The organism is Sphingomonas quercus (assembly GCF_018863195.1).
Taxonomy (GTDB): domain Bacteria; phylum Pseudomonadota; class Alphaproteobacteria; order Sphingomonadales; family Sphingomonadaceae; genus Solisphingomonas; species Solisphingomonas quercus.
Window position 1 is genome coordinate 112,929 of sequence record NZ_JAHKRT010000004.1, and the last position, 54,248, is coordinate 167,176.

Annotated in this window: 58 protein-coding genes (2 of these 58 cut by a window edge); 36 read left to right on the forward strand and 22 right to left on the reverse strand. The window is 69.7% G+C overall.

Annotated features, from left to right (window positions below):
* From hisF to KOF26_RS08945, 8 genes are all read left to right on the forward strand, one after another.
* A protein-coding gene (hisF, locus tag KOF26_RS08910) for an imidazole glycerol phosphate synthase subunit HisF (protein WP_216323412.1) crosses the window boundary here: on the forward strand, positions 1-408 show its 3' portion. Its footprint begins 357 nt before the window's first position; 408 of the gene's 765 nt are visible here — the last part of the coding sequence; its start codon lies beyond the left edge, outside the window; it ends in the stop codon at positions 406-408.
* Positions 405-725, forward strand: a complete 321-nt coding sequence (locus KOF26_RS08915; protein ID WP_216323415.1) for a phosphoribosyl-ATP diphosphatase — start codon at positions 405-407, stop codon at positions 723-725. Before hisF ends, KOF26_RS08915 begins: the two co-directional genes overlap by 4 nt.
* 5 nt (positions 726-730) lie before the next feature.
* The gene (locus KOF26_RS08920; RefSeq protein WP_216323418.1) at positions 731-1,108 is read left to right on the forward strand and encodes a histidine triad nucleotide-binding protein; all 378 of its coding nucleotides are present in this window, start codon (positions 731-733) and stop codon (positions 1,106-1,108) included.
* A gap of 83 nt (positions 1,109-1,191) precedes the next feature.
* Positions 1,192-1,584 carry a hypothetical protein gene (locus KOF26_RS08925; protein WP_216323421.1) on the forward strand — a complete coding sequence of 131 codons (393 nt, stop codon included), beginning with the start codon at positions 1,192-1,194 and terminating at the stop codon, positions 1,582-1,584.
* Positions 1,585-1,630: 46 nt separating this feature from the next.
* Complete coding sequence (locus tag KOF26_RS08930; RefSeq protein WP_216323423.1) at positions 1,631-2,026, forward strand: hypothetical protein; 396 nt, start codon at positions 1,631-1,633, stop codon at positions 2,024-2,026.
* 47 nt (positions 2,027-2,073) lie between these two features.
* Entirely contained in the window at positions 2,074-3,003 is a 930-nt protein-coding gene (locus KOF26_RS08935; RefSeq protein ID WP_216323425.1) for an ABC transporter ATP-binding protein, read from the forward strand.
* Complete coding sequence (locus tag KOF26_RS08940) at positions 3,000-3,761, forward strand: ABC transporter permease (RefSeq protein ID WP_216323427.1); 762 nt, start codon at positions 3,000-3,002, stop codon at positions 3,759-3,761. The genes KOF26_RS08935 and KOF26_RS08940 overlap by 4 nt, the downstream gene beginning before the upstream one ends.
* A gap of 2 nt (positions 3,762-3,763) precedes the next feature.
* The gene (locus KOF26_RS08945; RefSeq protein ID WP_363182141.1) at positions 3,764-4,363 is read left to right on the forward strand and encodes a UdgX family uracil-DNA binding protein; all 600 of its coding nucleotides are present in this window, start codon (positions 3,764-3,766) and stop codon (positions 4,361-4,363) included.
* Between the two features lie 2 nt (positions 4,364-4,365).
* Here KOF26_RS08945 and KOF26_RS08950 read toward each other — a convergent pair whose 3' ends face one another.
* The 4 genes from KOF26_RS08950 to KOF26_RS08965 all read right to left on the reverse strand — a co-directional run bounded on the left by KOF26_RS08950 (position 4,366) and on the right by KOF26_RS08965 (position 9,950).
* The gene (locus KOF26_RS08950) at positions 4,366-7,764 is read right to left on the reverse strand and encodes a chromosome segregation SMC family protein (protein ID WP_216324045.1); all 3,399 of its coding nucleotides are present in this window, start codon (positions 7,762-7,764) and stop codon (positions 4,366-4,368) included.
* A 136-nt stretch (positions 7,765-7,900) separates the two neighbouring features.
* Entirely contained in the window at positions 7,901-8,653 is a 753-nt protein-coding gene (locus KOF26_RS08955) for a DsbA family protein (protein ID WP_216323429.1), read from the reverse strand.
* A 23-nt stretch (positions 8,654-8,676) separates the two neighbouring features.
* Complete coding sequence (locus tag KOF26_RS08960; RefSeq protein WP_216323431.1) at positions 8,677-9,384, reverse strand: DsbA family protein; 708 nt, start codon at positions 9,382-9,384, stop codon at positions 8,677-8,679.
* Positions 9,381-9,950, reverse strand: coding sequence for a DUF721 domain-containing protein (locus tag KOF26_RS08965; RefSeq protein ID WP_253201291.1), 570 nt, complete (start codon positions 9,948-9,950; stop codon positions 9,381-9,383). The genes KOF26_RS08960 and KOF26_RS08965 overlap by 4 nt, the downstream gene beginning before the upstream one ends.
* Before the next feature lie 26 nt (positions 9,951-9,976).
* Here KOF26_RS08965 and mutY point away from each other — a divergent pair, with 26 nt between their 5' ends.
* Together mutY and nudC are read left to right on the forward strand one after the other, a co-directional pair.
* Positions 9,977-11,017 (forward strand): A/G-specific adenine glycosylase, encoded by a 1,041-nt coding sequence (gene mutY, locus KOF26_RS08970; protein ID WP_216323436.1) that lies wholly within the window; start codon positions 9,977-9,979, stop codon positions 11,015-11,017.
* Entirely contained in the window at positions 11,014-11,880 is an 867-nt protein-coding gene (gene nudC, locus KOF26_RS08975; RefSeq protein ID WP_216323439.1) for an NAD(+) diphosphatase, read from the forward strand. Before mutY ends, nudC begins: the two co-directional genes overlap by 4 nt.
* Position 11,881: 1 nt before the next feature.
* Here the strand turns inward: nudC and KOF26_RS08980 are convergent, their stop codons facing one another.
* Complete coding sequence (locus tag KOF26_RS08980) at positions 11,882-12,775, reverse strand: prephenate dehydratase (RefSeq protein ID WP_216323442.1); 894 nt, start codon at positions 12,773-12,775, stop codon at positions 11,882-11,884.
* 147 nt (positions 12,776-12,922) lie between these two features.
* Between KOF26_RS08980 and KOF26_RS08985 the strand changes: the two genes are divergently transcribed.
* Complete coding sequence (locus tag KOF26_RS08985) at positions 12,923-13,651, forward strand: c-type cytochrome (RefSeq protein ID WP_216323445.1); 729 nt, start codon at positions 12,923-12,925, stop codon at positions 13,649-13,651.
* A gap of 56 nt (positions 13,652-13,707) precedes the next feature.
* On the opposite strand, the gene KOF26_RS08990 is transcribed toward KOF26_RS08985, so the two are convergent.
* Both KOF26_RS08990 and KOF26_RS08995 read right to left on the reverse strand, forming a co-directional pair.
* Positions 13,708-14,625, reverse strand: coding sequence for an LOG family protein (locus tag KOF26_RS08990; protein ID WP_216323449.1), 918 nt, complete (start codon positions 14,623-14,625; stop codon positions 13,708-13,710).
* Positions 14,626-14,676: 51 nt separating this feature from the next.
* On the reverse strand, positions 14,677-15,360 hold the full coding sequence (locus KOF26_RS08995; RefSeq protein WP_253201292.1) for an extensin family protein: 684 nt from the start codon (positions 15,358-15,360) through the stop codon (positions 14,677-14,679).
* 173 nt (positions 15,361-15,533) lie between these two features.
* On the opposite strand from KOF26_RS08995, the gene KOF26_RS09000 reads away from it, so the two are divergent.
* On the forward strand, positions 15,534-16,685 hold the full coding sequence (locus KOF26_RS09000) for a phosphoserine transaminase (RefSeq protein WP_216323455.1): 1,152 nt from the start codon (positions 15,534-15,536) through the stop codon (positions 16,683-16,685).
* Positions 16,686-16,848: 163 nt separating this feature from the next.
* Positions 16,849-18,426, forward strand: coding sequence for a phosphoglycerate dehydrogenase (serA, locus tag KOF26_RS09005; protein WP_216323458.1), 1,578 nt, complete (start codon positions 16,849-16,851; stop codon positions 18,424-18,426).
* 51 nt (positions 18,427-18,477) lie between these two features.
* Here the strand turns inward: serA and KOF26_RS09010 are convergent, their stop codons facing one another.
* Positions 18,478-19,098, reverse strand: a complete 621-nt coding sequence (locus KOF26_RS09010) for a CHRD domain-containing protein (protein ID WP_216323460.1) — start codon at positions 19,096-19,098, stop codon at positions 18,478-18,480.
* 52 nt (positions 19,099-19,150) lie between these two features.
* On the opposite strand from KOF26_RS09010, the gene KOF26_RS09015 reads away from it, so the two are divergent.
* From KOF26_RS09015 to KOF26_RS09025, 3 genes are read left to right on the forward strand one after another with little or no spacing between them, the layout of a single operon-like run.
* Complete coding sequence (locus tag KOF26_RS09015) at positions 19,151-19,486, forward strand: endonuclease domain-containing protein (protein ID WP_216323465.1); 336 nt, start codon at positions 19,151-19,153, stop codon at positions 19,484-19,486.
* Complete coding sequence (locus KOF26_RS09020; protein WP_216323468.1) at positions 19,487-20,617, forward strand: ATP phosphoribosyltransferase regulatory subunit; 1,131 nt, start codon at positions 19,487-19,489, stop codon at positions 20,615-20,617.
* Between the two features lie 7 nt (positions 20,618-20,624).
* Positions 20,625-21,914: an adenylosuccinate synthase gene (locus KOF26_RS09025; protein ID WP_216323471.1), complete on the forward strand. Its 1,290-nt coding sequence runs from the start codon at positions 20,625-20,627 to the stop codon at positions 21,912-21,914.
* Between the two features lie 4 nt (positions 21,915-21,918).
* Here the strand turns inward: KOF26_RS09025 and KOF26_RS09030 are convergent, their stop codons facing one another.
* From KOF26_RS09030 to KOF26_RS09055, 6 genes are all read right to left on the reverse strand, one after another.
* Complete coding sequence (locus KOF26_RS09030; protein ID WP_216323474.1) at positions 21,919-22,326, reverse strand: hypothetical protein; 408 nt, start codon at positions 22,324-22,326, stop codon at positions 21,919-21,921.
* A 95-nt stretch (positions 22,327-22,421) separates the two neighbouring features.
* Positions 22,422-22,709 (reverse strand): hypothetical protein, encoded by a 288-nt coding sequence (locus KOF26_RS09035; protein WP_216323477.1) that lies wholly within the window; start codon positions 22,707-22,709, stop codon positions 22,422-22,424.
* Between the two features lie 176 nt (positions 22,710-22,885).
* Positions 22,886-23,959, reverse strand: coding sequence for a chorismate synthase (gene aroC, locus KOF26_RS09040; protein ID WP_216323480.1), 1,074 nt, complete (start codon positions 23,957-23,959; stop codon positions 22,886-22,888).
* A 13-nt stretch (positions 23,960-23,972) separates the two neighbouring features.
* Entirely contained in the window at positions 23,973-24,776 is an 804-nt protein-coding gene (fabI, locus tag KOF26_RS09045; RefSeq protein WP_216323482.1) for an enoyl-ACP reductase FabI, read from the reverse strand.
* Positions 24,777-24,785: 9 nt separating this feature from the next.
* Complete coding sequence (locus tag KOF26_RS09050; RefSeq protein WP_216323485.1) at positions 24,786-25,718, reverse strand: YihY/virulence factor BrkB family protein; 933 nt, start codon at positions 25,716-25,718, stop codon at positions 24,786-24,788.
* A gap of 73 nt (positions 25,719-25,791) precedes the next feature.
* Positions 25,792-26,784: a DnaJ C-terminal domain-containing protein gene (locus KOF26_RS09055; RefSeq protein ID WP_216323488.1), complete on the reverse strand. Its 993-nt coding sequence runs from the start codon at positions 26,782-26,784 to the stop codon at positions 25,792-25,794.
* An 83-nt stretch (positions 26,785-26,867) separates the two neighbouring features.
* Here KOF26_RS09055 and KOF26_RS09060 point away from each other — a divergent pair, with 83 nt between their 5' ends.
* Positions 26,868-28,004 (forward strand): zinc-binding metallopeptidase family protein, encoded by a 1,137-nt coding sequence (locus KOF26_RS09060; protein ID WP_216323491.1) that lies wholly within the window; start codon positions 26,868-26,870, stop codon positions 28,002-28,004.
* A gap of 81 nt (positions 28,005-28,085) precedes the next feature.
* Here KOF26_RS09060 and KOF26_RS17305 read toward each other — a convergent pair whose 3' ends face one another.
* Positions 28,086-28,910 (reverse strand): cold-shock protein, encoded by an 825-nt coding sequence (locus KOF26_RS17305; protein ID WP_216323492.1) that lies wholly within the window; start codon positions 28,908-28,910, stop codon positions 28,086-28,088.
* Positions 28,911-29,127: 217 nt separating this feature from the next.
* Here KOF26_RS17305 and KOF26_RS09070 point away from each other — a divergent pair, with 217 nt between their 5' ends.
* The 10 genes from KOF26_RS09070 (at position 29,128) to KOF26_RS09115 (ending at position 38,412) form a co-directional block, all read left to right on the forward strand.
* Positions 29,128-29,910 (forward strand): TerC family protein, encoded by a 783-nt coding sequence (locus KOF26_RS09070; protein ID WP_216323495.1) that lies wholly within the window; start codon positions 29,128-29,130, stop codon positions 29,908-29,910.
* Between the two features lie 42 nt (positions 29,911-29,952).
* Positions 29,953-30,570 (forward strand): ribonuclease D, encoded by a 618-nt coding sequence (locus tag KOF26_RS09075; protein WP_216323497.1) that lies wholly within the window; start codon positions 29,953-29,955, stop codon positions 30,568-30,570.
* Between the two features lie 30 nt (positions 30,571-30,600).
* Positions 30,601-31,248, forward strand: coding sequence for an LPS export ABC transporter periplasmic protein LptC (lptC, locus tag KOF26_RS09080; RefSeq protein ID WP_216324048.1), 648 nt, complete (start codon positions 30,601-30,603; stop codon positions 31,246-31,248).
* Positions 31,245-31,790, forward strand: a complete 546-nt coding sequence (locus KOF26_RS09085; protein ID WP_216323498.1) for an LptA/OstA family protein — start codon at positions 31,245-31,247, stop codon at positions 31,788-31,790. The genes lptC and KOF26_RS09085 overlap by 4 nt, the downstream gene beginning before the upstream one ends.
* A 118-nt stretch (positions 31,791-31,908) precedes the next feature.
* Entirely contained in the window at positions 31,909-32,685 is a 777-nt protein-coding gene (gene lptB, locus KOF26_RS09090) for an LPS export ABC transporter ATP-binding protein (RefSeq protein WP_216323500.1), read from the forward strand.
* Position 32,686: 1 nt separating this feature from the next.
* Positions 32,687-34,228: an RNA polymerase factor sigma-54 gene (gene rpoN / locus KOF26_RS09095; protein ID WP_216323502.1), complete on the forward strand. Its 1,542-nt coding sequence runs from the start codon at positions 32,687-32,689 to the stop codon at positions 34,226-34,228.
* Between the two features lie 84 nt (positions 34,229-34,312).
* Complete coding sequence (locus tag KOF26_RS09100; RefSeq protein ID WP_216323505.1) at positions 34,313-35,689, forward strand: glycosyl transferase family protein; 1,377 nt, start codon at positions 34,313-34,315, stop codon at positions 35,687-35,689.
* Positions 35,686-36,666, forward strand: coding sequence for a hypothetical protein (locus KOF26_RS09105; RefSeq protein WP_216323508.1), 981 nt, complete (start codon positions 35,686-35,688; stop codon positions 36,664-36,666). The genes KOF26_RS09100 and KOF26_RS09105 overlap by 4 nt, the downstream gene beginning before the upstream one ends.
* Before the next feature lie 73 nt (positions 36,667-36,739).
* Complete coding sequence (locus tag KOF26_RS09110) at positions 36,740-37,654, forward strand: sulfite exporter TauE/SafE family protein (protein ID WP_216323511.1); 915 nt, start codon at positions 36,740-36,742, stop codon at positions 37,652-37,654.
* Complete coding sequence (locus tag KOF26_RS09115; RefSeq protein WP_363182153.1) at positions 37,651-38,412, forward strand: TIGR02186 family protein; 762 nt, start codon at positions 37,651-37,653, stop codon at positions 38,410-38,412. The genes KOF26_RS09110 and KOF26_RS09115 overlap by 4 nt, the downstream gene beginning before the upstream one ends.
* Here KOF26_RS09115 and KOF26_RS09120 read toward each other — a convergent pair.
* A complete protein-coding gene (locus tag KOF26_RS09120) occupies positions 38,409-39,950 on the reverse strand; it encodes a M23 family metallopeptidase (protein ID WP_253201293.1) in 1,542 nt (513 codons plus the stop codon). The genes KOF26_RS09115 and KOF26_RS09120 overlap by 4 nt on opposite strands.
* A gap of 231 nt (positions 39,951-40,181) precedes the next feature.
* Between KOF26_RS09120 and KOF26_RS09125 the strand changes: the two genes are divergently transcribed.
* The 7 genes from KOF26_RS09125 to KOF26_RS09155 all read left to right on the forward strand — a co-directional run bounded on the left by KOF26_RS09125 (position 40,182) and on the right by KOF26_RS09155 (position 46,339).
* Positions 40,182-42,686, forward strand: coding sequence for a helicase-related protein (locus tag KOF26_RS09125; protein ID WP_216323515.1), 2,505 nt, complete (start codon positions 40,182-40,184; stop codon positions 42,684-42,686).
* Complete coding sequence (locus KOF26_RS09130) at positions 42,679-43,023, forward strand: RNA-binding S4 domain-containing protein (protein WP_216323519.1); 345 nt, start codon at positions 42,679-42,681, stop codon at positions 43,021-43,023. Before KOF26_RS09125 ends, KOF26_RS09130 begins: the two co-directional genes overlap by 8 nt.
* Positions 43,020-43,358 carry a ferredoxin FdxA gene (fdxA, locus tag KOF26_RS09135; RefSeq protein ID WP_216323522.1) on the forward strand — a complete coding sequence of 113 codons (339 nt, stop codon included), beginning with the start codon at positions 43,020-43,022 and terminating at the stop codon, positions 43,356-43,358. The genes KOF26_RS09130 and fdxA overlap by 4 nt, the downstream gene beginning before the upstream one ends.
* A gap of 229 nt (positions 43,359-43,587) precedes the next feature.
* A complete protein-coding gene (locus KOF26_RS09140) occupies positions 43,588-44,106 on the forward strand; it encodes a CarD family transcriptional regulator (protein WP_216323525.1) in 519 nt (172 codons plus the stop codon).
* A 129-nt stretch (positions 44,107-44,235) separates the two neighbouring features.
* A complete protein-coding gene (locus tag KOF26_RS09145) occupies positions 44,236-44,955 on the forward strand; it encodes a head GIN domain-containing protein (RefSeq protein ID WP_216323528.1) in 720 nt (239 codons plus the stop codon).
* On the forward strand, positions 44,943-45,644 hold the full coding sequence (locus KOF26_RS09150) for a head GIN domain-containing protein (RefSeq protein WP_216323531.1): 702 nt from the start codon (positions 44,943-44,945) through the stop codon (positions 45,642-45,644). The genes KOF26_RS09145 and KOF26_RS09150 overlap by 13 nt, the downstream gene beginning before the upstream one ends.
* Positions 45,645-45,700: 56 nt before the next feature.
* Positions 45,701-46,339, forward strand: coding sequence for a DUF4893 domain-containing protein (locus KOF26_RS09155; protein ID WP_253201294.1), 639 nt, complete (start codon positions 45,701-45,703; stop codon positions 46,337-46,339).
* A gap of 24 nt (positions 46,340-46,363) precedes the next feature.
* Here KOF26_RS09155 and KOF26_RS09160 read toward each other — a convergent pair whose 3' ends face one another.
* The 3 genes from KOF26_RS09160 to KOF26_RS09170 all read right to left on the reverse strand — a co-directional run bounded on the left by KOF26_RS09160 (position 46,364) and on the right by KOF26_RS09170 (position 52,058).
* Positions 46,364-47,611 (reverse strand): DUF445 domain-containing protein, encoded by a 1,248-nt coding sequence (locus tag KOF26_RS09160; protein ID WP_253201295.1) that lies wholly within the window; start codon positions 47,609-47,611, stop codon positions 46,364-46,366.
* Between the two features lie 132 nt (positions 47,612-47,743).
* A complete protein-coding gene (locus KOF26_RS09165; RefSeq protein WP_216323534.1) occupies positions 47,744-50,836 on the reverse strand; it encodes an efflux RND transporter permease subunit in 3,093 nt (1,030 codons plus the stop codon).
* A gap of 25 nt (positions 50,837-50,861) precedes the next feature.
* Positions 50,862-52,058, reverse strand: a complete 1,197-nt coding sequence (locus tag KOF26_RS09170; RefSeq protein ID WP_216323537.1) for an efflux RND transporter periplasmic adaptor subunit — start codon at positions 52,056-52,058, stop codon at positions 50,862-50,864.
* A gap of 157 nt (positions 52,059-52,215) precedes the next feature.
* Here KOF26_RS09170 and KOF26_RS09175 point away from each other — a divergent pair, with 157 nt between their 5' ends.
* Positions 52,216-52,473, forward strand: a complete 258-nt coding sequence (locus KOF26_RS09175) for a GlsB/YeaQ/YmgE family stress response membrane protein (protein WP_216323540.1) — start codon at positions 52,216-52,218, stop codon at positions 52,471-52,473.
* Between the two features lie 92 nt (positions 52,474-52,565).
* Positions 52,566-53,285, forward strand: coding sequence for an SIMPL domain-containing protein (locus KOF26_RS09180; RefSeq protein WP_216323543.1), 720 nt, complete (start codon positions 52,566-52,568; stop codon positions 53,283-53,285).
* A gap of 58 nt (positions 53,286-53,343) precedes the next feature.
* On the opposite strand, the gene KOF26_RS09185 is transcribed toward KOF26_RS09180, so the two are convergent.
* The 3 genes from KOF26_RS09185 to KOF26_RS09195 all read right to left on the reverse strand — a co-directional run.
* Entirely contained in the window at positions 53,344-53,601 is a 258-nt protein-coding gene (locus KOF26_RS09185; protein WP_216323546.1) for a GlsB/YeaQ/YmgE family stress response membrane protein, read from the reverse strand.
* Between the two features lie 155 nt (positions 53,602-53,756).
* Positions 53,757-54,056, reverse strand: a complete 300-nt coding sequence (sciP, locus tag KOF26_RS09190; protein ID WP_216323549.1) for a CtrA inhibitor SciP — start codon at positions 54,054-54,056, stop codon at positions 53,757-53,759.
* A 77-nt stretch (positions 54,057-54,133) separates the two neighbouring features.
* On the reverse strand, positions 54,134-54,248 hold the end of the coding sequence (locus KOF26_RS09195) for a hypothetical protein (RefSeq protein ID WP_216323552.1). The gene runs 155 nt beyond the window's last position; 115 of the gene's 270 nt are visible here — the last part of the coding sequence; its start codon lies off the right edge, out of view; its stop codon occupies positions 54,134-54,136.

Sequence of the window (54,248 nt, forward strand, 5' to 3'; positions counted from 1 at the left end):
CGGTTCGGCGCGCAATGCGTGGTCGGCGCGGTCGACGCCCGCAGCGTCGGACCGGGCGAGTGGGAGGTGTTCACCCATGGTGGCCGCCGCCCGACCGGCATCGACGCCGTGCAGCACGCCGCGAGGCTCGCCAGCCTCGGCGCTGGCGAGATATTGCTGACCTCCATGGATCGCGACGGCACCCGTGACGGCTATGATCTGGCGCTGACCCGTGCCGTCGCCGATGCCGTCGACGTGCCGGTGATCGCCAGCGGGGGTGTCGGCAATCTCGATCATCTCGTCGCCGGCGTCGCGCAAGGCGGGGCCTCGGCGGTGCTCGCCGCTTCGATCTTCCATTTCGGCCAGTATAGCGTTGGCGATGCGCGCGCCGCATTGCGCGCCGCCGGCCTGCCGGTGCGCAGCGCATGAGCGACACCCTCGCCCGCCTCGAGGCGGTGATCGCCGAGCGCCGCAGGGCCGACCCCTCCGCGTCCTACGTCGCCAAGCTCGCCGCCCGCGGTCGCGCCAAGATCGCGCAGAAGCTGGGCGAAGAGGCGGTGGAGACCGTCATCGCCGCCATGCAGGGCGATCCGGCCGGGCTGACCGGCGAGGCGGCGGACCTGTTGTTCCACCTCCTGGTGCTGCTCGGCGACGCGGGCGTGCCGCTGGCCGACGTGCTCGCCGAGCTGGACAGGCGAGAAGGTGTATCCGGCCTCACCGAAAAGGCCGCCCGGCCGAAGGAGTGACTCCCATGCCGATCGACCCGACGCTGCCCTATGACGACGACAATATCTTCGCCCGCATCCTGCGCGGCGAAATCCCGTCGAAGCGCGTCTACGAAGACGAATATGCGCTCGCGTTCCACGATATCGCCCCGCAGGCGCCGCAGCATATCCTGGTCATTCCGAAGGGCCGCTATGTGTCGTGGGACGATTTCACGGCGCGCGCCGGCGATGTTGAGATCGCCGGGTTCGTCCGCGCGGTGGGCCGCGTCGCGCGCGAGGCGGGAATGGTGACGCCGGGCTATCGGCTGCTATCCAATGTCGGCGCGGATGGCGGGCAGGAAGTGCCGCACCTCCATGTCCATATCTTCGCCGGCAAGCCGCTCGGCCGCATGATCGCGGGCTGAGGCGCCCTGCACAGATTGTCACTTGCCGGCACCTCAACGCCGCATCATGTGTTGAGCTACGCAATCCCGCCGGAGTTGGCGTCATGAAGACTGTTCTCGCCACCGTCGCGCTCGTCGCGGCAAGCCTCGTCTCCTCGGTCCCGGCGCACGCCCAGGGGCGTGACCGCGTGCTCATCATCTACGGCGACGAGCGCTGCCCGACCAGTAATGGCGAGGAGATCGTGGTCTGCGTGCGCAAACCGGCGAGCGAGCAGTTCCGCATCCCGGAAGAGCTGCGCAATTCCGGCTCCGGCCTGCCGCCGAGCTGGAACGAGAAGGCCAAGAGCATCGAATATGTCGGCTCCAGCGGCATCGGCAGCTGCTCGCCGACCGGCCCCGGCGGGGCCAGCGGTTGCCTCAAGCAGATGATCGACGCCGCCCGCGCCGAGCGTCGTGCCCAGTCCGCCGCCGAGGATGGCGAACGGCAGCGCCGTTGAGCCCGTTCAGCCACCGGCAAGGCGCGCGAGCGCCTGAATCGACACCATGATCCTGCTCCCCGCCCTGCTGCTCGCCGCCGCCCAGCCGCCCGTCGCGCCGCCGTCCGCACCCGAACCCCAGCGCTACAACACGCTGGTCGTGTTCGGCGACGATCCCTGCCCGCGCAGCAGCGACACCGAAGTGGTCGTCTGCGCGCGCATGCCGGAGAATGAGCGCTATCGCCTGCCCAAGCGCTTCCGCGGGAAGAAGGCGTCGGAGGGGCCCGAATCGGTGGCGTGGGGCCGCAAGGTCGAGAGCCTCGAATATGTCAGCCGGGTCGGCCGGCCGAATAGCTGTTCGGTGGTCGGCTCGTTCGGGGCGACCGGCTGTTTCCAGCAATTCATCCGCCAGGCGCGCGAGGAGCGCGAGGCCGAGCAGCAGGAAAAGAACGACATTCCCTGATCGCGCCTCTGGACGGATTGCGCCATCATCCCCATCCTTTCGGGCACATGCAGCCCATCCTCGCCCTTTCCGGCCTCTCCAAGACCTATGTCAGCGGCCATCAGGCGCTGAAGTCGGTCGATCTCGAAATCCGGCGGGGCGAAATCTTCGCGCTGCTCGGCCCCAACGGCGCCGGCAAGACGACGCTGATCGGCGCGGTGTGCGGCCTCGTGCGCCCGACCGGCGGCACGATCCGCGTCGACGGCAAGGATGTGGCGGACGACTGGCGGGCCGCCCGTGCGCGCATCGGGCTGGTGCCGCAGGAACTTGCCACCGACATGTTCGAGAAGGTGGCCGATACCGTCGCCTTTTCGCGCGGGCTGTTCGGCCGCCCGCGCGATCCCGCGGTGGTCGAGCGGGTGCTGCGCTCCCTGTCCCTGTGGGATAAGCGCGACAGCAAGATCATGCAGCTGTCCGGCGGCATGAAGCGCCGGGTGCTGATCGCCAAGGCGCTGGCGCACGAGCCCGACATCCTGTTCCTCGACGAGCCCACCGCGGGCGTGGACGTCGAGCTGCGCCGGGACATGTGGACGCTGATCGGCGCGCTGCGCGAGGGCGGCGTCACGATCATCCTCACCACCCATTATATCGAGGAGGCGGAGGAGATGGCGGACCGCATCGGCGTCATCGACAAGGGCGAGCTGATCCTCGTCGAAGAGAAGCGCGCCCTGCTCGCCCAGCTCGGCAAGACCGAGGCTGAGATCGGCCTCGCCGCGCCGCTCGCCGCCATCCCCGAGGCGCTGGCCGACTGGCCGCTGGCGCTTTCCGGCGATGGCGAGACGCTGACCTACACCGTCACCGCCGAGGAGGCCGAGGCCCGCGGCCTGCCGCTGCTGCTCAAGCGGCTCGACGGCCTCGGCATCGAATTCCGCGCGCTGGACACGCATCGCTCAAGCCTAGAGGACATTTTCGTCGATCTGGTGGAGCGCCGGGCATGAATTTCCACGCGGTGCGCGCCATCTATCAGTTCGAGCTGGCCCGCACCTGGCGGACGCTGTTCCAGAGCATTTTCACGCCGGTCCTGACCACCTCGCTCTATTTCGTGGTGTTCGGTTCGGCGATCGGCGGGCGGATGCAGGAGATCGAGGGGGTCAGCTATGGCGCCTTCATCATTCCCGGGCTGATGCTGCTCACCATCCTCTCCGAGAGCATCGCCAACGCCAGCTTCGGCATCTACCTGCCGCGGTTCACCGGCACCATCTACGAGCTGCTCTCCGCCCCGGTGGGCGTGGCGGAAACCTTGCTCGGCTATGTCGGGGCGGCGGCGACGAAATCGATCGTGCTGGCAACGATCATCCTGATCACGGCGCGCTTCTTCGTGCCCTATCACATCGTCCACCCCTTATGGGCGGCGGTGTTCCTCGGGCTGATCGCGGTCAGCTTCTGCCTGTTCGGCTTCATCCTTGGCTGCTGGGCGGACGGATTCGAGAAATTGCAGGTCGTGCCGCTGATGGTGGTGACGCCGCTCACCTTCCTCGGCGGCACTTTCTATTCGATCAACATGCTGCCGCCGGCGTGGCGGACGATCAGCCTGTTCAATCCGATCGTCTATCTGGTGAACGGCCTGCGCTGGTCGTTTTACGGAACGGCCGATGTCGACATCCGCATCTCGGCGGGGCTGACCCTGCTGTTCCTGATCGGCTGCATTGGCGTGGTCACCTGGATCTTCCGCTCCGGCTGGCGCCTGCGGAGCTGAGCGTGACCCGTCAGGACCAGTGGGACGAGGTACGCGCCGAAGCCGCGCATTGCCGGCGCTGCCCGCTCTGGAAACCGGCGACGCAAACCGTGTTCGGCGAAGGCCCGGTGACGGCTGCGATGATGCTGGTCGGCGAACAGCCCGGCGATCAGGAAGACGAGGCCGGCCATCCCTTCGTCGGACCGGCAGGCCAGGTTCTCGACCGCGCGCTCGCCGCGGCAGGCATCGCCCGCGACGCAGTCTACGTCACCAATGCGGTCAAGCATTTCAAGTTCGAGCCGCGCGGCCGCCGGCGCATCCACGCCAAGCCCAATGCCGGCGAGATCCAGGCCTGCCGCTGGTGGCTGGACCAGGAACGGGCGCTGATCCGCCCGCCGCTTATCGTGGCGATGGGCGCGACGGCGGCGCGATCGGTGCTTGGCCGCGCCGTCACCATCGCCGGCACCCGCGGCCACGCCCACCCGCTGGACGATGGCGGCGAATGCTGGGTGACGATCCATCCGAGCTACCTGCTCCGCATCCGCGACAAGGCCGACGCGCAAGCCGAGCATGACCGTTTCGTCGCCGACCTCGCCCAGGCCCGCGAGCGCCTCCCCCGCTAAGGCTATTCGGCCGCGAGCAGCCGCGCGGCGCCGCCCAGATCGACCGAGACCAGCCGGCTGACCCCTCGCTCGACCATCGTCACGCCGAACAGCCGGTGCATCCGCGCCATCGTCACCGCATTGTGGGTGACGATCAGGTATCGCGTGTCCGTCTCCCGGGCCATGCGATCGAGCAAGCCGCAGAAACGCTCGATATTGGCATCGTCGAGCGGTGCATCGACCTCGTCCAGCACGCAGATCGGCGCCGGATTGGTGAGGAACAGGCCGAAGATCAGCGCCACTGCGGTCAGCGCCTGCTCGCCGCCTGACAGCAAGGTGAGCGCCGCAAGCTTCTTGCCCGGCGGCTGGGCCATGATCTCCAGCCCCGCCTCCAGCGGATCGTCCGAATCGACCAGCTCGAGATGCGCCTGCCCGCCTTCGAAGAGGGTGGTGAACAGCCGCCGGAAATGCCCGTCGACCGCCTCGAACGCGGCGAGCAGGCGCTGGCGCCCCTCGCGATTGAGGCTGCCGATCGAGCCGCGCAACTGGTTGACGGCGGCGCCCAACTCGTCGCGCTCGGCGGCCATGCGATCGCGACCGCTCTCCAGTTCCGACAATTCCTGATCGGCCACGAGGTTCACCGGGCCGAGCCGCTCGCGCTCCGCGGTGGCGCGTTCGAGCAGCACCTGCTCGTCCGACGCCACGCCGACCGAGGCGCCGGCAAAGCCGAGCTTGTCGGGCACCGCCGGACCCGGACAGTCGAACCGCTCCCCGGCCGCCCGGCTCAGCTCCGTGCGCCGCGCCTCCGTCGCCTCGCGGCGCGCCTCGGCGGCGGCGCGCGCTTCGCGCGCTGCGGCCAGCGTCTCGCCGGCGGCGGTGGCCCGTCGCTCCGCGTCGCCGGCGGCCGCCTGGGCGATCAGCATCGCCTCGCCGGTCGATTGGGCGAGCGCGCGTGCGCCGGCCTCCTCCGTCTCGGCGGCGGCGATCGCTGCGTCGAGCACGGCTGGCCGATCGGCGAGCTCGGTGCGCTCGGCGTCGGCCTTCGCCATCCGTTCGGCCATTTCGGCGGCGCGCCTGGCCGCGCTCGCCGCGCGCTTGCGCCAACCGTCCGACTCGCCGCGGATGCGCGTCAGCCGCTCGCGGTCGCCACTTACGGCCATGGCCCGCATGCCGGCCTCGGCGCGGCGGTCGGCGGCCGCCGCCCGCGCCGCGGCGGCGGTTGCGGAGAGCGCGGCGACGCGCACGTCGAGCGCGGCGGGATCGGGCAGCGCCGCCTCGGCGGCCAACGCCTGATCGAGCGCAGCGGCAGCCTGATCGCGCTCCGCCCCGGCGAGGGCCGCGTTGAGCTGCTGCTCGTCCCGGCGGGCGGCGAGCCGCTCCAGCGCGAGGGTGGCGCGATCGGCATCGAGCCCGGCAGCGCGGGCCACCTCGGCCGCGCGTTCGGCGGCTTCGCGCGCGGCGCGAATCTGGCCCGCGGCGCCGGCCAGCGCCGAGGCGGCGCGCGACTGGGTGGCGGCGGCCGCCTCCGCCTCGGCGCGCACGCCGGGCAGCTCCGCCTCGATCGCGGCGAGGCGATTGGCGCGGACCAGCCGCTCGGCTGCCGCAGCGCCGCCGCCCCGGGCGACCAGCCCGTCCCAGCGGCGCAAGCTGCCGTCGAGCGTGACGATGCGCTGGCCGGCGCGGAGCCGCCAGCCTTTGTCCGTCGGGACGACGCCGATCTGGGCGAGTCGGCGGGCCAGCTCCGGCGGCGCCGTGACGTGCGCCGCCAGCGCCGGCACGCCGTCCGGCAAGCCCGGATCGGAAGCCTCGACGGCGGCACCCTGCCAGCCGCCGGGGCCGAGCGGGGCGGCGAGATCGTCGCCCAGAGCGGCGGCCAGCGCCCGCTCATAGCCGGGGGCGGCGCGAATCTGATCCAGCGCGCGGGCGGGGCCGGCGGCGGCGCGCGGCGGCGCCACGGCCCGGGCCTCGGCCTCCAGCGCGGCGCGGGTGGCGGCGATGGCGGCGGCGCGCGCGGTGGCGGCATCCCGCGCGGCCGTGGCTGCCTGCTGCGCCGCCTCGGCCTCGGCCAGCGCCCGCGCCGCCGCCTCGCCATCGGCCAGCGCGGCGGCACGACGGGCCAGCGCGGCATCGCGGCCGGCGACCAGCGGGCCGGCGTCCTCCAGCGCGGCCAGTTCGCGCGCGATCGCCGCCGACCGCGCCTCCACCTGCTCGACGCGGCGCCGCGCGGCCTCGGCGGCGGCGGCGGCGACCCGCGCCTCGGCACGCGCGGCAGCTTGCTCGGCGACGCTGGCGGCGTGTGCGGTCTCCGCATCGCCAAGCGCGGCGGCGGCGGCGGCGAGCGCCTCGGCGGCGGCCATGCTGCCCGCCTCCGCCTCGGCGAGACGGCGGCCGAGCAGAGCCTCCTCCTCGGCGAGCCGGGCGAGCCAACCCTCGGCATCGGCCGTCTGGGCGATCTCATGGGCACGATCGCGGGCCAGCGCCTCGGCAAGCTGGCCGAGCTGGGCAAGGCGCCGATCCAGTCCTTCCCGCTCCTGCCTGAGGCTGGCGAGACCATGGGCGGCATCGCTCGCCCGCTCGCGCGCGGCCTCGCCCGCTTCCCTGGCCCGCGCCAGCGCCTCCCGCGCGGCGACGTCATGGGCGGCGGCAGCGCGCTGTCCCTCGGCATCGCGGGCGACGATCGCCGTCGCCTGTTCCGCTTCGACACGCGCGCGGTCGGCGGCGGCGGCGGCATCACGCCAGCGCGCGAACAACAACCGTCCCTCGGCAAGGCGCACCGCCTCGGTCAGCGCGCGATAGCGTTCGGCGGCGCGGGCCTGGCGGCGGAGGGCGGCGGCGCGGCCTTCCATCTCGCCCAGAAGCTCGTCGACGCGACTGAGATTGGCCTCGGTCGCACGCAATTTCTGCTCGGCATCGCGGCGGCGGACATGGAGGCCGGCGATGCCGGCCGCCTCCTCCAGCATCTGGCGCCGCTCGGCGGGGCGGGCGGCGATCACCGCGCCGATGCGGTTCTGGCTGACCAGCGCCGGCGAGTGGGCACCGGTGGCGGCATCGGCGAAGAGCAGGGACACGTCCTTGGCGCGCACGTCCCGCCCATTGATGCGATAGGCGGAGCCGGCGCCGCGCTCGATGCGGCGGACGACCTCCGCCTCGCCCTCGTCGCCGGCGCCGTCGACGAGCAACGACACCTCGGCGAAATCGCGCGCGGGGCGCTGGGCTGTGCCGGCGAAGATGACGTCGTCCATCGCGCCGCCGCGCAGGGAGCGCGCCGAGCCCTCGCCCATCACCCAGCGAATCGCCTCGAGCAGATTGGATTTGCCGCAGCCATTGGGGCCGACCACGCCGGTCAGCCCCGGATGGATGTGCAGTTCGGCGGGATCGACGAAGCTCTTGAAGCCGGCGAGCTTCAGCCGCCGGATGCGCATCGCCGAGCTTGTCCGGGAGGGGCCGCTTTCCGCGCCGCCGCCACCGGACCGCCCGTCGACAATCGCCGCCGTGCGGTCGGGCGAGGCGCTCGGCCGGAGCGGCGGCGCGCCGTCGGGCGCATCCTCAGACCCGTCGTCAGGAGCCAACCGCGGCCTTCAGCTTGGGCTCGAGCGAGGCCCAGTCATAGGCGCCCTGGACCAGCTGGCCGTTGATCAGGAAGGTCGGCGTGCCCTCGAGCTTGATGTCCTCGACGGCCTTCCGGTTCATCTCGACGAGCAGGTCGCGCTCCTTGAGGTTGCCGAGGCACTGGGCGACCTTGTCGGCGGGAAGCCCGCGCTCCTCGGCGAAGCGATCGAGGCCCCCGGCCTTGGCGAGGGCGGCGTATTGCTTGTCCTGCGGCAGGTTTCCGATCGCGCTCTGATCGGCGGGCGTCAGCTTCTGGAAATTGCCGATCCAGTCCATCTGCGAGGCGTAGAGCTGCTCGGTCATCTTGAAATAGGCGGGCGCGCCATTGCAGCGCGCGATCAGCGCCGCGGCGAGGTCGACCGGGTCGCGCACGAAGTTGCGCATTTCCAGGCTGACCTTGCCGCTGGCGATGTAATTGGCCTTGAGCGCCGGCATCGCCTCGGTCGAGAAGGCGGCGCAGTGCGGGCAGGTCATCGAGGAATATTCGACGAGCTTCACGGGCGCGGCCGGATTGCCCAGCAGGAAGCCGCCCTCGGGGGTGGTCGTCGCCGTCTCGGTCCAGCCGCCGGCCGGCGCATTGGCCGCGACCGGGCCCGCCGCCGCGGTGGGCGTGCCGCCAGCCGGGGTCTCCGCCTTCTTGTCGCAGCCGGCGACGATCAGGGCGATGGCGGCGAGGCCAAGGCGATAATCGAATGTCTTCACGTCACTTCCTCTCGTGGACGAAATCATTTGAGCGCAGCGCGTACCGCCGGTTCCAACGCCTGCCAGCTTGCCGCATCGGCGACGAGCGTGCCGTTGAGCAGGAAGGCCGGCGTGCCGGGAATGCGCAGTTCGTTCCACGCCTCGTCACGCATGCGGGCGAGGCGGGATTGCTCGGGCGCGCTGGCGATGCAGGCGGCGACGCGCGCCGCCGGCAGATCCGGGGCGGCGATCTTGTCCAATCCGATGCCGCGCGCGATGCTGGTCAGCGCGTCGGCCATCGACGCGCTCTCGGTGGGCTCGGGGAAATAGCTGGCGCGGCTCAGCCATTCGGGCTGATTGGCGAAGATCGCGTCGGCCGCCCGGAAGAATCCGCCCGGCCCCTGGCAGCGCGCCAGCAGGGCAGCGGCGAGATCGAAGCGATCACGAATGGCGTTGCGCAGCTCGAGGCTGACCTGACCGGAGCGGATCAGCGCCCCCAGCCCGTCGCGCGACTCGGCCTGGAAGGCGGCGCAGTGCGAGCATGTGAACGAGGCAAATTCGACCAGTTTCACCTTCGCGGCCGGATTGCCGCGCTGAAAGCCGCCTTGTGGGGTCAGCGTGACGCGGTTCATCCAGTCGGTCTGCGCGGGCGCGGCGGGGGCAGCGGCCTGCCGGCGCGGCGCCTGTGCGGCATCCGCGGGGGCGGCGGCGACAATGGTGAGGGCGGCGACGGCAAGGAAACGCAGCTTCATCCAATCTTTCCCAGTTTCAGCGGCACCACGGGCGGCGCCTCGACCAGCCCGCGCGCGAGTGATTCGAGCACCGCCTTCAGCTCAGGATCGGCGATCGCCTTCAGGCTTTCGCCGAGTTCCGCCGGAACCGGGCCATCGGGCTGACGGGCCGGGCGGCGGGCCGGGCGCTTCGCCGCCGCGCCCTGACGGATGGCGACGCGACCGACCGCGGCATAGCCGAAGAAGCGGTTGACCCGCTCGACGATCACCGGGGCGACGTGCTGCATCATCGGCGCATGCGCGCTCTCGACGACGAGGGAGAGCACGCCGTCCTGCCGCTTGCCGGCCGGGAAGCGGATCGATTCGGGCGTCGACACGCCGGCATAGCGCTCGCCGACGATCTCCCCCCAGCGGCTGACCACCGCCGACTGCACGAAGCCGAAGCGGCGGAACGCGGCATCGCCGATCGCCGGCACGATATCGGCAACGGCGCGGGCATAGCCCGCGCGCGGCGCCTCGGCCGCGGCGGCGGTCGTCGTGCCGGGGGCACGTTTCACACGGGTCTTGCGCGGGGCCGGTTCCGTCATCGCCGCCTCCATGCCATAGGCGCCCCATGTCCGTCGATGGGGCCGCTCCTGCCCTGCTCAGCTGGTATGACGTTCACGCCCGGGCCCTGCCATGGCGTGCCCCTCCGGGCGCGCCGCCGGCCGATCCCTATCGCGTGTGGCTGTCCGAGATCATGCTCCAGCAGACCACGGTCGCCGCCGTGCGCCCCTATTTCGCGCGGTTCACCGAGCGCTGGCCGGATGTGGCGGCGCTCGCCACCGCTGACGAGGGAGAGCTGATGGCCGCCTGGGCCGGCCTTGGCTATTATGCCCGGGCGCGCAATCTCCTCGCCTGCGCGCGCGCCGTGGCGAAAGACCATGGCGGCCGGTTTCCGGACAGCGAGCAAGGCTTGCGGGCGTTGCCCGGCATCGGCCGCTACACAGCGGCGGCGGTGGCGGCGATCGCCTTCGGCCGGCGCGCGGTGGTGGTCGATGGCAATGTCGAGCGGGTGGTGGCGCGGCTGTTCGCGGTGGAGGAAGCGCTGCCGGCCGCCCGGCCCCGGCTGCATGCCCTTGCCGACCGCCTGACGCCTGCCCGGCGCACCGGCGATTTCGCCCAGGCGATGATGGATCTCGGCGCGACCATCTGCACGCCGCGCCAGCCCGCCTGCGCGATCTGCCCGCTGATGACGATGTGCGCCGGCCGCGCCACCGGCGATCCGGCGCGCTTTCCGGTGAAGGCGCCGAAGGCGGCGCGTCCGCAACGGCGCGGCACCGCATTCTGGCTGGAGCGGGACGGCGAGGTGCTGCTCTGCCGGCGGCCCGCGAGGGGGTTGCTCGGCGGCATGCTGGCGCTGCCGAGCGGGCCCTGGACCGCAGACGATCCCGGCCTGGCCGGGGCGCCGGCCGAGGCCGGGTGGCGCGACGCAGGCCATATCGCCCATGTCTTCACCCATTTCGCGCTCGACCTGCGCGTCGTCACCGCATTGACCGGCGAACGGACGATCGCCGGTCAATGGTGGCCGGTCGAGCGGCTGGCCGAGGCCGGCCTGCCCACCGTGTTTGCCAAGGCCGCAGAACGCGCCCGATCGCTGATGGAGATCGCATGACCCGCCCCGGCTTCACCGGCTCGGCCCTCGATCGCGCCGATCCGATCCGCCAGGACCCCGCCGCGCTCGCCGCCGCGCGCGCCGATGCGGGAGCGCGGCTGCTTCGCATGGATGGCATCGATCCGGTGGTGGGGCCGGACGGGTTGCTCGACTGGGGCGGACTCGACGAAGCGCCGCCGGGTGCGTTCCTCGCGCTGCTCGGCCTGATCGGCGGGAGCCCGCGCTTCGTGGCGTTGAGCGGCATCCCCGGCGGCGCGCAGCGCTCGCCGCTGATGATGGAGCTGCTCGACGCCTGGCCGCCTGAGGAGGCCGCCACCTATGCCGCCGCGCGCAGCCTGATCGACTGGCATGCCCGCCACCCCTTCTGCGCGCGCTGCGGGGCCGAGACGGCGCCGATCCGTGGCGGCTGGGCGCGAAGCTGCCCGCGCTGCCGCACGGAGCATTTCCCGCGCGTCGACCCGGTAGTGATCATGCTCGCCGAGCATCGTGGCCGCGTACTTGTCGGCCGTCAGGCGTCGTGGAAGCCAGGGCGTTATTCGGCGCTGGCGGGCTTCGTCGAGCCCGGCGAATCGGTGGAGGAGGCGGTGGCGCGCGAACTGCACGAAGAGGCCGGCATCCTCGCCACGGACATCCGCTATCTCGCCAGCCAGCCCTGGCCCTTCCCGTCGCAGCTGATGATCGCCTGCGTGGCGCGCACCGCCAACGACGCGCTCACCATCGACCGCCATGAGCTTGATCACGCGATGTGGGTCGATCGCGCCGGCGTCGAGGCCGCGCTGGCGAAGCTGCCCGGCGCGCCCTTCGATCCGCCGCCCGCCTATGCCATCGCCCACAGCCTGTTCCGGATGTGGCTGGACGGCTGAGCTAGCCCCGCACCCGGGCGCGCGGATAGGTGCCGAGCACGCGCACCCATTTGGAATGGAAGCGCAGCTCGTCCATGGCGCGGGCGACATGCGCCTCCTCGGGATGGCCTTCGACGTCGCAGAAGAATTCCGTCGCCGAGAAGCTGGCGCCGCCCTGATAGCTTTCCAGCTTGGTCATGTTGACGCCGTTGGTGGCGAAGCCGCCCAGCGCCTTGTAGAGCGCGGCCGGCACGTTCTTCACCGCGAAGATGAAGCTGGTCATCATCGGGCCTTCCGTGACCGCGGGCATCGGCCCGTTGCGCGCCAGCACGACGAAGCGCGTCGTGTTGTGCGCGTCGTCCTCCAGCCCCTCCTCAATGATCTCGAGGCCGTAAAGCTCGGCAGCGAGGCGCGGCGCGATGGCGGCGATGCCGGGGTCGCCGATCTCCGCGACGCGCGCGGCGGCACCGGCGGTGTCCGGATAGGAGAGCGGGCTGATGCCGCGCCCGCGCAGCCAGCGGCGGCATTGGCCCAGCGCCTGCGGGTGGCTCATCGCCTGGGCGATGGCGCCGTCCCCGGGCAGGCCCATCAGGCAATAGCGAATCGGCAGAAAATGCTCGCCGATGATGGTCAGCCCGCTTTCCGGCAGCAGGAAGTGAATGTCGGCGACGCGGCCATGCAGGGAGTTTTCGATCGGGATCATGGCGCAGCCTGCCCGCCCGTCATTCACCGCTTCGAGCGCGTCCTCGAAACTGAAGCAGGGCAACGGCAAGCTGCCCGGGAATGCCTCGGCGACGGCGATGTGCGAATTGGCGCCGGGCGCGCCCTGAAAGGCGACGGCGCGCGGCGAATCGGCGGCGGCGCGCGCGGCGAACTCGGCGACCAGCGCCTGGGCGGGAAGGGGATATCTCTCCATTGGCAAGCGGCGTTAGGCGATGCGCAGGGCAGGCCGCAAGCCACGCCGGCATTTCCTTGGCCTTGCGGTACCGCGCGGCGCCTTCTATGGAGCCGACGATTTCCCGCCACTTAGGGGGTGAGCGGGCCGCTGGAGGCATGACTGGGCATGGACGACCGGACGAACACGATAGCCGGATGGGCACTGGCAGGCGGCATCGTGGCGCTCGGCCTTTCGATCGTGACGGGCGAGTATTTCCGGGCCGAGCGGCCCGAGAAGATGGGCTATGTCGTCGAAGGCGTGGTCGAGGAAGGTGAAGGCGGCGGCGCCGCCGAGGCGGAGCAGCCGATCGCCTTCTATCTCGCCAAGGCCGATCCGGCGAAGGGCGAGCAGGTCTTCAAGAAGTGCGCCGCGTGCCACAATGCCGACAAGGGCGGCCCGAATGCACTCGGCCCGAACCTGTGGAACGTGCCCGGCGAGGGCATCGGCCAGGGTGCGGGCGGCTTCGCCTTCTCCGATGCCCTCAAGAGCAAGGGCGGCAACTGGGACTGGGACAGCCTCAACGCGTGGCTGAAGAGCCCCAAGGCGTTCGCGCCCGGCACCAAGATGACCTTCGCGGGCCTTTCCAAGCCCGAGGATCGCGCCGACGTCATCGCCTTCCTCAACCAGCATAGCGATGCGCCGAAGCCGATGCCGGCCGCGCCGGCCGCAGCGCCTGCCGCCGAAGCCGGCACCGACGCGGGAGCCAAGCCCGGCGAGAACACCGCCGGCGAGGGCGCGAAGACCCAGCCGGTCGTCACCGAGGGCCAGGCCGCAGCCAATCCCGCCGGCACGATCGGCGGCGAGGGCGCTCCGGCCGTCACCGGCACCGCCAAGCAGGAACGCGACAAGAAGTAAGCCGTCCGCACCGGACAAGGACAGGCCCTCTCCCCGTCGGGGAGGGGGCCTTTTTCTTATCCTTCGACCTGCTTTTTCGCGCCGCGCGTGCCCTGATACATGGTGCCGGCATCCGCGCGGGACCAATAGCCCTGGACGCGGGCCCAGCCCTCCTCCGCGGTCTCGCAGAAGCGGAACAGGCGCAGATCCTGAGGCGAGATCACGCCTTCCTCGGCCAGCGCCTCCCAGTTCACCACCCGCTCCCAGAACTCGCGGCCGAACAGCAGGATCGGCAGACGCGCCATCTTGCCGGTCTGGACCAGCGTCAGCAGCTCGAACATCTCGTCGAACGTGCCGAATCCGCCCGGAAACACCGCCACGGCGCGGGCCCTTAGCAAAAAGTGCATCTTCCTGAGCGCGAAATAGTGGAACTGGAAGGACAGGTCCGGCGTGACATAGGGGTTCGGCGCCTGTTCGAACGGCAGCACGATGTTGAGCCCGATCGAGCTTTTGCCGACATCGGCCGCGCCGCGATTCGCCGCCTCCATGATCGACGGCCCGCCGCCCGAGCAGACCACGAACTGGCGACGTCCCTCTTCGTCGTCGGGCGCCTGGCTGGCCATGCGGGCGAGCTTGCGCGCCTCCTCATAATAATGGGCGTTGCCGCGCAGGCGCTCGGCGATGGCGCGCTGGGTGTCGGTCCGCGCCGCCTCGACGATGGTGTCGGCCTTGCACGGCTCGGGGATTCGCGCCGAGCCATAGAACACGAAGGTGGAGCCGATCCGCGCCTCGTTCATCAGCAGCTCGGGCTTCAGCATCTCGAGCTGGAAGCGCACCGGCCGCAGATCGTCGCGCAGCAGGAATTCGTCGTCCTGAAAGGCAAGCTTGTAGGCGGGATGGACGGTGGCCGGCTGCGGCGTGCTGGCCCGTGCCGTCTCGGCATCCTGCTTTGCCGGGCGGAACACCCGCTTCGGCACGTCCATCCTGTCGCTCATGCACAACACCCCGAGGAAAGCGGCGGGCCTTAGCCCATGCCCGGGCTCCGCTCAACGGCAGGCATGCCCCGGCCCCATGTCGAAATGGAGATGATTGCGGTGGTCGGCATTGGCATCGGGACCGAGCACGATGTTGAACCGACGGCGCGCCGCCGCGCGCACCGCGCGCAGGAAGTTGCGGGCATTCTCGTCCGGCCCGTTCCAGTCATTGAGCACGGTGATGCGCCGGCCGTTGGCGAGGACGAAGCCGGAAATGTCGACCGCGTTGGAACGGCCGTGCTGCGACAGGTGAGTCGTGCCGGCGATCGGCCGGCAATTATAGGTGCCGAAGCTGTCGACCCGCGCGATCGGCGAATCGAGCCACGCCTGGGCGGCCTTTTGCAGCGCCTCCTGCGTCCACTCGATCAGCTTGGAGGCAAGCGGGCAGGTCATCGCCCCGAGATTGGTGGTCGGCATGCCCATATCGAGCAGCTTCACGGTGCCGATCGCCGAGCAGCCATTGCCGAAGTCGCGGTCCGGCAGCCGCGTATAACGCGCGTCCTTGTGGGCGAGATCGACGAAACATTGCCGCATCGCCTGATCGTCGGCGACCGGCGGCACCGGTCTGGCCGGCTGTGCCGGGCGGCGCGGCGGCGCCGGCGCGCGGCCGCCCGGCCCGACGCACGCCGCCACCAGCAGCGCGAGCAGAACGGCAATGATCAACCCGGACGAACGCACGCCAACACCGATATCCAACTCCTCCGCAAGGCCCGCCCGGGCCGAGGGTCGCCCTGACTCGGTTCCCAGTCTAGCCATGGTCGTGCCGAAAATTAACCTCGCGTTGGTTGACGCCGCCGGGCCAGCCGCTAAAGCCGTCGGCGGGCCACGCTGTCCCAACGCAGCGCGCGCTCTCTGTGAGGAGAGATTACATGACGGAATTCCCCCGCCCCGGCGTGAAGCCGGCTCGTCCGCATTTTTCGTCGGGCCCGTGCGCCAAGCCGCCCGGCTGGGCCGCCGAGAAGCTCGCCGCCGGATCGCTCGGCCGCTCGCATCGCTCCAAGCTCGGCAAGAGCCGCCTCCAATATGCGATCGACCTGACGCGCAAGGTGCTGCAGGTTCCCGACACCCACCGCATCGGCATCGTCCCCGGTTCCGATACCGGCGCGGTCGAGATGGCGATGTGGTCGATGCTCGGCGCCCGCAAGGTGACGACCCTTGCCTGGGAAAGCTTCGGCGAAGGCTGGGTGACGGACGCCGTCAAGCAGCTCAAGCTCGACCCCATCGTGATCAAGGCGCCCTATGGCGAGCTGCCGGACCTGACCCAGGTCGACCAGGACAGCGACGTCATCTTCACCTGGAACGGCACCACGTCCGGGGTCCGCGTGCCGGACGGCGACTGGATCAGCGACGATCGCGGCGGCCTGACCTTCGCCGACGCGACCTCGGGCTGCTTCGCCCAGGCGCTGCCCTGGGACAAGCTCGATCTCACCACCTTCTCCTGGCAGAAGGCGCTCGGCGGCGAGGGTGCGCATGGCGTGCTGATCCTCGGCCCCCGCGCGGTCGAGCGGCTGGAAAGCTACACGCCGGCCTGGCCGCTGCCGAAGATCTTCCGCATGACCAAGGGCGGCAAGCTGATCGAGGGCATCTTCAAGGGCGAGACGATCAACACCCCCTCCATGCTGGCGGTCGAGGATTACATCTTCGCGCTGGAATGGGCGCAGCAGGAAGGCGGCCTCGGCGGCCTGATCGCGCGCGCCGACGCCAACGCCGCGGCGCTCGACCAGTGGGTGCAGGCGACGCCCTGGGTCGAGCATCTCGCCGCCGATCCGGCGATCCGCTCCAACACCAGCGTCTGCCTGAAGTTCGCCGATTCGATCGCCCTCGACGAGGAGGCCAAGGCCGCGCTCGTCAAGAAGATCGCCTCGCTGCTCGAGGCCGAGGACGCCGCCTATGACGTCGCCGGCTATCGCGATGCGCCGGCCGGCCTGCGCATCTGGTGCGGCTCGACGATCGAGACCGACGACGTGGTGAAGCTCGGGCCCTGGCTCGACTGGGCGTTCCACACCGCGCGCGGCGGCTGAGGCCGAGCGCCCTTCCCTTCTTCCGTTCGCCCCGAGCAGAGGCTGAGCGCAGTCGAAGCCTCGTATCGAAGACTTCTTCGCTACGGCATTTCGACAGGCTCAATGCCTGTTCAGCACGAACGGGGAGGGAGATTCGATATCCCCTGTCATGAGGACATTTCCCATGCCCAAGGTACTGATTTCCGACAAGATGGATCCCAAGGCTGCCCAGATTTTCCGTGAGCGCGGGGTCGAGGTGGATGAGATCACCGGCAAGACCAAGGAAGAGCTGATCGCCATCATCGGCGACTATGACGGCCTCGCCATCCGTTCGTCCACCAAGGTGACCAAGGACGTTCTCGCCGCCGCGACGAAGCTCAAGGTCGTCGGCCGCGCCGGCATCGGCGTCGACAATGTCGACATTCCGGCCGCGTCCGCCGCCGGCGTCGTCGTCATGAACACGCCGTTCGGCAATTCGATCACCACCGCCGAGCATGCCATCGCGCTGATGTTCGCGCTCGCCCGGCAGCTGCCGGAGGCCGACGCCTCCACCCAGGCCGGCAAGTGGGAGAAGAATCGCTTCATGGGCGTCGAGCTGACCAGCAAGACGCTCGGCCTGATCGGCGCCGGCAATATCGGCTCGATCGTCGCCGATCGCGCGCTGGGCCTGCGCATGAAGGTCGTCGCGTTCGATCCCTTCCTGACGCCGGAGCGCGCCATCGAGCTGGGTGTCGAGAAGGTCGATCTCGACACGCTGCTGGCGCGGGCCGATTTCATCACGCTGCATACGCCGCTCACCGAGCAGACGCGCAACATCCTGTCCGCCGAGAATCTCGCCAAGACCAAGAAGGGCGTGCGCATCATCAACTGCGCGCGCGGTGGCCTGATCGACGAGGCGGCGCTGAAGGCCGGGCTCGACTCCGGCCACATCGCCGGCGCCGCGCTCGACGTGTTCGCCGAGGAGCCGGCCAAGGATTCGCCGCTGTTCAACACGCCGAACTTCATCTCGACGCCGCACCTCGGCGCGTCGACCACGGAAGCGCAGGTCAATGTCGCCATTCAGGTGGCCGAGCAGATGGCCGACTTCCTCGTCTCCGGCGGCGTCACCAACGCGCTCAACATGCCGAGCCTGTCCGCCGAGGAAGCGCCGAAGCTGAAGCCGTACATGGCGCTGGCCGAAAAGCTGGGCTCGCTGGTCGGCCAGCTCGCTCACGGCTCGATCTCGGGCATCTCGGTCGAGGCCGAGGGCGCGGCGGCCGAGTTGAACATGAAGCCGATCACCGGCGCCGTCCTGGCCGGGTTCATGCGGGTCCATTCCGACACGGTGAACATGGTCAACGCGCCGTTCCTCGCCAAGGAGCGCGGGCTGGACGTGCGCGAGGTCCGCCATGACCGCGAGGGCGATTACCATACGCTGGTGCGCGTGTCGGTCGCGACCCGCGACGGCGAGCGCTCGGTGGCGGGCACGCTGTTCGGCAATGCCGCGCCGCGTCTCGTCGAGCTGTTCGGCATCAAGGTCGAGGCCGATCTCGCCGGCCACATGCTCTATATCGTCAACGAGGACGCGCCCGGTTTCATCGGCCGTCTCGGCTCGACGCTGGGCGAGGCGGGCGTCAACATCGGCACCTTCCACCTCGGCCGCCGTGCGGCCGGCGGCGAAGCAGTGCTGCTGCTCTCCGTCGACTCCGCGCTCGACGAGTCGCTGCTCGCCAAGGTCCGCCAGCTGCCGGGCGTGAAGACGGCGATGGCGCTGGCGTTCTGAGCCTGCGGCCCTCTCTCCCGAGGCGGGGGAGAGGGCTGCAAGCCCGCCCGATTACAGTGCGAGGGCGCGCCGGCCACGCCGGAGCGCGACGCCGGCGACGCCGAAACCCGCGATCATCAGCGCCCAGCTCGCCGGCTCCGGCACGGCGCCGGCCCCCGCCGGCAGCAGCGTGCCGCGAATCTCGCCCCCCGGAAACGCCGCGGAGTGGACGTTGAGATAGGCGCGGCCGTCCGCCAGACCCTGCAGCAGATAGTCGAGGGCCACCGCGACCGAACCGCCCGCAACCGGCCCGCTGAGGAAGCTCGGATTGTAGGAGCTCGCCAGCGTCATATCGAAGGTGCGGTCGTAACTCCCGGCCGTCACGCCGAGGGGAAAGTCCGGGAAGGTCGGGGTCTGCGTCACCACCGCGCCCGTCGCGGCGGCGGGGCTGGCAAGGACATGGATGTGCGAGGCGGTGGTGGTGGCGAGCAGATCCTGGAACGTGACCTGCACGCGCATCGTCCGGGCGACATCGTCATAGCTGATCATCGCCGAGCCCGTCCCGGGCGATGCGTTCGGCGGCGCCTCGGCGGCACCGCCGAGGTTCGTCTCATAGACCAGCACGGTCGCGGCGGCCGGTTGCGCGGCAGCGGCGGACAGCAAGGCGGCGGACGCCAGATACCATGGCTTCATGGGTGCTCTCCACTGGAACGCCCCCCGGTGGGCGAAGGTAACCGAGCGGGGCATGGGTGAGCAAGCGTTCCGGCGTTGCTGCGCGACACAGGTTACGCCGCCGCCAGGTTCGTCTGCAAATGCCGTCGGCTGCAAGATCGTCGATTTCCCCGCGCGCAGCGAAAAGCTGGTGTTCGAGGTCGATGGGGATACACATGGGCGGCAAACACGCTATGACGCCGCCCATACCGCCTTTTTGGAAGATATGGGCTACCGCGTGATCCGGTTCACGAACGCTGAAGTGATGGGGAATATCGAGGGGGTAGCTCAGGTTATCCGACCGGGCCCTGGCCCCTCGCCGCTAGGCCCCCGCACGCCACCCTCTCCCCCGACGGGGGAGCGGGCTTAAATGGCCAGCACCTTTCCGCCCGCCCTTCTCCCAGAAGGTTTCCGTGATCGCCTGCCGCCCGAGGCGGAGGCGCTGGACCGGGCGCGTGCCGCGGTGCTGCGCGCCGCCGCGCTCAACGGCTATAATCTCGTCGAGCCGCCGCTTGCCGAGTTCGAGGCGGGGCTGGTCGGGCGGCTGAAATCAACACGGCCGCAGGATCTGCTGCGTGTCGTCGATCCCGTATCGCAGCGCACCCTCGCGCTCCGCCCGGACATCACCGCGCAGGTCGGCCGCATCGCCGCCACCCGCCTCGGCCACCGCGCCCGGCCGCTGCGGCTGGGCTATGCCGGACCGGTGGTGAAGGTGCGCGGCTCCGAGCTTCGGCCGGAGCGGCAGATGATGCAGGCCGGCTGCGAGATCATCGGCACGGATCACGTCACCGCCGTCGTCGAGACGCTGCGCGTCGCGCTCGATGCGCTGGAGGATGCCGGCGTCACCGGCATTTCCGTCGACCTGACCCTCCCCGATCTGGTGGCGCTGCTCGCCTCCGGCCCGATGCCGCTGCCGGCGGACCGGGTCGACGCGCTCATGCAGGAGCTTGACGGCAAGGATGCCGGCGCGCTCCCCGCGCTCGGCGCCGAGGCCTATCTGCCGCTGATCGCCGCCGCCGGCCCCGTCGAAGAGGCGCTCGCCCGGCTCGACACATTGCCCGGCCACGAGCTTCTCACCAGCCGTATCGCCGCCATCCGCGAGATCGCCACGGCGATCGCTCCGCGCGCGACGGTGACCCTCGACCCGACCGAACGCCACGGCTTCGAATATCAGAGCTGGATAGGATTTTCCCTGTTCACAACGCGCGCCCGCGCCGAAATCGGCCGTGGCGGGAGCTATTCGATTGTCCATGCCGATGGCCGGGAGGAGCCGGCGGTAGGATTTTCCCTATATCTCGATACGATCGTCGACGCCGGCATCGGCGAGGTGAGGCGGGATCGCGTGTTCCTGCCGCTCGGCACGGCAGAGGCGGCGGGCGCGGCGATCCGGGCCGCGGGCCGCGCCACCATTGCCGCTCTCTCCACGGCCGACGACGCCGAGGCACTCGGCTGCACCCATCGCTGGGACGGCACCAGCATCATCGCGCTTCAGGAAAGATAAGGACCATATGGCCAACGTCACCGTCATCGGCGCCCAGTGGGGCGATGAGGGCAAGGGCAAGATCGTCGACTGGCTGTCGGCGCGCGCCGATATCGTCGTGCGGTTTCAGGGCGGCCACAATGCTGGCCACACGCTGGTGGTGGGCGAGCAGACCTATAAATTGTCTCTGCTGCCCTCGGGGATCGTGCGCGGCACGCTGTCGGTGATCGGCAATGGCGTGGTGCTCGATCCGTGGCATCTGCGCGACGAGATCGCGAAGCTGTCCGCCCAGGGCGTGGCGATCACGCCTGACAATCTGCAGGTCGCCGAGACCTGCCCGCTGATCCTGCCCTTCCACCGCGATCTCGACGGCCTGCGCGAGGATGCTTCCGGCGCCGGCAAGATCGGCACGACCCGGCGCGGCATCGGACCGGCCTATGAGGACAAGGTCGGCCGCCGCGCGATCCGGGTGTGCGATCTCGCCCACCTCGATTCGCTCGGGCCGCAACTCGATCGCCTGCTTGCCCATCATGATGCATTGCGCGCCGGCTTCGGCGAGCCGCCGATCGACCGCGAGCGGCTGATGGCCGAGCTCGCCGAGATTGCGCCCGCCGTGCTGCCCTATGCACGCCCGGTGTGGACGACGCTCAACGACGCCCGCCACAAGGGCAGCCGCATCCTGTTCGAAGGCGCGCAGGGCGTGCTGCTGGATGTCGATCACGGCACTTATCCGTTCGTCACCTCGTCCAACACCATCGCCGGCACGGCGGCGGGCGGGTCTGGGCTGGGGCCGTCGGCGGCGGGCTTCGTGCTCGGCATCGTCAAGGCCTACACCACGCGGGTCGGCGCAGGCCCCTTCCCCACCGAGCTGACCGACGAGATCGGGCAGCGGCTGGGCGAGCGAGGCCATGAATTCGGCACCGTCACCGGCCGCAAGCGCCGCTGTGGCTGGTTCGACGCGGTGCTGGTGCGCCAGGCCGTCGCGGTGTCCGGCGTCACCGGCATCGCGCTTACCAAGCTGGACGTGCTGGACGGGCTCGAGGAACTGCGCATCTGCACCGGCTACCACCTCAACGGGCGGGACTATGACTATCTGCCGCCGCATCCGGCCGATCAGGCCGCGGTGGAGCCGATCTACGAGACCATCGAAGGCTGGGACGCATCGACCCAGGGCGCGCGCAGCTGGGCCGAGCTGCCCTCGCAGGCGATCAAATATATCCGCCGCGTCGAGGAGCTGATCCGTTGCCCGGTGGCCCTGGTCTCGACCAGCCCGGAGCGCGAGGACACCATCCTCGTCCGCGATCCCTTCGCGGACTGACGCCTTAACGCGGCGGCGGCGCGCTCGGCGTGGAGGCGCCTGTCGCGGCGTTGATGTCCGCGCCCTGTCCGGTGGCCGGGGTGGTGACGGTGGCGCCGCCGGCATTGGTTCCCACGCTGGCTCCCGGCCGAACGAGGTTGCTGCGGTTGTCGACGCGCAGCCCGCTGCCGGCCGCGCCTTGCGACATCGCGTCGGGCGTGGTCGTCCGCGTGCCGTTGACGGTGGAATTGACCGCACCGCCGACACCGGCATTGGCGGTCCCGGCGATGCTGCCACCCGGGACGCCCGAGCCGACCGTCCCGCCAGGGGCGCCGGCGCCAACCGTGCCGCCGACGCGGCCGGCGCCGTTGAGCTGGGCGGAGGCCATTGCCGGCAGGATGAGCAGGCCGGCCAGAATGATCTGTCTATGCATGAGCATCATCTCCAAAGCCCCCGCCCAAAGATAGGGCGCCGCCAGCGGCTTTGCGCGGGCGGCGCCCTAAAAATTTCCGGTCTGCCATCAATCGGTTAGCGCGGCTGCTCAGTGGCCGTCTTGTCGCGCTTGTGCTTGCCCGGCTTCGCCGTGTCGCTCGACGTCGCAGCGCCGGTGCTGCTGGTCGCAGGGGTCGCGGCCTGGGCATCCGGGCCCGACGGCATATTGGTCTCCGGGGTGCTCGCCGGGGCAGACTGATCCGCCGGAGACTGCGCCATCGGCATGTCCTGCGGCATTGCCGGGGCGGCCTGCTCCGCCGGCTGGGCCTGCGCGGCGAGCGGGAAAGCCAGAGCGGCGGCGGTAATACCAAGAAGGATACGCATTTTGTCTCTCCTCTACACGGCCGCTCGGGCGGCCTTGTTTATGAGATGGTAAGTCTGGGAGAGAAAACGAGTGTCACCGGGGCAAGTTGCACGAAAGAGACGATGGATGACAACTTGGCGAAGGTTGCGGGTTATACCGCCTTAGTAGCACGCCTCGTCGCAGAAGACGTGACGATTCAGCCCTCAACTTGCCCCCGATGGAGCATCTTCTGGTCAGCGAGGACAAGTGCCATCATCGCCTCGACCACCGGGGCCGCGCGAATGCCGACACACGGGTCATGCCGCCCCTTGGTGCGGATTTCGCTCGCCTCGCCGGTGCGGCTGATCGTCTCCACCGGGGTCAGGATCGACGAGGTAGGCTTCATCGCCACGCGCAGCACCACCGGCTGACCGGTGGCGATGCCGCCGGCCACGCCGCCGGCGTGGTTGGCGAGGAATTCCGGACGTCCATCGGCGCCCGGGCGCATCGGATCGGCGTTCTGCTCGCCGGTGAGCCGCGCCGCGGCGAAACCGTCGCCGATCTCCACCCCCTTCACCGCGTTGATCGACATGGCGGCGGCGGCAAGCTCGCTGTCCAGCTTGGCATAGACCGGCGCGCCCCAGCCGGCGGGCACGCCCGTCGCCACGCATTCCACGATCGCGCCGACCGAGGAGCCAGCCTTGCGCGTACGGTCCATGATCGCCTCCCAGCGCTGCGCGGCCGCCGCGTCGGGGCAGAAGAAGGGATTGCGATCAATCTCGGCGTCGTCGAATGCGCTGCGGTCGATGGCGTCGCCGCCGAGCTCGACCAGATAGGCGCGGATCGAAACCTCTGGAATCACGGCCCGCGCCACCGCGCCCGCCGCCACCCGCGCCGCCGTCTCGCGCGCCGAGGAGCGCCCGCCACCGCGATAATCGCGAAAGCCATATTTGGCGTCATAGGCATAGTCGGCATGACCGGGACGATAGGCGAGCGCGACCTCCGAATAGTCCTTGGAGCGCTGGTCGACATTCTCGATCATCAGGCTGATCGGCGTGCCGGTGGTGCGGCCCTCGAACACCCCGGACAGGATGCGGACCTGATCCGGCTCCTGCCGCTGGGTGGTGAAGCGCGACGTGCCCGGCCGGCGCTTGTCCAGCCAGGGCTGGATGTCCGCCTCGGCGAGAGTCAGTCCCGGCGGGCAGCCATCGACCACCACGCCGAGCGCGGGGCCATGGCTCTCCCCCCAGGTGGTGAAGCGGAAGACGCGGCCGAAGCTGTTCCAGGACATCGACTGCGCGATCTCAGGCGAGCGCGATGTCGGGGGCGTCCTCGGCCTTCATGCCGATGACATTGTAGCCGGCATCGACATGATGCACCTCGCCGGTGACGCCGCTGGACAGATCGGAGAGGAGATAGAGGCCGGCGCCGCCGACATCCTCGATCGTCACGTTGCGACGCAGGGGCGAGTTGAGCTCGTTCCACTTGAGGATATAGCGGAAGTCGCCGATGCCGCTGGCGGCCAGCGTCTTGATCGGGCCGGCGGAGATGGCGTTCACCCGGATCTTCTCGGGGCCGAGATCCATGGCGAGATATTTGACGCTCGTCTCCAGCGCCGCCTTGGCGACGCCCATGACGTTGTAGTGCGGCACCACCTTCTCGGCGCCATAATAGCTGAGCGTCAGGATCGCGCCGCCCTCCGGCATCAGCGGCCGGGCGCGCCGCGTCACCGCGACGAGGCTGTAGGCGGAGATGTTCATCGTCATCTGGAAGTTTTCCAGGCTGGTGTCGACGAACAGGCCGCGCAGCTCGTTCTTGTCCGAAAAGCCGATGGCGTGGACGACGAAATCGATCGTCGGCCAGCGCGCGGCGAGGGTTTGGAAGGCGCCGTCAAGCTGAGCCATGTCGGCGACGTCGCAATCGATCAGGAAATCCGAGCCCAGCTCGGCTGCCAGCGGGCGCACGCGCCGCTCCAGCGACTCGCCCTGATAGCTGAAGGCGAGCTCGGCACCCTGCGCGCGAAGCGCCTTGGCAATACCCCAGGCCAGCGAGCGATCATTGGCGAGGCCCATGATCAGACCCCGTTTTCCCTGCATCAGACCGGCCATCTTTGCTCCTTACCCCTGAACCGGCGGTTCCTTTACGCCCGCGCCGGGCGCTTCCGCCAGCGCCGCATTGAGATGCGCGCCGACGACGATGCCCAGCCCCACGAGCCAGAAGAAGAAGAGGGTGACGATAACGCCCGCCAATCCTCCATAAGTGAGGCTGTAGCCGCCAAGCTGGGCCAACGCCAAGGGAAGGATTGCCGTCGCCGCCACCCACCACAAGGTGGTGAGCAGCGCGCCGGGCCATTTGCGGCACTCGCCGTCGCGATATCGGGACGGCGTGACGGTGTAGAACAGCATGTAGAGCGCGCCGAACATCACCGCGTCGGGGATCAGCCGCGACAGGCGGATCCAGCCGGCCACGTCCTGCGCCCAGGGGAGCAGGCGATAGACGAACTGCTCGACGCCGAGCAGCACGCCCTGCACCAGGAAGGCGATCAGCGCGAGGATCACCGACATCACCGTCGCCGCCATTGCCCCCAGGCGATAGCGCCAGAAGGCGCGCCTGTAGGGGGTGCCGTAGGCGCGGCGGAAGATGTCGCGGATCGTCTCGATGAAGCTGCCAACCGTCCAGATGCCGATCAGCGCGCCGAACAGCGGCAGCGAGCCGGCGCGCGCGGCCAGCACGTCGCCGATCGGCTGGCGCAACAGTTCGGCCGCCTCGCCGGGCAGCGTATCGAGAAAATAGGCGACGGCGCCGATCACATCGGCATTGCCCCCGAGCAGCGAGGCGATCACGCCGGCGACGATGAAGAACGGAAATACCGTGAGCAGCGCCAGATAGGCGAGATTGCCGGCGTGGATGAAGCCGTCCGAATAGACGCCGATGGCGACCCGCCGGGTCACCTCCCAGGCCCGGACCGGCCAGCCGGTCGCTTCGGTGACGCGGGGCGCCTCGCCATGCTTCTGCCGTTCGGCGCGTGCTTCGGGGCTTTCTGGTGACATTGACGCGCCGAACCCCCCTGTTGCCGCAGTCAATACGCGCCGGGCGGCAACGGGGTTGCCGGACGGTTGTCGTTCAGACGCCGAGCGCGCTGCGCGGATTGCGGTCGCGCTCCGCCGTCCAGCCCTCGACAAACGCCTTGAGAGCCGCATCGTCCGCCGGCAGATCGATGATGAGGGTCACGAGCAGGTCGCCACGTCCGCCGTCGCGGGTGTGGAAGCCCTTGCCCGGCACGCGGAACACCTTGCCGGAGGACGACCCCGCCGGCACCTTCAGCATCACCGCCCCCTCCGCAGTCGGCACCTTCACCCGCGCGCCGAGCACCGCCTCGTCCAGCCGCACCGGCAGATCGAGACGGACATTGTCGCCATCGCGCGTGAAGAAGCGGTGCGGCTGCACGTCGACCGTCACCGTCGCGTCACCGGTGCCGCCCGGGCCGGCATCTCCCTGCCCCTTGAGCCGCATCGGGGTGCCGTTGACGGCATCCGCGGTGAGCTTGAGATTGATCGTCTTGCCGTTGGACAGGGTGACGCGCTGCTCCTTGAGCGCCACCGCCTCCTCGAACGGGACGGGCAGGCGATAGGACACGTCCGCCCCGCGGGGCGCCGCGCGACCGCGCCCGGTACCACCATAGGCGCCTGCGCCCGCGCCCATGCCGCCAAACGGGTTGCCGCCGCCGCGACCGCCGCCGCCGCCGAAGATGCCGTCCAGTATCTCGCTGAAATCGCCGCCCATGCCGGTGCCGAACTCGAAGGCCGCGCCGCCATCGTCGCCGCGGCCGGAGCGAAAGCCACCGCCGCCCATGCCGCCACCCATGCCACCGGTCCCGAATCCGAACGGCGCCTTGGGATTGCCGGCCTCATCGATCTCGCCGCGGTCGTAACGGGCGCGCTTGTCCTTGTCGGAGAGCAGGTCATAGGCCTGGGTGACGTCCGCAAAGCGCTCCGCCGCCTTGGGATTGTCCTTGTTGCGATCGGGATGGAGCTGCTTGGCGAGGCTGCGATAGGCTTTCTTGATCGCGGCTTCGTCGGCGTTCCGGGGTACGCCCAGCTTCTGGTAGAGATCCATGACGACCGGATATGCGGGGGGCCGCGCGGCGGATCAAGGCCTTACGGCACCAAAGCCGGCGCGCACGCGTTCCCGGGGGCGACATGGCCGTCTTCCCCTGCCCCTTCTGCCGCCAGCTTCTCCAGTTCGAGGCCCGGACCTGCCAGAGCTGCGGCCATGCCGTTGCCTATCGGCCGGACGCCGACGCCTTCCTGTTCCTCGACACCGAGGCGGGGTTGTGGCGCGGTCCGGACGGCAACGGCCTGGCGCTGCGGCCCTGCGCCAATGCTCGCTATGGCGCCTGCAACTGGCTGGTCGAACGGGACGCGACGGAGGATCGCTGCCGCGCCTGCCGGCACAATCGCATCATCCCCGACCTCGCCGTGCCCGGCGTGCTCGAGCGCTGGCGCAAGATCGAGGAAGCCAAGCGAAGGCTGATCCGCACGCTGATCCGACTCGGCCTTCCGCTCGAAAACCGCGTCGAGCGGCCGGCGGACGGCCTCGGCTTCGCCTTCCTCTATGATCGGTCCGCCGAACAGGGGCGGCCGCCGGTCCTGCCCACCGGCCATCAGGGCGGCATCGTCACGCTCAACCTGATCGAGGCGGACGATGTCGCGCGCGAGCGCATCCGCCGCGAGATGGGCGAGCCCTATCGCACGCTGCTCGGCCATTTCCGCCACGAGGTCGGCCATCACTATTGGTCGCGGCTGATCGAGCGCGGCCCGATGCTGGAAGGGTTTCGCGCGCTGTTCGGCGACGAGCGGCAGGATTATCGGGCGGCGCTCTCGGCCCACCACGCGCGCCACCGCGGCGCCGGCGCCGCCACGGCGAGCGAAACCCATGTCAGCGACTATGCCACCGCCCATCCATGGGAGGATTTCGCCGAAACCTTCGCCCATTTCCTGCACATCGTCGACACGCTGGCGACGCTCGGCGAATTCGGCATGGGAATGGACGAGCCGGGGCTGGGCGAGCCGGCGGTCGATTTCGATCCCTATCGCGCGCAGACGGCGGTCCTGGCCGGGCGCTGGATCCCATTCGCCTTCGCGCTCAACGCCATCAACAGGTCGATGGGGCAGCCGGACCTCTACCCATTCCGCCTGACGCCCGGGGTGGTGGTGAAGCTCGATTTCGTCAACCGGATGTGCGCGGCCGCCCGCGGCGAGCCATGGCCCGAGGAAGCGAGCCTCGCCGCGATGATCGCCACGCTGGGCCACGCCGTCGAGATGCCGGCCGATTAGGAGCCGACTCGGGAACCCGGCATAGAAAAAGGCCCGGCCTTCAAAGGAAGGCCGGGCCGCTTTTCCGTAGTGCGAGAGGGACTATTCGGACTGCTGCAGGTTCACCGCCGCATATTTGCCGCGGCGATCGACCTCCAGTTCGAAGGCGAGTCGATCGCCCTCGTTGAGGCTGCTCATCCCGGCGCGCTCCACAGCGGAGATGTGGACGAAGGCATCGGGCTGCCCATCGTCGCGCTGGATGAAACCAAAGCCCTTCATCGCGTTGAAGAACTTCACCGTGCCCGTGGCGCGCTCGCCAGTGAGCTGGCGCTGCGGACCGCCGGCGCCACCTGCGCCGCCGGGGCCACCGGCAGGACGCGGGCTCGCGGCGCGATCGGTCACCGGCAGCGGCTCGCCCTCGATCTTCAGATCGGTAGCGGACACGCGGCCGCCACGATCGACGAGGGTGAAGTCCAGCGGCTGGCCCTCGGCGAGGCCGGTCAGGCCCGCCTGCTCGACGGCGGAGATGTGGACGAACACATCCTCGCCGCCATCATCGCGAACGATGAAGCCGAAGCCCTTCTGGCCGTTGAAGAATTTGACGACGCCCTTGCCTTCGCCGATGACCTGGGCGGGCATCCCGCGGCCACCGCCGCCGCCGCCACCAAAGCCGCCGCCACCGCCGCCGCGGAAGCCGCCACCGCCGCCACCACCGTAGCCGCCGCCGCCGCCACCGCCGAAGCGATCGCCACCGCCGCCGCCGCCATAGCCGCCGCCACCACCGAAGCGATCACCACCGCCGCCATAGCCGCCGCCACCGCCGAAACGGTCACCGCCGCCACCGCCGCCATAGTAGTTGTCGTCTCCGAAACTGTCGCGCTTGTCCCTGCCGCCGCGCTGCCCACGACGCCCTCGATCAAAACTCATGCCGTGTCGTATTCCTACTCGCCCCATCATATCGAAGGACGTACGCGCCGGGCGCCGCGCGCGATCCTTCCGGCACGGAACAGAATACGTGCCAATACGAGGCATAGCGCAAAATAACAGTCTTCGCGAGGCATTTCAGAACATATTCTTTGGGTTTGCCGCAAGGCCTGCCCGGCCCGGCTTGCGCACAGGGCGGCCGGCCGGCAGAAACGACGCCATGGGCCAGATCACAACACTCCTCGCCGACCCCGCCGCGTGGGCGGCCCTCTTCACCCTGGTGGTGATGGAGGTGGTGCTGGGAATCGACAACCTCATCTTCGTCTCGATCCTGTCGAACAAGCTGCCCGAAGCCCAGCGCAGCAAGGCGCGCCGACTGGGCATCAGCATGGCGCTGGTGATGCGCCTCGCCCTGCTCTTCGCCATTTCCTGGCTGGTCGGGCTGACCACGCCGGTGTTCGATCTCGGCCTCGTCGGCCCGCCCGGCGATCATGGCACGCCGGCCTTCGAGACGGCCTTTTCCTGGCGCGACCTGATCCTCGTCGCCGGTGGCCTGTTCCTGGTCTGGAAGGCCACCAAGGAAATCCATCACCAGATGGAGCATGACGCCGAGGTCGCCACGCCGGTCGTGTCCGGCGGCGCCACCACCGGTTTTGCCGCGGCGATCGTCCAGATCCTCGCCCTCGACGTGGTCTTCTCGATCGATTCGATCCTGACCGCGGTGGGCATGACGGATCATCTGCCGATCATGATCACCGCGGTGATCCTCGCGGTGGGGCTGATGATGATCGCCGCCGACCCGCTGGCCAATTTCATCGGCCGCAACCCGACGGTGGTGATGCTGGCGCTCGGTTTCCTGCTGATGATCGGCGCGGTGCTGATCGCGGACGGCTTCGGCGTGCATGTGCCAAAGGGATATATCTACGCGGCAATGGCCTTCTCGGCGCTGGTCGAGACGCTGAACATCTTCCAGCGGCGGCGGCGGCGAGCGCGAACACGCTAAACGGGCATTGAAGCGACACGGCCCCGCGCCTATTCGGGCCGGATGACCGTTCATTTCCACGAAGAGGACCTGCCCGCCGACGTGCTGGCGCCCGGTCCCGTCGCCGTCGACACCGAGACCATGGGCCTCATCACCCCGCGCGACCGGCTGTGCGTCGTCCAGATCGCCGACGGGCGGGGGGACGAGCATCTCGTCCGCTTCGGCCCCGGTTCGGACTATGCCGCGCCCAATCTGCGCGCCGTGCTCGCCGATCCGGACCGGCTCAAACTCTATCATTTCGCGCGCTTCGATATCGCCGCGATCCGCCATTATCTCGGCGTGGTGGCGGCGCCGGTCTATTGCACCAAGACCGCCTCGCGGCTGATCCGCACCTATACCGATCGCCACGGCCTCAAGGAGCTGGTGCGCGAGCTGCTCGGCCAGGAAATCTCCAAGCAGCAGCAATCGTCGGATTGGGGCGCGCCGGAGCTGTCCGACGCGCAGAAGGACTATGCCGCTTCCGACGTGCGTTATCTGCACCGGCTGCGCACCGAGCTCGACCAGCGCCTCGCCCGCGAGGGCCGCACCGCGCTCGCCCAGGCCTGTTTCGATTTCCTGCCGGCCCGTGCCGAGCTCGATCTCGCCGGCTGGCCGGAAATAGACATCTTCGCGCACGTTTGAGCTGCGATGGCCGAGTCCGCCCTCACCCCCATGTCCGCCGAGGCGGGCCGCCAGCGTGACGAGCGTCGGCGCTGGGCGGCGCCGGGCGGCCGCCACGATCGGCTGATCTCGGCGGCGCGCATCGCGCTGCCGGCCGCGATCGGCGTGCTCGCCGCGCTGCTGGCGGTGGCGCCCCTGACGGCGGGGCGCGACGTGTCCTTCGTCCTCGCCAAGGATCGCGTCGAAGTGGCGCAGGAACGGATGCGGGTGTCCGAGGCGGTCTATCGCGGCGAGGACCGCAAGGGGCAGCCCTTCCAGCTGCGCGCCGCTTCGGCGGTGCAGGCGACCTCCACCGATCCGGTGGTGAAGCTGTCCGACCTGTCGGCGCGCATCATGCTGTCGGACGGGCCGGCCAATCTCGTTGCGCCGACCAGCCGCTATGACATGAACACCGAGATGGTCGACGTGAATGGACCGGTGCGCTTCACCCGCGCCGATGGCTCCGTCATCCAGACCCGCGACGTCACCGTGAATCTCGATTCGCGCCAGCTGAAAAGCGCCGCGCCGGTGGATGGGGTGATCCCGCTCGGCCGGTTCAGCTCGAATCGCTTCTCCGGCGACCTCGAGGCGCGCACGCTCAACCTCGACGGCAACGTGCGCTTGCATATCACCCAGCGCCGGGGCAGGGCGGCGCGATGATCCGCCGCCTGGCCTTGCTCGGTACCCTGATCCTCGCCGCGGCGCCCGCGCTCGGCCAGGGCATCGGCGCGCTCAAGGGCCATGACAGCGATGCGCCGGTCGATGTCTCGTCCGATCATCTGGAGGTGCAGGACAAGGCCAATCGCGCCATCCTCACCGGCAATGTCCGCGCCCAGCAGGGCGATCTGTCGCTCGCCGCGCCGCGCATGACGGCGGCCTATCTGCCCGGGCAGAATGGCGGCGATCCGCAGATCCAGCGGCTGGACGCGAGCGGCGGCGTCACCCTCGTCTCGCCGAGCGAGACGGCGCGCTCCAGCTTCGCCATCTACGATCTCAACCGCCGCATCATCACCATGATCGGCGGCGTCACGCTGACGCGCGGCACCAACAAGGTGAGCGGCGGGCGGATGGTCTATGATCTCAATTCCGGCCGGGCGACGATGGATGGCTCGGCGGTCGGCGGCGGCAGCGCCGCGGCGGGCGGGCGCGTCACCGGCCGCTTCACCGTGCCGAAACGCCAGGACCAGCCGCAAAGCCGATAGAATGGCCGGCGCGCCGGCGCATTTCGCGGGTGCGACATCTTTCGGCTGTGACGAGGTTATGCAATAAGCGCGCCAGATTCCGCCGCTGTAGGCGGCAGTTGCGTTGCAGCGAGGGTTTATGAACGACGTCGGCACAGTGGATCTTCGCGACCCGGCTCGTCCGGGGATCGCGAATTCCGGCTTGTCGATCGTCTCGATCGCCAAATCCTATGATCGCCGGCAAGTGTTGTCCGACGTCTCGCTCGATGTCGCGCGCGGCGAGGTGGTCGGCCTGCTCGGGCCGAACGGCGCCGGCAAGACGACCTGCTTCTATTCGGTGATGGGCCTGGTCAGGCCCGATGCGGGCCGCATCCTGCTCGACGGCGAGGACATTACCGGCCTGCCCATGTATCGGCGCGCGATCCTCGGCCTCGGCTATCTGCCGCAGGAGACCTCGATTTTCCGCGGCATGACGGTGGAGCAAAACATCCTCGCCGTCGCCGAGATGGCCGAGCCGGATCGCAACGCGCGGCAGGAGCGGGTCGACGGCCTGCTCGCCGAATTCCATCTCGAGCGGCTGCGCGACGCCAAGGCGACGGCGCTTTCCGGCGGCGAGCGGCGGCGCTGCGAGATCGCCCGCGCGCTCGCTGCCAATCCCTCGATCATGCTGCTCGACGAGCCGTTCGCCGGCATCGACCCGATCTCCATCGCCGACATCCGCGATCTGGTGAAGGACCTGAAGCGCCGCGACATCGGCGTGCTGATCACCGACCATAATGTCCGCGAGACGCTCGACATCGTCGATCGCGCCTGCATCATCTATGACGGCAAGGTGCTGTTCCAGGGCAGCCCGCGCGATCTGGTGGCCAATCCCGACGTCCGCCGGCTCTATCTCGGCGAAGGATTCGAGCTCTGAAATGAGCCTCGGCCCCCGCCTCGACCTGCGCCAGTCGCAGGCGCTGGTGATGACGCCTCAGCTCCAGCAGGCGATCAAGCTGCTGGCGCTGTCCAACCTCGAGGTGGAAGGCTTCATCGCCGAGGAGATCGAGCGCAACCCGCTGCTCGAGGCCGGCAATGACGACCGCCCCGATCCGGCCGATCGCGACGGCGGCGGGCCGGGCGAGCGCGACAGCGGCGGCGAGGACGGCAGCGAGGCGCCGGACTGGGAGCCGGAGCCGGCCGGGGCCGACCAGCTCGTCAGCGGCGGCGACGGCATCGGCGATGGCCCGCTCGACGTCGATTACAGCGCGGAGACCTTCCACCACGACAGCGCCATCGATCAGCCGGACGGCGGCCGTGGCATGGATGGCGGCCTGTCCTCCACGGGCGCGGCGGCAAGCGGCGAGGCGCCCGATCTGGACGCGATGGCCGCGGCCGCCATGTCCCTCCAGGAGCATCTGATGGCGCAGGCCGGCGCCACCTTCTCCGGCCTCGACCTGCTCATCGCGGAACATCTTATCGATCAGATCGACGAGGCCGGCTACCTCACCGCCAGCCTGCCCGAACTCGCGGCGCGGCTGAACGTACCGCCGGCTCGGGTGGAAGCGGTGCTGACCGGCATCCAGCGCTTCGATCCGACCGGAGTCGGCGCGCGCGGCCTCGCCGAGTGCCTCGCCATCCAGGCGCGCGAGGTGGATCGCTACGATCCGTGCATGGCGCGGTTGATCGCCAACCTCGATCTGCTCGCGCGCGGCGCGCTGCCGCAGCTGCGCCGGTTGTGCGGCGTCGACGAGGAGGACCTCGCCGACATGATCCGGGAGCTGCGCAATTACGATCCCAAGCCCGGCCTGCGCATCGGCGCCTCGTCGCCCGCCGCGGTGGTGCCGGATCTGTTCGTCGCCCGCACGCGCAGCGGGTGGGCGATCGAGCTCAACGCGGCGACGCTGCCGCGTGTGCTCGTCAACCGCAGCTATTATGCCGAGCTGGCCTCCGGCTCGCAGGATCGCGGCTCCAAGGCGTGGCTCGCCGATTGCCTGGCTTCGGCGAACTGGCTGATCAAGGCGTTGGATCAGCGCGCCCGCACGATCATGAAGGTCGCCACCGAGCTGGTGAAGCAGCAGGAGGCATTCTTCGCCCATGGCGTCGAGCATCTCCGCCCGTTGACCCTGAAGGCCGTTGCCGACGCCATCAGCATGCACGAATCGACGGTGAGCCGGGTCACGTCGAACAAATATCTGTCGTGCGAGCGTGGCCTGTTCGAGCTCAAATATTTCTTCACCAGCGGCGTTGCCTCCGGCGACGGCGATGCCGTGTCCGCCGAGGCGGTGAAGAGCCACATCGCCAGGCTGATCGCCGAGGAGCCGCCCAACGCGATCCTCTCCGACGATGCGCTGGTCGACCTGCTCAAGGCGCGCGGGTTCGACATCGCCCGCCGCACTGTCGCCAAATATCGCGAGGCGATCGGGCTCGGCTCTTCGGTCCAGCGCCGCCGCCAGAAGACGCTGTCCGGGCAGGGCTGACAGGCCCGGACGCGGCCTGTCCCAATTCCGGGCAGGGGGGAAATTGGTTTCGCATCCGGAACGTCTTTCTGCCAGTGCAAGCCCATGGAAACGGGCGATATCTCCTGGCTGACCAGCCTTGCCGCGCGCGAACTGCTGTTGTTCGCGGCGGCCGGCTTCCTGATCGGCGGGCTGGATGAGCTGGCCGTCGACCTGATCTGGATCTGCCGGACCACCCGCCGCCGCTGGTTCATGCGACACAGGCGCGCCTGCGCGGCAACCATCGCCCCGCCGCGCCAGCCAGGGCGAATCGCCGTGTTCATCCCCGCCTGGGACGAGGCGACGGTGATCGGCGCCATGCTGCGCACCACGCTGAGCCGGTTCGGTGACGGCGACTTCCGGCTCTATGTCGGCTGCTATCCGAACGATCCGGCGACGACCGGCGTGGTCGCCGCGCTGGCGGCGCAGTCCACGCTATTGAGGCTGGTCGTGTGCGGCCGGCCCGGCCCGACCACCAAGGCCGATTGCCTCAATCACCTCTGGCGGGCGCTTCTCGCCGACGAGGCGAAGGACGGCGTGCGCGCCAAGGCGATCGTGCTGCACGATGCAGAAGACGTCGTCCATTCCGCCGAGCTGCGCATCTTCGATCGCCTGATCGAGCGGCGCGACCTCATCCAGCTGCCCGTGCTGCCGATGCTCGACCCGCGCTCGCGCTGGATCGCGGGCCATTATGCAGACGCCTTTGCCGAAGCGCACAGCAAGACGATGGTGGTGCGCGAGGCGGTCGGCGCGGCGCTGCCCTCCGCGGGCGTCGGCTGCGCCTTCTCCCGCCGGGCGATGGACTGGGTGGCCGCCGCCAATCACGGCCGGCCGTTCGACGAGCGCAGCCTCACCGAGGATTATGAGCTGGGCTTGCGCATCCACGAGGCCGGTGGCCGGGCAGCGTTCGTGCGCCTGCCCGGCATCGGCAGACGCGGCACGGTGGCGGTGCGCGAGCATTTCCCCGGCACGCTCGACGCCGCCGTGCGTCAAAAGGCGCGGTGGATGGCCGGGATTGCGCTGAATGGCTGGGACCGGCTCGGCTGGCGGGGCGGACTGGCCGAGCGCTGGATGCGGCTGCGCGACCGGCGCGCGCCACTCGCGGCGGTGGTGCTGGCGGCGGGCTATGCCGCGCTGCTGCTATGGGGCCTGTGTCTGGCGCTGGGCATCCGGCCTTTGCCGATCGGCCCGGGGTGGCGGCTGGTGCTTGCGGTCAATGTCGCGATGCTCGGCTGGCGGATGGCGGCGCGCTTCGCCTTCGTCCGGCTGGCCTATGGCTGGGCCGAGGCCGCGCGGGCGATGCCGCGCATGATCGTCGGCAACATCATCGACATGATCGCGGCGCGGCGCGCGGTGCGCGACTATCTGCGCGCGCGCCGCGACGGCATGGTCCGCTGGGAAAAGACCGATCATCACTTCCCGCAATTGGTGCCGGACGAATGAGGGTCACGCCGCTACGCTTCCTCACCGCGGTGATCATCCTGTGGATGGGCGGCCGGGTGTTCGCGCTGTTCCCCACGGCCCCGCGCCTCCAGGCGCCGCCCCATGTCCCGCACGCGCCGCTCCGCCTCGCCGCCGCCACCGCGCCCACCTCGCCCGTTGCTTCGCCGCGACCCTTGCCGCCGCGCGCGCGACAGGCGGCAAGCGCGCCCGCGACTCTGGCCGCGGCCCCGCTGGCGATCCGGGAGGCGACGAGGGCCGCGACCACCGAAGCGCCACCCCCACCGCCGCTGCCGCCGTCACCACCAGCGCCACCGCAGACGAGCGTCGAAGCGCCGGTGGCGCCGGCCCCGATCCCGCCGACGCCGGCCGGATGGGCTCACGCCCGCATCAGCGGCGAGGCCTATCTCTTCCTTCGCGACGGCGCGGGCGCGGGGCTGGCGCCCGGCACGCAGCTCGGCGGCGGACAGGCGTTCGCGCGACTCAGCTACGCGATCGGCAGCGTCGCGGCGACGGCGCGGGCCTCGCGCGCCTTGCATGGCAAGGGGGCGGAGGCCGCGCTGGGCCTGCGCTGGGCGCCGCTCGCCGGTCGGGGATTAAGCCTGTCGGCCGAGCGGCGCGTCGCGCTCGACGCCGCCGGTCGCGACGCCTGGTCGATCTTCGCGGCCGGCGGCATAGATGAGGCGCGAATCGGCCCGCTCAGGCTCGACGCCTATGCCCAGATCGGCGTGGTCGGCATACGGCATCGGGACGGCTTCGCCGACGGGGCGGTGCGCCTCGGCATGGCGACGGGGGCGGCGCGGATCGGCGCCGGCCTGTGGGGCGCGGCCCAGCCCGGCGCCGCCCGCCTCGACATCGGCCCGCAGGCGACGCTGCGCCTGTCCGACGGGGTCACCGCCGCGCTCGACGGCCGCCTCCGCATCGCGGGCGGTGCCACGCCGGGCAACAGCCTCGCCCTTACCCTCGCCACGGCGTTCTAGCTCCACTGGCGCGGCGATCCGCGCCCTCGCCGCTCTTGGGTTCGGACCCTGAATCGTCTAGCCCTTGGGGCGCATGGACATCTATCTCCCCATTGCCGGCCTTTCGGTCAACATGCTGGTGATTGTCGGCATGGGCGTGGTGGTCGGGCTGTTGTCCGGGCTGTTCGGCGTCGGCGGCGGCTTTCTGACGACGCCGCTGCTGATCTTCTACGGCATCCCGCCGGCGGTGGCGGTGGCGTCGGCGAGCACGCAGGTCACCGGCGCCAGCGTGTCCGGCGTCTTCGCCCATATGCGGCGCGGCGGCGTCGATTTCCGGATGGGCGCGGTGCTGGTGGTCGGCGGCATCCTGGGTGCGGGGCTGGGCGCGGTGCTGTTTCGCCTGCTGCAGGCCTCCGGCCAGATCGATACGGTGATCGGGCTGATCTACGTGCTGCTGCTCGGCACGATCGGCGGCATGATGGCCAATGAATCGATCCGCGCGATCCTGGCCATCCGCCGCGGACAGGCGCCCCGGCACGGCATGCGGCGGCACAATCCGCTGATCGCAGCCCTGCCGATGCGCTGGCGTTTCTATCGCTCCGGCCTCTACATCTCACCACTCGCGCCGCTGCTGCTCGGCATCGCCACCGGCGTGCTGACGGTGCTGCTCGGCGTCGGTGGCGGCTTCGTAATCGTCCCGGCGATGATCTATCTGCTCGGCATGGCGACGAGCGTGGTGGTCGGCACCTCGCTGTTCCAGATCCTGTTCGTCACCGCCGCGACGACGATGATCCACGCCACCACCACCCGCGCCGTCGACATCGTGCTCGGCATGCTGCTGCTGCTCGGATCGGTGACGGGAGCCCAGATCGGCGCCCATTTCGCGCAGCGGATCAAGCCGGAATGGCTGCGGCTGATGCTGGCCCTGATCGTGCTGGCGGTGGCGTTGCGCATGGCGCTCGGCCTCGGCTGGCGGCCGGAGGAGATCTACACGGTGCAGCCGGCGTGAGGGCGCGGGCGATCGCGCTGATCGCGCCGCTGCTGATCGGCGCCGCGCCCTCGCCGGAGCTGGTGCCGGACGTGTCGGAGCGGGCGATCGAGATCCGCTACAGCTTCACGGGCGCGGAGCTGCTGCTGTTCGGCGCGATCGTCTACCCGGGCGGGCGCCGGCCGCGCGAGCAGGTCGACATCGCGGTGGTGCTGAAGGGGCCGACCGAATCGATCGTGCTGCGCGAGAAGCGCAAGGTCGCAGGCATCTGGGTGAACGCCGATTCCACGCGCTTCCGCTCGGCGCCCGGCTATTATGCGGTGGCCTCGTCGCGGCCGATCCGCGAGATGATCGACGATCGCACCGCCGCGATCTACGAGCTTGGCCTCGACAATATCCAGATGTCCCCGGCGAGTGGCGCCGAGATCGGCGATCAGCGCCGCTTCCAGGCGGGTCTTGTCGACCTGCGGCGCCGCACCGGCCTCTATCTGGAGGATCCGCGCGGCGTCGAGATCAGCGAGGGCGTGCTCTATCGCGCGCGCATCCGCATCCCGGCGCGGGTGCCGGTCGGCAAATATACCGCCGAGACCTTCCTGATCGAGGACGGGCAGGTGGTTGCCGCGGCGGTGCGGCCGGTGGACATCGACAAATCCGGTTTCGAGCGGTTCGTGACGATCGCGGCGCAGCGCTGGTCCGTGGTTTACGGGCTGAGCGCGGTGGCGATGTCGCTGGTGCTCGGCTGGGCGGGCGCGGCCTTGTTCCGGCGTCGGGGAACCTAGTCGCCGGCGGCTTCCGCCGCGCTCGCCTTGGCCGCGGACTTCGTCTCGCCGCCACCGATGCGGGTGGCGAGCAGGCCGGACAGGCGCGCCTTGAAGCGGGCGAGCTCGCCGCCGGCCAGCCGCAGCGTCGTCTGGAACTTCATCGTCGCCGGGTTGATCGCCACGCCGCCCTTGTAGACCTCGTAATGGAGGTGCGGGCCGGTGGAGAGGCCGGTGGAGCCGACATAGCCGATCACCTGCCCCATGCGGACATGCTGGCCGGGCCTGGCGACGATGCGGCTCATATGGGCATAGGCGGTGGCCATGCCGTCGGCATGTCCGATCATCACATAATTGCCGTGGCCGCCATGCCAGCCGGCGAACTTCACCAGCCCGTCGGTGGCGGCATAGATCGGCGCGCCCATCGGCGCCCCGATGTCCATGCCCTTGTGCATGCGGCTGAACTTGAGCAGCGGGTGGCGGCGCATGCCGAAGCTGGAGGTGGTGTGGCCGCCGGTGACCGGCATCTTCATCGCACCCTTGGTCTCGCCGGTGCCCGTCGCGTCGAACCAGCTTTCGCGGCCGTCGGCATCATTCCATTTCATCATGCGCAGCGTCGTCTTGCCGCGGTCGAGCCCGGCCATGAGGATGCCGCCGGTCTCGACCTCGCCGGTAGCGGCGCGGCGCTGGGCGACGATCAGGTCGAAACGCGAATCGGCGCCGATTGCGTTCATGCTGACGCGGCTGGCGAGCGCCTTGATATAAGCCTCCACCGCGCCGGCCGGCGCACCGGCGGCGCGCGCGGCGCGATAGAGCGAGCTGCCCACCCGGCCCTGCACGCGCAGCGGCGTGTTATCCACCGCGATCGGCATCTTGCGCAGTGCGAGCGCGCCATTCTCCCGCTCGATGCCGAGGCGCATGTCGAAGGCGGCGCGGAAGGCGAGGTGATCGAGCGGCCGCGCGACATTCTTGTTCGGGCGCCGGCCAAGGGTCAGCTCGACGCGGGTGCCCGGCTTGACCTGGCCGAGCGCGACGGCGCCGGAGACCATTTTGACCACGGCATTGGCCTCGTCGGCGGAGACGCCGACCCGCTCCAGCGTGCGGGCGAAGCCATCGCCGCGGCCGAGCGTGGCGGTGAGGTCGATCGACGGCCGCTCGGGCGTGTCGGCCAGCGGCTCGACGGCGCGCGTCGCGCCGGCGCGCCGGCCGGTGTCCGCGCCATAGGCGAGCGGGGCGATGCCGTCAGCGCGCATCTCCTGATATTGCGCCTCGCCCAGCGTCGCGCCGCCGGGCATCTCCAGCGCCGGCAGGCCGGGCGCGAAGGACAGGGCGGCGCCACACAGGCCCAGGCAGGTGGCGAAGCCCCGCCACCACGTCCGGCTGCCGATATCGGCGCCGAGATCGACGAGCAGGTCGAAATCGTCGAGCCTGGCGCGGAGCGGCCGCGCCGGCGCCGGCGCCGTGCCGTTATGGAATTGGGGCAGCATCTCGCGCAGGCTGAGCGCCGCCGTGGCGGCCGGCCCCTGCTGGGCAATGCTGATGTCCTGCTTCCGGAACAAGGCCGGCCCCTTTTTCGCAAACGCTCCCGCCGGGCTCTGGTCATCGGCCCGCGAGGCTCGAGGACTGTGGACAATGGATGTTAAAGTCAATTTAAGCCGGTCGTGGCGAGTACAGAACTGCGCCGAACCGTGCTTGCCAAGCGATTGATTCCTCGCGAGTCGCCCGGTCGGCGACAGTTTTGCACGTCGGCGCGCTTGCGCCTGCGCGCGTGAGACCCGATGTTGACGGCCATGGAGAGCTTCGCGCGTTCATCCGTGAAGGCGGTGCTCGGGCCGACCAACACCGGCAAGACGCATCTCGCGATCGAGCGCCTGTGCGGCCATGCGTCGGGCATGATCGGCTTTCCGCTGCGCCTGCTGGCGCGCGAGGTCTATGAGCGCGTCGTCGCGATCAAGGGGCCCAGCGAAGTCGCCCTCATCACCGGCGAGGAGAAGATCCTGCCGGAAAAGGCGCGCTGGTTCCTGTGCACCGCCGAGTCGATGCCGCTGGATCGCGACCTTTCCTTCGTCGCGCTGGACGAGGCGCAGCTGGGCAGCGATCCCGAGCGCGGCCATGTCTTCACCGACCGGCTGCTGCGCGCGCGCGGCCGCGACGAGACGATGATCCTCGGCTCGGACGCGCTGCGCCCGATGCTGGCCAGGCTCGTTCCCGGCATCGAGATCGTGTCACGGCCGCGCTTCTCGACCTTGAGCTATGCCGGGCCGAAGAAACTGTCGCGGCTGCCCAAGCGCTCGGTCGTCGTCGCCTTCTCGGCCGAGGAGGTCTACGCCGTGGCCGAGATGCTGCGGCGGCTGCGCGGCGGCTCTGCGGTGGTGATGGGCGCGCTCAGCCCGCGTACCCGCAATGCGCAGGTCGCCATGTATCAGGCCGGCGAGGTCGACTATCTGGTCGCCACCGACGCGATCGGCATGGGCCTCAACATGGACGTGGCGCATGTCGCCTTCGCATCCCTGCGCAAGTTCGACGGCAGGCGCCAGCGCCGGCTGACCGTCGCCGAAATGGCGCAGATCGCCGGCCGCGCCGGCCGCCACCAGCGCGACGGTACCTTCGGCACGCTCGGCCTGGAGGGCGGCGGCGGGCCGGTGCTGGAGCCGGAGGAGGTGGCGGCCATCGAAGGGCATCATTTCCCACCGCTCGATCATCTCTACTGGCGCGACGGGCTGCCGGACACGCGCTCGATCGACAGCCTCATCGCCGCGCTGGAGCGTCGGCCCGAGCAGCAGGTGCTGCGCGCCGCGCCCGAGGCGATCGACCTCGCCGTGCTCAAGCGGCTGGCCGGCGAGCCGTGGGTGACGGAGCGCACGCGCGGCCGGGTATTGGTCGAGCGGCTCTGGTCGGCGTGCGGCCTGCCCGATTTCCGCAAGACCGGCGCCGAGACTCACTCGCGGCTTGTCGGCCGGCTCTACGGCCATCTTTCGACAGGCTCGGGCCACGTCCCGGACCGCTGGTTCGCCGAGGAGATCGCCCGCCTCGACTCGGTGCAGGGCGACGTCGAGACGCTGGCCGATCGTATCGCGGCGGCGCGTACCTGGTCCTATATCGCCCACCGCGCCGACTGGCTGGCCGATCCGGCCCATTGGGCGGAGCGGACCCGCGCGCTCGAGGAGAAGCTTTCCGACGCGCTGCACGACCGGCTGACCCAGCGCTTCGTCGACCGGCGCACCACCGTGCTGATGCGCGACCTCGCCGCACGCGGACCGGAGGCGCTGCCGGTGGCGGTGGCCGGGGATGGCGAGGTGTCGGTTGGCGGCGAGGCGATCGGCCGGCTGTCCGGCTTCCGCTTCGTCGCCGACGATCGCGCCCGTCATGCCGATCTCAAGCGGCTGATGGCCGCTGCCGAGCGGCGCCTCGCGCCCGAGCGCGCGCGGCGTGCCGAGGCGCTGGCCGCCGATCCGGACGAGGCCTTCGCGCTCGTCACCGATGCGGGGCGACCGGTGGCGATCTTCTGGCGCGGCGAGGTGGTGGCGCGGCTGGCCAAGGGGCGCACCCTGCTGGCGCCGGCGGTCACGCTGCACCGCAGCCTCGATGCGCTGACCCTGGCCGATCGCGAGACGGTGTCGGCGCGGCTCCGGCGCTGGCTCGACGAGGGCATGGCGCGCCATCTCCGCCCGCTGCCGCGCATCGCCGCCGCCGCGCAGGATGCGGCGACGCCGGCGACACTGCGCGCGTTGCTGGCGCCTCTGGTGGACGCCGGCGGGATCATCGACCGGGAGCTGCTGGCCACCGCCCTTGCCGCACTCGACCGGGAGCAGCGTCGCGCCGCCACCAGGCTCGGGATCAAGATCGGCGCGCTCGACGTCTTCGCCGAACCGCTGCTCAAGCCGGAGGCGATGCGCTGGCGCATGGCGCTGATCGCGGCGCGCGCCGGCAGCGATGCGGTGCCGCTGCCGCCGCCCGGCGCGGTCGTGCTGGAGGCGGGTCCGTTCGCGGGGGCGGGCTATCGCGCGCTCGGCACGCAGATGTTGCGCGTCGATCTCGTCGAGCGGCTGGCCCGGCAGGCCCATGACGCACGCGAAGGACGCCGGCCGTTCGTGCCCGATCCGGCGCTGGCCACCTCGCTCGGGCTGAAGTCCGGCTCCGTGGAACGGCTGATGCGCGCGCTCGGCTTCCACAGTGTCGCCGGCATGGGCGGCTGGACGTGGCGCGGCCGCCGCGAAAGCCGCGATCGACCAATGCCCAAGCCGCGCCATGCCGCCTTCGGGGCGCTCGGTGCGTTGTTCCTGGCTGATGGCTGAAGGCATCCGGCTCGATCTGTTCCTGTGGTTCGCGCGACTGGCGAAAACCCGGGGCGTCGCCCAGGCGATCATCGCCGAGGGTCATCTCCGCCTCGACGGCCGCGCGACCGATCGTGCCCATGCCACGGTGCGCGTGGGCAGCGTGCTCGCCTTGCCGCTTCACGGGCGGGTGCGGGTGTTCCGGGTGCTGGCCCTGCCGGCGCGGCGGGGTCCGGCCAGCGAGGCGCAGGCGCTTTATGCCGATCTCTCTCCACCGCGAGCGGTTGACGAGTCCGCGCCCGGGGGCATAGGGCAGCCGGCGAACAGCTCACCAGATCACGAAGGCCCCGCGCCATGACTTATGTCGTCACCGACGCCTGCATCCGCTGCAAATATATGGATTGCGTGGAAGTGTGCCCGGTGGACTGCTTCTACGAAGGCGACAACATGCTCGTCATCAACCCGTCGGAGTGCATCGACTGCGGCGTGTGCGAGCCGGAATGCCCGGCCGAGGCGATCCTGCCGGACACGGAGGGGGGCCTCGAAAAGTGGATGGAGCTGAACACCACTTTCTCGGCGCAATGGCCGAACATCACCCGCAAGCGCGAAGCGCCTGCTGACGCCGACGAGTGGAAGGGCGTCTCCGGCAAATATGAAGCGCATTTCTCGCCGGAGCCCGGCCAGGGCGACTGAAACCGGTTTGCCGCGCGCCGATGGGCGCAAATGGCCGCTAAGCTCCTACCGCGTCGCTGGATTTAGCGCGATTCTTGTGCTATAAGCCCGCGCAAAGACGGATGCGTGACGCATTCGCCAAGAAGGACCTAGTGGGCCGTGCCGTTGCTAATGGCCATCGGATCGTCTTTCCCCGACGTCCGACGGACCTGATGGATGGGGCATCGCCGTTTCTCATGAAAGGTACATCATGGCTGCAAAGGCGCTGAGCTTCGTTGTCGGCGATTACGTCGTCTATCCCAAGCATGGGGTGGGGCGCGTGATCGAACTGCAGAGCCAGGAAATCGCCGGTGCCAAGCTCGAGCTCTATGTCCTGCGCTTCGAGAAGGAGCGGATGACGCTCCGCGTGCCGACCAACAAGGCCGAGAGCGTCGGCATGCGCAAGCTGTCGTCCAACGTGACGATGAACGAGGCTCTTGCCACGCTCAAGGGCAAGCCGAAGATCAAGCGCACCATGTGGTCCCGCCGGGCCCAGGAATATGAGGCGAAGATCAACTCCGGCGATCTCGTTTCGATCGCCGAGGTGGTGCGCGACCTGTTCCGCGCCGAGGATCAGCCCGAGCAGAGCTATTCCGAGCGGCAGATCTTCGAAGCCGCCTGCAGCCGGCTGGCCCGCGAACTCGCGGCGATGGAGCAGGTCGACGAGCCGACCGCGCAGGAGAAGATCCTCGATATCCTCCGCAAGGCGGCGGCGATCTACAACAAGTGATCCTTCGGGCGTTCGCGCCCACCGGACGAGAAAAAAGGGCGGTCCTGCGGGGCCGCCCTTTTTCGTGCGGCTTGCACCCTGCTGCGCAATACCGTATTACATCACCAACACAGTGACGGAGGCAAGGACATGCTGAGGATCACATCCGCCCTGGCCATGGCCGTGCTCGTCACCGGCTGCAACGGCCGCGACGCGGATGGGGGCACCCAGGCCAGCCGCGATTTCCCGCTCGCCGGCTTCAACGAGATCGCCGCAAGCGGTATCGCCGATGTCGAGGTCCATACCGGCGCTCCTTTCCATGTGCAGGCAGTGGGCACCGAAGACGCCCTCGACAATCTGCGCCTGAAGGTTTCCGACGGGCAGCTCGCCATCGGCAACAAATCGGGTTCGATGCTTGGCTGGCTGTTCGGCCGCAGGCAGGGCCGCGTCCATGTCCGCGTGACGATGCCGGAAATCAGCGCCGCGAACCTCAGCGGGGCCGGCAACATCGTCATCGACCGCGTCGCCGGCGACCGCTTCGAGGGCGCCATCGCCGGATCGGGACATATCCGCATCAACGCGATCCAGGCGGGCACGGCCCGCTTCGCGATCGCCGGCGCCGGCGACTATGAGGCGGTCGGCAGCGTGCAGCGGCTCAGCGTGGCGATGAGCGGCGCCGGCAATCTTCGCGCCCCGGAGCTGACCGCAGGCGATGTCGACCTGTCGATCTCCGGTGTCGGCAACCTCAGGATGCGCGCCACCGGCAAGGTGACGGGCCATGTCAGCGGCGTCGGCAATGTCGAGATCGCCGGCACCCAGGATTGCAGCATCAAGCGCAGTGGAGTGGGAACCATCAAATGCGGAGCCTGATCTTTTTCGCCGTCGCGGCTGCGGCCGCCGCTACGCCGGCGCTCAGCGCCGAGCGCAGCTTCAACGTCGCCGGCTTCGACCGGGTGCGATCGACCGGGCCGTTCGACGTGCAGGTCCGCGTCGGCGGCGGCTTCGCGGTGCGCGCCAGCGGCCCGCAGGAGGTGCTCGATCGTCTGGAGATCGTCAACGAGGGTGGCCAGCTGGTCATCCGAACCGACCGTCGCGACGGGTCCAACTGGCGCGGCTGGTTCGGCCGGGGCGAGCGGACGTTGGTGACGGTGAGCCTGCCGGCCCTGAACGGCGTGGCGCTCACCGGCTCGGGCAATGTCAGCGTCGATCACAGCCGCGGCCGGGTCTTTGCCGCCAGCCTCGCCGGCTCCGGTGATCTGACGCTGGGCAGCCTGCAGGCCGAAAACGCCTCGCTGGAGCTGACCGGCTCGGGCAACCTCACCGTCGCCGGCAATGTCGGCGCCGCCAAGGCCAGCGCGCGCGGCTCGGGTGACATCCGCGCCGGTGCGTTGCGCGCCGATACGGCGGCGGTGGCGCTGGTCGGATCGGGCAATATCGAGCTCGCCGCCCAGCGCAGCGCCGCCGTCACCCTCAATGGATCGGGCGACGTCACCATCTCGGGACCGGCGCGCTGCAACATCGCCAAGCACGGTTCCGGCGCGGTGCGCTGCCGGGGCTGATCCGCGCCGACTGCCACCGCCATTGCGCCGACGCGGGCGCGTCCTATGATCCGGTCATGCTATTCGGATCGCGCTTCGTCCTGTCGACGTGCCTCGCGGCTTGCCTGTCGGGCATGGCCGGCGGGGCGATGGCGCGACCGCGCGCGCTGCCCAGCCAGCCAAGTGCATGGCGGACGCTGGCCACGGCCGCCGACCGCGAGCGGCTGCGTGGCTGGCGCGATGCCTGGGGCAAGGCGCTGGCCGCGGCCCGCGCCTCCGGTCATGGCGCGGAGCTGGCCGCCGGCGGCGCGCTGTTCAATCCCGACGCCGCCCTGCCCGGCCCCGAGCCGCAGCCCGGCACCTATCGCTGCCGGGTGACGAAGCTCGGCGCGCAATCGCCCGGCCTGCTCGATTACGCAGCCTATCCGCCGTTCACCTGCACCATCGCGCGCGAGGGGGACGTGCTGAGCTTCGCCAAGAATGACGGGGTGCAGCGGCCCGCCGGCTTGCTGCTTCCCGGCGACGGGCAACGCATGATCTTCCTCGGCACGATGATGCTGTCCGACGAGCGCCAGGCGCGGGATTACGGCACCGATCCCGAGCGTGACATGATCGGCGCGTTCGAGCGACTGGGTCCGGCTCGCTGGCGGCTGGTACTGCCCTATCCGCGCTGGGAATCGCTGCTCGACGTCATCGAGCTCGTCCCCGCCGGCTGACCGGCGGCGGGCGAAGGCCCCGTCTCAGCTCAGCCGGTCGACCAGATGCAGCGCGAGGCCGACCAGTCCGCCGACCAGCGTGCCGTTGATGCGGATATATTGCAGATCGCGGCCAACCGCCGCTTCAAGCCGGCTCGTCACCGTGCGCGCGTCCCAGCTGCGCACCGTATCCGACACCAGCCGCACGATGCCCCCGCCATAGGCCGAAACGGCACCGACCGTGGCGCGCCGCGCGAACTGGTTGATGCCGGCCTTGAGCCGCGCATCCTGCTCCAGCGTAGCGCCGAGCTGCCGCAGCGCCTCGCCGAACCGACCGGCCAGCGCCGCCTCCGGATCGCGGGTGGCGCGGATCAGGCCGGCGCGGGCCTGTTCCCACAGGCGCGACAGCCAGCCCGTCACCGCCGGATTGGCGAGCATGTCGGCCTTGAAAGCCATCACTTTCGCGCGCGTCTCCGGATCATTCTGGAGATCGTCCGCGAGGCTGACCAGCGCCTGCTCGATGCGCTGCCGCAGCGGATGACGCGGATCGTCGGCCATCTCGCCGAGCAGACGATAAAGCGCGGTGAGGATGCGGTTGGACAGCGTTTCGTCCAGCCCCGTCCAGCGCAGGATCGAACCCGAGCGCTCATGCACCATCTCGCGGATCATCGGCTCGTTGGCGACCAGCGTCTGTCCGGTCCACTGAATCGCGGCGTCGAGCAGGGGCACATGGCGCTGCTCGGTGATGGCGGCGCCGAGCATCTGGCCGATCAGCGGCGCGGCATCGAGCTTTTCCAGCCGGCTGGCGACGGCGGTGCGGACCATGCCGCCCAACCGCTCCTGATCGAGAGATTCGAGGAGGTGGGCGACCATGCGCGAGGCGCCGCGACGCAGCCGCCCCTCGCCCGCCGGATTGGCCAGGAAGCGCCCGGCCGCCCCGGCCACGTCAAGGCCGCGCATGCGCCGTGCCACCACCCTCGGCACCAAGAAATTGTCGCGCAGGAATGAGGCGAGCGTATCGCCGATGCGATCCTTGTTGCGCGGGATGATCGCGGTGTGGGGGATCGGCAGGCCCAGCGGGTGGCGAAACAGCGCGGTCACCGCGAACCAGTCCGCGAGCCCGCCGACCATGGCCGCCTCGGCAAAGGCGCGGACATAGCCCCAGGCGAGGTGGCGCGGCTCCAGCGTGCGCGCGGCGGCGTAGAGCGCCGCCATCGCCACCAGCATCAGCGTCGCGAGGAGGCGCATGCGCTGGGCGCCGTTCTGCCGGACCGCCGGGGCGGGGCTCAGCATCGCGCCTGTCCTTCGATCATCCGCGGCATTGCGGGCATGATGGCAGGCGCGGCGGCTTCGCGCCAGTTCTGCGGAAAGACGAAGCAGGCGGCCGGTTCATGCCTCGACAAAGGCATGAACCGGCCGAAAGGTTCATTCCGCCGGCTGGGGGAGCACCGCCGGGTCGCCGCCATGGCCCCGCTCGCCGCCATTGGTGAGGGCGCGGCCGAGGCGTGGCCCCATCCACTTCTCGATCCCGTCGGCGAGGCTGAACGCCGCCGGCACGATCAGCAGGGTGAGCAGGGTCGACAGCAGCAGGCCGCCGATCACCGTCACCGCCATCGGCTGGTTCCACGATCCATCGGCGTCGAGGGACAGCGCCGTCGGCATCATGCCGGCGATCATCGCCACGGTGGTCATCACGATCGGCTGGGCGCGCTTGTGGCCGGCATCCATGATCGCCTCGTAGGAGGGCACGCCCTTGCGCATTTCCTCGATGGCGAAATCGATGAGCAGGATCGAGTTCTTGGCGACGATGCCGAGCAGCATCAGCAGGCCGATCAGCACCGGCAGCGACACCGCCATGCCGGCCAGATGCAGCGCCACCGCGCCACCCAGCGGCGCCAGCAGCAGCGAGCCCAGATTCACGAACGGCGGCATAACCCGGCGATAGAGCAGGATCAGCACCGCCAGCACCAGCATCACGCCAGCGAACACGGCGATGACGAAGTTGGTGATCATCTCCTCCTGCCATTTGGCGTCGCCCGAGGCGGCGTAATGGACGCCGGCCGGCAGGCTCTTCATCGCCGGCAGATCGAGCACCTTGGCGCGCTGCTCGCCGGCGACGGCACCGGGGGCGAGATCGGCGCCGATGACGATGCGGCGCTCCTGCATATAGCGGCTGATCACCGACGGGCCGGCGCCGAAGCCGATATCGGCGACGACGCGCAACGGCACGGTCGTGCCGCGCGCGGTCGGCACCGGCAGGTTCTGGATGGTGGCCAGGCTGCGGCGGCTATCCTCGTCCAGGGCGACGCGGATCGGGATCTGCCGATCCGACAGCGAGAATTTCGCGACGTTCTGGTCGATGTCGCCGAGCGTGGCGATGCGGATCGTCTGGCTGAGCGACGCCGTGGTCACGCCGAGGTCGGCGGCGAGATCGAGGCGCGGGCGGATGACGATCTCCGGCCGCGGCAGATCGCCGTCGACGCGCGGCGCGCGGATGCCGGGCAGCCGCTTCATCTCCTCGACGACCTTCTGCGCGGCGGCGTTGAGCGCGGCGGGATCGTCGCCCGCCAGCATCACGTTGACGTCGCGCCCGCCACCCGGCCCGCCGCCATTCTGCGACTGGAAGTTGATGCGCGCGTCGGGGATCTGGTTGAGCAGGGGCGCGGTCTCCCGCTCGAATTGCACGGAGGTGCGCGGCCGATCCGCCTTCAGCATCAGGAACACCGTCGCCGAGCCGACATTGACGTTCTGGATGACGGTGGCGACCTCGGGCTGGCCGCGCAGCACGTCGGCGACGTGATCGGCCACCGCCTCGGTCTGCTCGAGCGTCGCGCCGGGGGCCAGCTTCACGTTGACGCGGCTATAGTCGACGTTCAGCTCCGGCTGGAAGGTGAACGGCAAGGTGGCATAGCCGGCGATGGTGGCGAGGAAGGCCAGCACGCCGATGCCCATCGTCTTCCAGCGATTGGCCAGCGTCCAGCGCAGCACGGCCATGTAGAAATCCATGCCGCGGCCGCCGCCATGCTCGGCATGTCCGTGCGCCTTCAGGAAATAGGCCGCGACCATCGGCGTGATGAGACGCGCGACGGCGAGGCTCATCAGCACCGCCACGACCACGGTGAAGCCGAAATTCTTGAAGAACTGGCCGGCGATGCCCGGCATCAGCGCCACCGGCATGAACACCGCCACGATCGAGAAGGTCGTCGCCACCACCGCGAGGCCGATCTCGTCGGCGGCGTCGATCGACGCCTGCCACGCGGATTTGCCCATGCGCATGTGGCGGACGATATTCTCGATCTCCACGATCGCGTCATCGACCAGCACGCCCGCCACCAGGCTGAGCGCGAGCAGGGTCATGAAGTTGAGCGTGAAGCCCATCAGGCTCATGATCCAGAAGGTCGGGATCGCCGACAGCGGGATGGCCAGCGCCGAGATCAGCGTCGCGCGCCAGTCACGCAGGAACAGGCCGACGACGATGACGGCAAGCACCGCGCCCTCGATCATCGAGCGCATCGCGGCGTGATACTGGTCGATCGTGTACTTCACGTTGGTGAAGCGCGGCACGAAGTGGATCTTGGGATTTTCCTTCTCGAGATCCTTCAGCGCCTTCAGCGTCTCTTCGTAGAGGGCGACGTCCGATGCGCCGCGCGCGCGCAGGATGCCGAAGCTGACGACGCGCTTGCCGTCCTGCTTGGAGAAGCTGCGCTGCTCGCCATAAAGGTCGCGCACGTCGGCGATGTCGGCCAGCTTCACGAAATTGCCGTTGCCGAGCGCGATCTGCGTCTGGCCGAGCGTATAGGCGTCCTCGGCATTGGCGAGCACGCGCAGCGACTGCTCGGAGCCCGCGACCTCGGTGCGGCCGCCGGCGGCGTTGAGGTTCATCTGGCGCAGCTGCTGGTTGACCTGCACCGCCGTCACCCCCAGCGCCTGCATGCGCGCGGGATTGAGGATGACGCGAATCTCGCGATCCACGCTGCCGTTGACGTTGACGCTCTGCATCCCCGAAATGCCGAGCAGCCGGCGCGAGACGACGTTCTTCACGAACCAGGACAGCTGTTCCATCGTCATGTCGGTCCCCTCGACCGAGAAATTGGCGATGGAATCATTGTTGATGATGACGCGCTGGACGCGCGGCTCGATGATGCCGTCCGGCAGCTGGGAGCGGATCTGCGAGATGGCGTCGCGCACGTCGGTGACGGCGCGGTCGACCGGCGTCTCCATGGAGAATTGCACGAAGGTGCCGCTCGACCCCTCCTCGACGGTGGACTGGATCTCGTCGACGCCCTCCAGGCTGCGCACGGCGGCCTCGACGCGCTGCGTCACCTGCGTCTCCAGCTCGCTCGGCGCGGCGCCGGGCTGGGAGACCTGCACATAGACGGCGGGGAAGGTGATCTCCGGATTCTGGTTCACCTGCATCCGCATGAACGAGATCATGCCGGCGAGCGTCAGCGCGGCGAACAGCACGATCGCCGGCACCGGATTGCGGATCGACCAGGCGGAGATGTTGCGGAAGTTCATCGGACTGTTCCTTCGCGCCTGGGGCTCAGCGCGCCGTGTCGGCGGCGCGGGCGGCAGGCTTGGTCACCGGCAGCACCCGATCGCCCGGATTGAGGAAGGCGCCGGCCGACTCTACCACCCGCTCGTCGCCGGACAGGCCCTTGGTGATGGTGACACCCTTGTCGTTGACGTCGCCGACGGTCACGGCGCGCCGCTCGACACGGTCGTCGCTGCCGACGAGGAACACGAAATTGCCGGTCTGGTCGCTCATCACCGCCGATTCCGGCAGCATCGGCGCGACACCCGCCGCGCCCGTCACCACCGCCGAGGCGAAGCCGCCCGGGCGCAGCGCCGGATCATAGCTGACGGCGATGCGCGCCGTGCCCTGACGGCTGGTGGAATCGATCACCGGCGCCATCTGCCAGATCTCGCCCTTGAAGCCCTTGCTGTCGCCCACCGGCGTCACCACCGCCGGCGAACCGACATGGAGACGGGCGAGGTCGCCCTCCGCCAGCCGCGCCTGCATCTCGAGCTGCCCGTCCATGGCGATGCGAAACAGGGCGCCGGAGCTTGGCATGACGATCTGGCCCGGCTCGACCATGCGCGCCAGCACCAGCCCGCTGGTCGGCGCGCGGATATCGAGGCGGCCGAGCCGCGCGCTCATCTCCCCCAGCTGGGCCTCGGCCAGCTTGACGCGGGCATTGGCGGCATCGCGGGTCGCCGTTTTCTGGTCAATCGTCGCCTGGGTGACGAAGCCGTTGGCGACCAGCTTCTGCGAGCGCTCCAGATCAATCTGGGCAAGGCGCGCATCGGCCTTGGCGGACGCGACCTGCGCGCTCATCTGCGCCGTCTGCTGGACCTGCACCTGGCGATCGACGATGGCCAGCACCTGACCGGCCTTCACCCAGTCCCCGGCATCGACCAGCACGCGGCGCACCAGCCCGCCCTCACCGGCCACGCCGACCGGCATGTCGCGCTTGGCGGCGATGACCCCGGTGGTGGCGATGCTGGTGGTGACCGCCTGCCGGCCGGGCACGAGCACGGTGATGTGCGGCAGGGCGGCGGGCGGCGCCTCGGGCGCGCCACCGCGGCTCTTCAGCATGACCGCCAGCGCGCCAGCGACCAGCACCGCCACGATCACGAGGATGATGACCAGCCGGCGCCGGTCGGGGGCTTCCGTGTCCACGCCGTCGCCGTCCACGGAGGCGGGCCGGCGCCCGACGAAGCCACGCTCCAGATTCATCACGCTGCGCCCTCTACCCTCGAATTCCCTCCCGGAAGACCGGGACCACCTGGCACTGTATTAGCGGAATAAGTCACCCGGCACAAGAGCCGGGCCTTGCATGCGGGCCATGTCGGCCACATGAGTGGGCAGGAGTTATTTTGCGTGAGATGACATCATGGAACGTGCCCTGCTGGCCTGGATCGCCATCGGCATCGTCATCGGCGTGGCGGCGCACCGTCTGCTGTTCAAGCGCAACCCTGGCGGACTGATCGTCACCGTGCTGCTCGGCATGGCCGGGGCGCTGTTTGCCGGTTTCCTCGGCCGGGTGACCGAGCTCTATGCGCCCGGCCGGCCGGCCAGCCTGTCGGTCGCGGCAGCCGGCGCGCTGGCGACGCTGCTCGCCTACCGCGCGATCCTGCGCCGCCGTTCCTGAACGGCAGGCGCGATCGCGATTAAGGGGCGATGCAGCCGCACTCCGTCATCTGCATCGCAACATCAATTTGCGACTTCAACAGGAGGAAGCCCATGCCGAGCCTCGTTGCTCCATCCATCCTCGCGCTCGCGGCCGTCGCCGCCGGCGCGACCGCGGCCGCCGCGCAACCGGCCATGCCGCCCGTCGGCACCCATTTGACGGTGCGCGCCGAAGGTCAGGTGAACCGCGTGCCGGACGTCGCCACCATTTCGGCCGGCGTCGTCACCCAGGCGCAGACCGCCGACGCCGCCATGGCCGAGAATGCCCGGCGCATGGCTGCAGCCACCGCCGCGCTGCGCAAGGCCGGGCTTGCCGACCGCGACATCCGCACGGCCTCGATCAGCCTTCAGCCGCAATATCGCTATGCCAATAATCAGCCGCCGGTGCTGACCGGTTATCAGGCGAGCAACCAGCTGTCGGTGCGCTTCCGCGATGTGACGCGGGCGGGCGCGATCCTCGACGCGCTGGTCGCCCAGGGCATCAACCAGATCAACGGCCCCGATTTCACCGTCGATCAGCCCGAGACGGCGCTGGACGAGGCGCGCGCCGACGCGGTGCGCATCGCACGCGCCCGGGCAGAGGTCTATGCCAGGGCGGCGGGGCTGAGCGTGGCGCGGATCGTCGCGATCGACGAGGGCGGCGACGCACTCCCGCCGGTGCGTCCGGTGATGATGATGGCGCGCGCCGCGGCGCCGCAAGCGGCCGATACCGCGATCGAGCCCGGCGAGCAGAAGCTGTCGGTCACCGTCACGGTAAGCTTCGAGCTGAAATAGGAGTTCGGGCCGCGCCTTCAGGGGCGCGGCCCATCCTCTCCAAGCCGTGGATCAGATTTTAGCGAACCGTGCCGCGACGGACCAGGTTGACGATCGCCAGCAGGACGATAGCACCCAGCAGCGACACCAGGAACGAATACAGCGTCAGCGGCGCATTGTTGATCGAACCGCCCGACAGGATCAGGCCACCGATAAAAGCGCCGACGATGCCGACCACAACGTTGAGCAGAACGCCCTGCTGTGCATCCGTGCGCATCACAATGCTGGCAAGCCAGCCGATGACACCGCCGATGATAAGCCACAGAATGATACCCATGCCGTTTCCTCCTCACCTTCGACGCGGCGGCAAATTGTCGTCCGCATCCCTGCGACGTTGATACGCATCAGGAACGGTTAGGTTGCGTGACTTGATGGATTCCTGTTTCGGCGTGACGAATGCGGCGCCTGCCGGCACCGCATCTCCGGGGGCGTTCAGTAGCGCTGTTGCCGCTCGTACAATGACTTGTAATGCTGGATGCGGGTGACGCGCAGGCCGGGCATTCCCGAGCGGTCGATGGCACGCTGCCATCCGGCGAATTCCTCGATGGTGAGACCGTAGCGGTCGCAGACCTCGTCGACGGTCAACAGCCCGCCATTGACCGCGGCCACGACCTCGGCCTTGCGCCTCACGACCCAGCGGGTCGTCGACGGATGCGGCAAGGAATCGATGCTGAGCGGCTCGCCGAGCGGCCCGATTACCTGTGCCGGCCTGATCTTCTGGTGTTCAATCATACTACCTCACCCGCGGGTCACCGACCCCCATCGGCACCCCATCGCAGCAAGGATATCCGCAAGGAGTTGAAGGATCGCTAAAATGCAAAGGTGAATGGCTTCCCGGCGTCATGGCTCGGTTCGACGGGCCGCGAGCCGCCCATCGCGCGGGCCGCGCCCTGGTGGAAACTGCCCGTCGGCACCGCCCCGCCA

What these genes read in the sequence shown, in the direction of transcription:
- KOF26_RS08915 (WP_216323415.1), top strand. Translation starts at nt 405, where the DNA reads ATGAGCGACACCCTCGCCCGCCTCGAGGCGGTGATCGCCGAGCGCCGC.
- KOF26_RS08920 (WP_216323418.1), top strand. Translation starts at nt 731, where the DNA reads ATGCCGATCGACCCGACGCTGCCCTATGACGACGACAATATCTTCGCC.
- KOF26_RS08925 (WP_216323421.1), top strand. Translation starts at nt 1,192, where the DNA reads ATGAAGACTGTTCTCGCCACCGTCGCGCTCGTCGCGGCAAGCCTCGTC.
- KOF26_RS08930 (WP_216323423.1), top strand. Translation starts at nt 1,631, where the DNA reads ATGATCCTGCTCCCCGCCCTGCTGCTCGCCGCCGCCCAGCCGCCCGTC.
- KOF26_RS08935 (WP_216323425.1), top strand. Translation starts at nt 2,074, where the DNA reads ATGCAGCCCATCCTCGCCCTTTCCGGCCTCTCCAAGACCTATGTCAGC.
- KOF26_RS08940 (WP_216323427.1), top strand. Translation starts at nt 3,000, where the DNA reads ATGAATTTCCACGCGGTGCGCGCCATCTATCAGTTCGAGCTGGCCCGC.
- KOF26_RS08950 (WP_216324045.1), bottom strand. Translation starts at nt 7,764, where the DNA reads ATGCGCATCCGGCGGCTGAAGCTCGCCGGCTTCAAGAGCTTCGTCGAT.
- KOF26_RS08960 (WP_216323431.1), bottom strand. Translation starts at nt 9,384, where the DNA reads ATGAAGCTGCGTTTCCTTGCCGTCGCCGCCCTCACCATTGTCGCCGCC.
- KOF26_RS08965 (WP_253201291.1), bottom strand. Translation starts at nt 9,950, where the DNA reads ATGACGGAACCGGCCCCGCGCAAGACCCGTGTGAAACGTGCCCCCGGC.
- mutY (WP_216323436.1), top strand. Translation starts at nt 9,977, where the DNA reads ATGTCCGTCGATGGGGCCGCTCCTGCCCTGCTCAGCTGGTATGACGTT.
- nudC (WP_216323439.1), top strand. Translation starts at nt 11,014, where the DNA reads ATGACCCGCCCCGGCTTCACCGGCTCGGCCCTCGATCGCGCCGATCCG.
- KOF26_RS08980 (WP_216323442.1), bottom strand. Translation starts at nt 12,775, where the DNA reads ATGGAGAGATATCCCCTTCCCGCCCAGGCGCTGGTCGCCGAGTTCGCC.
- KOF26_RS08985 (WP_216323445.1), top strand. Translation starts at nt 12,923, where the DNA reads ATGGACGACCGGACGAACACGATAGCCGGATGGGCACTGGCAGGCGGC.
- KOF26_RS08990 (WP_216323449.1), bottom strand. Translation starts at nt 14,625, where the DNA reads ATGAGCGACAGGATGGACGTGCCGAAGCGGGTGTTCCGCCCGGCAAAG.
- KOF26_RS09000 (WP_216323455.1), top strand. Translation starts at nt 15,534, where the DNA reads ATGACGGAATTCCCCCGCCCCGGCGTGAAGCCGGCTCGTCCGCATTTT.
- serA (WP_216323458.1), top strand. Translation starts at nt 16,849, where the DNA reads ATGCCCAAGGTACTGATTTCCGACAAGATGGATCCCAAGGCTGCCCAG.
- KOF26_RS09010 (WP_216323460.1), bottom strand. Translation starts at nt 19,098, where the DNA reads ATGAAGCCATGGTATCTGGCGTCCGCCGCCTTGCTGTCCGCCGCTGCC.
- KOF26_RS09015 (WP_216323465.1), top strand. Translation starts at nt 19,151, where the DNA reads ATGGGTGAGCAAGCGTTCCGGCGTTGCTGCGCGACACAGGTTACGCCG.
- KOF26_RS09020 (WP_216323468.1), top strand. Translation starts at nt 19,487, where the DNA reads ATGGCCAGCACCTTTCCGCCCGCCCTTCTCCCAGAAGGTTTCCGTGAT.
- KOF26_RS09025 (WP_216323471.1), top strand. Translation starts at nt 20,625, where the DNA reads ATGGCCAACGTCACCGTCATCGGCGCCCAGTGGGGCGATGAGGGCAAG.
- KOF26_RS09030 (WP_216323474.1), bottom strand. Translation starts at nt 22,326, where the DNA reads ATGCATAGACAGATCATTCTGGCCGGCCTGCTCATCCTGCCGGCAATG.
- KOF26_RS09035 (WP_216323477.1), bottom strand. Translation starts at nt 22,709, where the DNA reads ATGCGTATCCTTCTTGGTATTACCGCCGCCGCTCTGGCTTTCCCGCTC.
- aroC (WP_216323480.1), bottom strand. Translation starts at nt 23,959, where the DNA reads ATGTCCTGGAACAGCTTCGGCCGCGTCTTCCGCTTCACCACCTGGGGG.
- fabI (WP_216323482.1), bottom strand. Translation starts at nt 24,776, where the DNA reads ATGGCCGGTCTGATGCAGGGAAAACGGGGTCTGATCATGGGCCTCGCC.
- KOF26_RS09050 (WP_216323485.1), bottom strand. Translation starts at nt 25,718, where the DNA reads ATGTCACCAGAAAGCCCCGAAGCACGCGCCGAACGGCAGAAGCATGGC.
- KOF26_RS09055 (WP_216323488.1), bottom strand. Translation starts at nt 26,784, where the DNA reads ATGGATCTCTACCAGAAGCTGGGCGTACCCCGGAACGCCGACGAAGCC.
- KOF26_RS09060 (WP_216323491.1), top strand. Translation starts at nt 26,868, where the DNA reads ATGGCCGTCTTCCCCTGCCCCTTCTGCCGCCAGCTTCTCCAGTTCGAG.
- KOF26_RS17305 (WP_216323492.1), bottom strand. Translation starts at nt 28,910, where the DNA reads ATGAGTTTTGATCGAGGGCGTCGTGGGCAGCGCGGCGGCAGGGACAAG.
- KOF26_RS09070 (WP_216323495.1), top strand. Translation starts at nt 29,128, where the DNA reads ATGGGCCAGATCACAACACTCCTCGCCGACCCCGCCGCGTGGGCGGCC.
- KOF26_RS09075 (WP_216323497.1), top strand. Translation starts at nt 29,953, where the DNA reads ATGACCGTTCATTTCCACGAAGAGGACCTGCCCGCCGACGTGCTGGCG.
- lptC (WP_216324048.1), top strand. Translation starts at nt 30,601, where the DNA reads ATGTCCGCCGAGGCGGGCCGCCAGCGTGACGAGCGTCGGCGCTGGGCG.
- KOF26_RS09085 (WP_216323498.1), top strand. Translation starts at nt 31,245, where the DNA reads ATGATCCGCCGCCTGGCCTTGCTCGGTACCCTGATCCTCGCCGCGGCG.
- lptB (WP_216323500.1), top strand. Translation starts at nt 31,909, where the DNA reads ATGAACGACGTCGGCACAGTGGATCTTCGCGACCCGGCTCGTCCGGGG.
- rpoN (WP_216323502.1), top strand. Translation starts at nt 32,687, where the DNA reads ATGAGCCTCGGCCCCCGCCTCGACCTGCGCCAGTCGCAGGCGCTGGTG.
- KOF26_RS09100 (WP_216323505.1), top strand. Translation starts at nt 34,313, where the DNA reads ATGGAAACGGGCGATATCTCCTGGCTGACCAGCCTTGCCGCGCGCGAA.
- KOF26_RS09105 (WP_216323508.1), top strand. Translation starts at nt 35,686, where the DNA reads ATGAGGGTCACGCCGCTACGCTTCCTCACCGCGGTGATCATCCTGTGG.
- KOF26_RS09110 (WP_216323511.1), top strand. Translation starts at nt 36,740, where the DNA reads ATGGACATCTATCTCCCCATTGCCGGCCTTTCGGTCAACATGCTGGTG.
- KOF26_RS09125 (WP_216323515.1), top strand. Translation starts at nt 40,182, where the DNA reads ATGGAGAGCTTCGCGCGTTCATCCGTGAAGGCGGTGCTCGGGCCGACC.
- KOF26_RS09130 (WP_216323519.1), top strand. Translation starts at nt 42,679, where the DNA reads ATGGCTGAAGGCATCCGGCTCGATCTGTTCCTGTGGTTCGCGCGACTG.
- fdxA (WP_216323522.1), top strand. Translation starts at nt 43,020, where the DNA reads ATGACTTATGTCGTCACCGACGCCTGCATCCGCTGCAAATATATGGAT.
- KOF26_RS09140 (WP_216323525.1), top strand. Translation starts at nt 43,588, where the DNA reads ATGGCTGCAAAGGCGCTGAGCTTCGTTGTCGGCGATTACGTCGTCTAT.
- KOF26_RS09145 (WP_216323528.1), top strand. Translation starts at nt 44,236, where the DNA reads ATGCTGAGGATCACATCCGCCCTGGCCATGGCCGTGCTCGTCACCGGC.
- KOF26_RS09150 (WP_216323531.1), top strand. Translation starts at nt 44,943, where the DNA reads ATGCGGAGCCTGATCTTTTTCGCCGTCGCGGCTGCGGCCGCCGCTACG.
- KOF26_RS09155 (WP_253201294.1), top strand. Translation starts at nt 45,701, where the DNA reads ATGCTATTCGGATCGCGCTTCGTCCTGTCGACGTGCCTCGCGGCTTGC.
- KOF26_RS09160 (WP_253201295.1), bottom strand. Translation starts at nt 47,611, where the DNA reads ATGCTGAGCCCCGCCCCGGCGGTCCGGCAGAACGGCGCCCAGCGCATG.
- KOF26_RS09165 (WP_216323534.1), bottom strand. Translation starts at nt 50,836, where the DNA reads ATGAACTTCCGCAACATCTCCGCCTGGTCGATCCGCAATCCGGTGCCG.
- KOF26_RS09170 (WP_216323537.1), bottom strand. Translation starts at nt 52,058, where the DNA reads ATGAATCTGGAGCGTGGCTTCGTCGGGCGCCGGCCCGCCTCCGTGGAC.
- KOF26_RS09175 (WP_216323540.1), top strand. Translation starts at nt 52,216, where the DNA reads ATGGAACGTGCCCTGCTGGCCTGGATCGCCATCGGCATCGTCATCGGC.
- KOF26_RS09180 (WP_216323543.1), top strand. Translation starts at nt 52,566, where the DNA reads ATGCCGAGCCTCGTTGCTCCATCCATCCTCGCGCTCGCGGCCGTCGCC.
- KOF26_RS09185 (WP_216323546.1), bottom strand. Translation starts at nt 53,601, where the DNA reads ATGGGTATCATTCTGTGGCTTATCATCGGCGGTGTCATCGGCTGGCTT.
- sciP (WP_216323549.1), bottom strand. Translation starts at nt 54,056, where the DNA reads ATGATTGAACACCAGAAGATCAGGCCGGCACAGGTAATCGGGCCGCTC.